This is a genomic window from Salmonella sp. SAL04162 (assembly GCF_046551535.1).
Taxonomy (GTDB): Bacteria; Pseudomonadota; Gammaproteobacteria; order Enterobacterales; family Enterobacteriaceae; genus Salmonella; species Salmonella enterica.
The window spans coordinates 1-45,685 of the sequence record NZ_JBGDVX010000021.1 but is presented as its reverse complement, the minus strand read 5'-3'; the positions used below and the strand labels follow the sequence as shown (position 1 = coordinate 45,685).

Below are 45,685 nucleotides of genomic sequence, written 5' to 3'. Positions count from 1 at the left end.
AGGCGCACCTCAAAACGTTTTTTGATTTCGCTGACCAGCTCAAAAGCGGCCATCGGCGTGAGAATGCCGGACATATCTTTAATCGCAATGGAATCGACGCCGGTCTCTAACAACTGTTCGGTCAGGTCCAGCCAGGTCTGCAGGGTATGCGCCGGGCTGGTGGTGTAGCTCAGCGTACCCTGGGCGTGCGCGCCGTGGCTGCGCACCGCCTGCAGTGCGGCTTTCATATTGCGCGGGTCGTTCATGGCATCGAAGACGCGGAACACGTCCATGCCGTTTTTCACCGCGCGTTCGACGAAGCGTCCCACCACGTCATCGGCGTAGTGGCGGTAGCCGAGCAGGTTCTGGCCACGCAGCAGCATCTGCAGCGGGGTTTTGGGCATGGCTTTTTTGAGTTCGCGCAGGCGCAGCCACGGGTCTTCGCCGAGGAAACGGATGCAGGCGTCAAAGGTGGCGCCGCCCCAGCACTCCAGCGACCCGTAGCCCACGTCATCAAGCTGGGCGGCAATCGGCAGCATATCATCAAGGCGCAGGCGGGTGGCGAACAGAGACTGGTGGGCGTCGCGCAGGACGACATCGGTAATGGCAATAGTCATGGATCCCTCCGGAAATTAAGCGTTAAGGCGGTGATGGTGAATGGCGGCGGCAATCACCGGCTTTAAGCGGGTGAAGTCGTCCACGACGGGAACGGCGCGCGGTGCGGGCGCGGCGACGGGTTCGGGGAAGAAGCGGTTGACGGCGGCGGACATGCCGCGGATGGCGAAAATCAGCAGGAACAGAAACGCCAGCACGAACCCCATGCCGAGGAACATCAGGGTGAAGCCTTCACCTAATAGCAGAGCTGCATCAGTCATAAAATAGCCTTCAGGCAGGAGGCACGATAATGGTGCTATTTATGACGATGAAATAATAAGGGTGGATTTCCCTGAGCCGCCCCCGGCCAGAGCCCTTGGTTATTATTATCGTCATAACGTATTGCCACCATTATCGTGCAATTTACGTAATCAGATTTATTTGATGAAACTTACGTTCTGGCATATTTCATCAGCGATGAGCTCTTTACGCTGATTAAAAATAATTTTGTTCTGTTCAAACAAATTATTCCCATGGGTATCAATAGAAACAATCAGCGGGCCAAACTCTTTAACCCGACAGACCCACAGCGTTTCCAGCATCCCCAGATCGCGCCATTGGGCATCTTCAATTTCTTCCACGCACACGGCGGCTACAACCGCACAACCGGCAGGGAATACGCAGTGCAGCGCTTTGTGTTCAGCACAGCCCTCTTCGGTACCTTTACCCATACCGCCTTTACCCACAATTAATTTGACACCGGTTTGCGCAATAAACTCTTTTTCGAATTTCTCCATACGCATGCTGGTGGTTGGTCCAACGGAGACCATTTCAAACTTATCGTCTTCGCCTTTAATTGGGCGGACAATTGGGCCAGCGTGTAAAATAGCGCCGCCGCGAACATCTACCGGAAGCTCGCGACCACCTTCAATTAAACGGCGATGGGCTACGTCACGGCAGGTAACAATATGACCGTTGAGATAAATAATATCGCCAGCCTTAATATCCGCTAAATCTTCATCTTTAATTGGCGTAGTCAGGATTTTTTTAGTCATCAGAAATTCACTCCGCTGTGAGACGTAATGGTGTAATTCAAATCTTTATCGAAAACGATGTGCCCTTTACGGTGCGACCAGCAGCCGACGTTTACCGCCACGCCGATGGTAGAAGGATGACGCGCGGTGTTTTCAATGTTCACGCCCATAACGGAGGTATTACCGGACATCCCCTGCGGCCCCAGGCCAATTTTGTTAATGCCGTCTTCCAGCATTTTTTCCAGCGAGGCTGCACGCTCATTCTCGTTATGCGAACCGATCGGACGCATCAGCGCTTTTTTCGATAGCAGTGCCGCCGTTTCAACAGAGGTCGCTACGCCCACGCCAACCAGCAGCGGCGGACACGCGTTGAGGCCGTAGCTGGTCATCACATCCAGTACAAAGCGGGTCACACCTTCATAGCCTGCACCCGGCATCAGCACCATCGCTTTCCCCGGCAGAGAACAACCACCGCCTGCCATATAGGTATAAATGCTGCACTGATCGGAATTGGGAACGATCTCCCAGAAGACCGTCGGCGTGCCTTTACCCACGTTTTTACCGGTGTTGTATTCATCAAAAGTTTCTACGCTGTTGTGGCGCAGCGGAGAATCTACAGTTGCTTTGATCACCGCCTCACGCAACAACGCTTCCAGCTCGCCAATCAGCGGAAAGTTCGTCCCGCACTCCACCAGAAACTGAATGACACCGGTGTCCTGGCAGGAAGGACGATCCAGCTCTTTCGCCAGACGCTGGTTCTCAATCATGGTAGTAAAGATGACGTCGGCCAGTTTACTGGTCTCTTTCTTATGCAAATCTTCCAGTTTTGCAGTGACATCATCAGGCAAAACTTTGCCGGTATATCCCACAAACTTGGCCATAACGTCGGTCATATGGGATATCTGTTCACTTTTGCTCATAAATGCTCCTTAGTCAGAACAGCTTCCGTTAATTACGGATGAAAAGGGAAAAGGATTGGCAGCAGGATCAAGCTGACAATGGTTGAAACGATAATCAGGGGGATACCGGCCTTAGCGTAGTCGACAAATTTATAGCCACCCGCGGAGAGCACCATCATGTTGGCAGGCATACCGATAGGGGTTGCGTAGGCGCAGGAACCGCCAATGACCGTCGCCATCAGAACCGCACGTGGGTCGGCCCCCATACCTGCGGCAATGGACAAACTCACCGGCACCAACAGCGCTGTCGTTGCGGTATTGGACATAAAGTTGGTCATCACAACGGATAAGGCGAAAACGGCGATCAGCAACATGAACGGTGAGGAGTTTTGCCCCAGCATGCCGATTACATAGTCCGCAACCAGCTTGCCTGCCCCGGTCATTTCCAGCGCTTTTGCCAGCGCCAGGGTGCCGCCAAAGATAAAAATAGTCTGTGAATCAATGGCTTTATAGGCCTGTTTTTCCGTGAGTACGCCGCTTACGACCAGCACAAGAGCGCCAATACAACCGGTCACGGCCAGGCTGACACCGATCTTCTTCTCAAAGATCATGCCGAGGATCGTTGCGATCAACACCACGAGTGAGAGCCGTTGTTTCCACTGTGGAACATGGCTGTAGTCACGTTGCTCCCCGACGCTCCCCACCTCACCGCCGGTCGCATTATTCGGCAGAAAGCGATAGCCAATAGTCAGGAAGTAGAGAATGCCGCAGATGAGCATCGGGAGACCGATTTTTGCGTATTCAAAAAAGCCAAAGCCGCCGCCAATATTCTGTAGCGCAGACTGCGCGATAAGATTTCCCGGCGCGCCAATTAACGACAGGTTACCGCCCAACGCAGCGGCGAAAACCAGCGGCATCAGTAGACGAGAACGCGAGAAGCCCGATTTTGCCGCCACGCCGATCACCACCGGAATCAAAACCGCAGCGGTACCGGTGTTAGAGAGGACGCCAGACATCAACCCCACCACCACCATAATGGTGAAGATCAGCTGTTTTTCTGTTTTCGCGAAGCGCGTGATGACGCCGCCCACTTTGTTTGCCATACCGGTCTCGAACAACGCACCGCCTACGATGAACATCGCGACAAAGAGGATGACGTTAGTGTCGATAAAGCCAGCAAAGGCCTGTTTGATATTCAGAACTCCGGTGATAACTAAGGCCACGCAGACAATCATGGAAGTGACGGCCAGTGGCACTTTTTCCCATACAAACATGACGATAGCGAACACCAATAAACATAAGGTAAGGGTAATGGGTTCCATATTTATAATTATCCAATCAATGATATATGATATTGTATCCAATGTTGACGAGGAGAAATTATTCCCATACAAAAACTAAGTCAAATCGTTTCTCAGGAAAAATGCAGGAGTGGGATCTACATCAAGATCGTAGTTGGATCGTTACTGGACGTGATTAATAGAATTGAAGAATTGGTTGAAGCGCCTGCGATGCTCACGCAGGCGAAAAGATCAGGCAGAAGGGTCACCAACATAGCGGGTCAGCATATTCTCCATCGAGCGAATAATGTGTTCGCGCATGCGCTGGCGTGCCAATGTTTCGTCATGAAGTTCAAGAGCTTGCAGAATACTTTTATGTTCCTGAATGGAAATCACGGCATACTCTTCTTCGGTGACCTTATGGCCCATCGACAGGCCGTTCCACATATTACAGAGCAACATTTTCATTTTTTCGTTGCCAGCAACATTCCATATTTCCATATGAAATGCCTGATTCAGGTCGGAGTATTCCGCCGAGTTATTTTCCGCGAGAGCCTTTTCAGCGGCATAATGCACCTGGGCTATCCGCGAGATATCGGTGCCGGGACGAGAAGCTTTAGCCACCGCCTCACTTTCTAACAGCGCGCGAATTTCATAGTGTTCACGGATCGTTTGTTCATTGATGCCCAACACCACCGCCCCTTTATTAGGGCGCACTTTTATCAGCCCATCCGCCGCCAGAATCTGAAACGCCTCGCGCACTGGCATACTGGACACGCCGACCATTCCGGCAATGCCTTCTAACGTAATCTCCTGCCCTTCCACTAACTCCCTCGAAAGAATCGCTTTACGCAGCACTGCCGCGACCTGTTCTTTCGCTGAAAGAAGCTTAATCTTCCCTAACTTAGGCTTCTGCACTTTCCCAATCCTTCATATGTTGACGCATTATTTCTGCTAAAGAGAGGAAATAACGCTGCATAACTTGCCCAATCTCATCACGCCGCCCCTGGCGTATGACGTCAGCCAGTTCAGCGAAAAGCTGCGCCGACTCCTGATTATCTTTTTTCAGATGCAAAATAACATAAGAGACATAACCGTCCAGGAACTGCTGATACACCTTTTCCAGATAGCGGTTATTCACATAAGAAATCAGCATCGCATGACACTCCAGTTCGCAGGATTTGTCTTCTGCGACAGCCAGCACTTGCGCACGTATCAGGAGGGCATCGCCTACTTCGCTGGGTATCAGCGAAAACATTTCGGCGGCCATCGCGGCAATCACGCGAAAAATATGACTCACGCGATCGGCCTCAAGATGCGCGACCTGCATGTGCCTGTTGGGCAGTCGGATTAAAAAACCTTCCTGTTCGAGTGACTGTAGCGCTTCTCGAACCGGCATTCGTGAAAGACCGAGCTGCTCCGCAATACTTTCCTGCGCGAGTTCTTCTCCCGCTTTTATATTGCCGGAAAGAATTTCATAGCGAAGCATTTGCGTAATGTGATCGCGGGTTTGCGTTCTTTGGATCTTTTTCACGACGTTCTCGTTAATAACCGATAAGACGTGAGGAGTTTAGCAGATTTAGTACTTGATTTCGTGGCTTGTTTACAGTCAAAGAAGCCGGAGCAAAAGCCCCGGCATCGGGCAGGAACAGCTTATTTATTAATAAAATCTTCACCCAACTGAATATCTTTTTTCAGCGTATCCAGCATAGCGTCCAGCGAATGTTGCTCGAAAGCGCTCAGTGTGCCGATGGATTTACGCTCTTCTACACCGTTTTTACCCAGCAGCAGCGGCTGAGAGAAGAAACGGGCATACTGACCGTCGCCTTCCACATAGGCGCATTCCACCACGCCTTTTTCGCCCTGCAGAGCGCGAACCAGAGAAAGACCGAAACGTGCGGCAGCCTGACCCATAGAGAGGGTTGCCGATCCGCCGCCGGCTTTCGCCTCGACGACTTCAGTACCGGCGTTCTGAATACGTTTAGTCAGCTCGGCCGCTTCTTGTTCGGTAAAACTTACGCCTGGAATCTGCGACAGCAGCGGCAGAATCGTCACGCCGGAGTGCCCGCCAATCACCGGGACTTCAACTTCCGTTGGCAGCTTACCTTTCAGCTCTGCAACAAAGGTATTAGAGCGGATGATATCCAGCGTGGTGACGCCAAACAGTTTGTTTTTGTCGTATACGCCTGCTTTTTTCAGCACTTCCGCCGCAATCGCAACGGTGGTGTTCACCGGGTTGGTGATAATGCCCACGCACGCTTTCGGGCAGGTTTTAGCGATCTGCTGCACCAGGTTTTTCACGATGCCGGCGTTAACGTTAAACAGGTCGGAACGGTCCATACCCGGCTTACGCGCCACACCCGCAGAAATCAGTACTACGTCAGCGCCTTCAAGCGCCGGGGTTGCGTCTTCACCGGAGAAACCTTTGATTTTTACAGCGGTGGGGATATGGCTCAAATCAACGGCCACACCGGGAGTCACTGGAGCGATGTCGTACAGGGAGAGTTCTGAACCTGAAGGCAGTTGGTTTTTTAAAAGTAATGCCAGCGCCTGACCGATACCACCAGCAGCGCCGAGGACTGCGACTTTCATCCTAAACTCCTTATTATATGATTAGCTAAGTGTCTATTGCTCCGCGGCGGCGACCTTAATTCACAAATTCAATGATTACAATCCTCACTCATCAAGAATGCGGAGTCGCGCAATTTTGGCTTTTATGCATTTAATTTGCGTAATCCGGATCGGCTGCAACCAGAGAGCAACGTTCCTACAGGTGGTGACAATATACCCTACTATCCTCTCAAAACAACATCATTTTGATAACAATTAATTTACTTTTAATCTTATTTGCGAGGCGTGACACAGGCATGTTTCTTGATAACGAAATTTGATAAAATTCCGCTCTTTCATAACATTATTTCAGCCTTAAACAAGGCAGACTGTTTGCATAAAAATTCATCTGTATGCACAATAATGTTGTTTCTACCGCCATATTACGGGTGACTTATGCGAAGCTCGGCTAAACAAGAAGAACTAGTAAGAGCGTTTAAAGCGCTCCTCAAAGAAGAAAAATTCAGCTCACAGGGCGAAATCGTCCTCGCGTTGCAGGATCAGGGCTTTGAAAATATCAATCAGTCCAAGGTCTCGCGCATGTTGACTAAGTTCGGCGCAGTGCGTACACGTAACGCAAAAATGGAAATGGTGTACTGTCTTCCGGCTGAACTGGGCGTCCCAACAACATCCAGTCCGTTGAAAAATCTGGTGCTGGATATCGACTATAACGACGCTGTCGTGGTGATTCATACCAGCCCCGGCGCGGCACAACTCATTGCGCGCCTGCTGGATTCACTGGGGAAAGCAGAAGGTATTCTCGGCACGATTGCCGGCGACGATACTATCTTCACTACGCCTGCCAGCGGATTTTCCGTAAGAGATCTGTACGAAGCCATTCTGGAACTTTTTGAACAAGAGCTCTAGTCCCACTTCCTCCGTCGTCGTACGGCGGAGGCACCTTTTTGTCCTCTCCCCTCGCCGCTTTCCTGTACGGCTATCATTTGGCAAATCATGCCCTTAAACATTCACCACGCGAATGACAAATCAAAAAAACGCACAAAATGCCAAATTTCTTAACAAATTGATTTTCTTTTATTTTTTAAAAGACAGCGGCGAAAAACAGCAATTTTAATTCCATAACGTTATAAAAAATAAAATTTTTAATGTCTTTAAAAAGCAGAAACAATTAGCGTGGTATTAATTAATCGCGTGATTAGTGTATACTTAATTTTGTGATGAGGGTCACGAAACAAAGACCCCAGTAAAGGAATTCGACGAGGTAAAAATCATGAAAATCAAAACCACTGTTGCAACATTAAGTGTTCTGTCCGTTCTCTCTTTTGGCGCTTTCGCCGCAGAACCTATCAGCGCAGAGCAAGCGCAAAATCGTGAAGCAATCGGATCGGTTTCAGTCAGCGCTATCGGCTCATCGCCTATGGATATGAACGCCATGCTGAGCAAAAAAGCGGATGAACAAGGCGCTACGGCCTACCACATTACCGAAGCGCGTAGCGGCAGCAACTGGCACGCCACTGCCGAACTGTACAAATAAAATTCACCTGCCATCGCATATAACGTGTCGTTACTTCGCGGAGATATCGCATAAGAAAAGCCCATTAATCCGCGGGGTTGACCCTATAAAGGAATAAAAGACCATGAAAACGAAATACATTATCGCATCACTCGGCCTGGCCACTCTGCTCTCTTTCGGCGCAAATGCCGCAGTACACCAGGTCAACGCGGAACAGGCGCAGAATCTGCAACCGATGGGCACCATTTCCGTCTCGCAGATTGGCAGTACGCCAATGGATATGCGCCAGGAGATCGTCGCTAAAGCCGAAAAAGCAGGCGCTAATAGCTATCGCATCATCGAATTAAAAGAAGGTGATAACTGGCACGCCACCGCCGAGTTGTATAAGTAAACCCTCGTCGTCTAACCCGACGACTTGCCCCCGCCTGTCGGGGGCTTTTTTATGCATTTTTCAATGCCGGACATTAAACCGTAGCCGCCCCTCCAGCTCTTCTTCCGCTTCATCAAAGAGTAAAATCAGCGCCCCGTAGCGCCTGCGCAGTTTATCAGGCAGGTGAACAAACTCAATCTCTAGCGGTAGGGGTAAGGTATCGCTCATTACCGCATCCCATAATGTATCAAGATCGCTTACTTTCTCACTGGCAAGACCAAACGTCTGCGTAAACTCGCGATAAAAATCGCTTTGGTTTTTAATATCATTAAAATCAAAAGTATAGACATTCATAGCCAGCCACCATCCCCGACAGACAATTGTCTGTTTTACTACTAAGCATCATTATGCAGAGGTTTCACTTCCAGAAACGCTTTTAGCCCCGGAGCACTCTTGCGCTGTTTTTGTATCTCAAATAAGTATAGTCATAAAAAAACCGACGCTTTTGGCATCGGTTCTTGTGGGTTAGCTATCGGTAAGCGCGTTCTGGTATTTATGTAACATGCCCGTCAGGCGTTTAACCGGTTCCGTCACCTGCGGCGGCGCCTCCCAGATACGTAATTTCTCCTGATAGATATCCAGCTCATCCAGCAACTGACCAAAGTAGCGTCGCCGTTTATCATCGCTTCCGGCGGAAATAACATGGTCTGCGGTACGACGAAGTTGACGGTGGAACACTGACAGATCTTCATTAACCGGTATCGGCGCGTCGCGCAGACGTTGATGAGCAATGATCATCGTTAGCGCCAGGCGAAACTTCGGCAAATCGCCAGGGAATTTATTCATCAGCAAAAAGAGTTGCTGATATAACGCAGGCAGACGGTTTTCTTTACGACGTACCACGTTGGTCGTCATTGCCGAGACCGCAGCGGAAACAAACTGATTAAGCAGCACGCGACCGGTTCGATCTTTGGATTTATCACGCACCAGCAGGATGACGATAAACGCCAGCATACAGCCAACAATTTGCCCCAACGCGCTGTCGAGGAACTGGCTGAAATGGAACGTCATCGGATTATCCAACACAATAATGTTAATCGTACTGGCCAGCGCCCCCATCGACCCCAGACGCCGTTTCTGGACCTCAATGCCGATAAAGAACCCCAATACCGCCAGGCTCAAACATAACAACAGCATACTTTGCTGCGTATTGGGAATAATCACCAGGAAATAGAGCAATCCCAGCGGCAACGCCGCCAGAGTGCCATAAATAAAATCAATGCAGACCATGCGCGGATTGGGTAAACGCATCGCCAGCGAGGTCACCACGGCAATCATCACCATCGCGCCATTACCCGATGTCCAGCCGGTCCATAGCCAGAATAATGTCCCCAGAATGCAGGAAAGCGTGGTGCGCCAGAAGTTCACCATCGCATGGTGACGTTCAGCGGATTCCACTTTAACTACGGGCTCGCCTTGCAGGATCTCTTCTTCCGTCGCGCTGATTTTGGTGTTGCTGATCACGCCGCGTTTAAGCAGCAGATAGCGCGTCGCAGCACCTACCCAGCTATAAAGCGTGACGGGCGTTTCGCGCTCGCCGGTCCAGACAATGACACGCCGCATCCGTTTTAACTGCCTGTGGACGTCCTGTACCGTTTCAACCGGCGTCTCGAACAGTTCCCGGAATGTATCGGTAATCAGTTCCGGCCGCGTGTTTTGAATAAGATAAGTTTCACAGGATTGCGTAATCAGCGTGAGCGAAAGCGTATTCAACGCTTTCAGGCGGCGGTTAGCGCGTACCCAGCGCGAAGATTCCATATTCAGATTACTTCGCATCCCCTCCAGCGCCGCCGTGCGTCGCACCAGATCGCCCCAGGCGTTGTCGACTTCTTCGCTGTCGCCATGCTTAATACAAAGTTGCATTAGCTGATATTGCGCTACCAGTAAACTGTCCAGTTCGCGATCAACCTCCTGCTTTATCGATCGCGGCGAGAAAAGCAGATCCGCTAAAATAGCGCAGCCAATGCCGATGACGATTTCGCTACAGCGCTCAAGCGCAAATTGCGGCGTGAGCAGCGGCTCCGTCTGAATGGTAATCACAATGATCAGCGCAGTATAACCTGACAGTCCCCACGCATAAGAGTTTTCGATCCGTACTAAAGAGGAGATCCAGGTACAAAAACCGGCCCAGACACAGCACACCAGAATCATCAATAACGGCGCGCGGATCATAGAGATAATAATGATAAGCGCGGCGATACAGCCAATAAACGTCCCGATAATACGCAACATTCCGCGATAACGGATAGCGCCGGAATAGGGTTCCCCGCCGGCGGCAAATGCCGGGCCTGCCGCCACGATCGCGGCGGTCAGTACCGCCCAACGCGGCGTCTCCAGTTGAAAATGGAAGCCGATAAATAATGCCAGCACAATGGCGCACGCCAGCTTTACCGCAAAGCGAATGTGCTGGTTGGCTATGGAGAAAATGCCCATGACGATTAACCGAATTCGCGCAGCCGGTGCGCCAGTTTACGGAAGAAGGAGTCCTGGCTTGCGTCACGATCCTGCTTACCGGTGATCACGACGGTTGCCGTCGTACCGGCAGGCCACAGATTCCCCTGCTGCTCGTCAAGCCGGATGCGCACCGGAACACGCTGGGCCAGACGCACCCATTCGAGGTTAGAGTCTATCGTCGCCATCCCTTTCGCATCGCTGGTACTGCTGGCATTCGTTACCCCTGCCGCCACGCTATCGACGGTACCTTTTAATACCCGGTTGCTGCCAAGCGGCGTGATTTCGGCACGATATCCCGGACGCACGCCTTCCAGCTTGGTCTCTTCCATATAGGCCTGCACGTAAAAAGAGTTCTTTTTCACCAGGGCGACGGCTGTGGAACCGCGGGTAATAAATTCACCGGCATAAACATTGAGGTTAGTCACCCAGCCGTCGGCAGGCGCGCGAATGACGGTGCGCTCCAGATCGAGTTTAGCCAGGTCGCGCGTCGCCTGGGCTTTAGCCAGTTGATGCAGTACAGTCTGCAAGACATTGTTCGCCTGATCGATCTCTTCCCGGGACATCGCCTGTACGCCGAGGCGATTACGGCGACTGGCTTCCTGGCGTTTTTCCTGCGCCAGGACCTGATAATAGGCTACATCAGCTTCCGCTTCCGCCAGCGCTTTTTGATAGCGTGGCTGATCGATGGTAAACAGGACCTGATCCTTTTTCACCAGTTGGTTATCATGCACGTTTACATGGGTAATCAGGCCCGCGACATCCGGGGCAATAGCGACGACATCGGCGCTAAAACGCGCGTCGCGCGTCCAGGGAGATTCGGTGTAATACACCCAGGCGCGGAAAATGGCGATAAAGGCCAGAATAACCAGTACGAGGGTAATGGCCGTACGGGAGAGTTTTCTTGTTAGTGTTTTCACTTCAACCTCAAACGAACAGGCGCGATATTAAATAAAACAGACAACAATACAGCGCGGTATTGAACAGAGCCGGATGCCAGACAAAATCATAGATACCCGTCGGTACAAGCATCCGACGCACCAGCCAAAAAATAGCCAGTGACAAAAGCAATTCGAAAAATATCGGTGGGAAGGAAAGACCAAACACCACGATAACGGGAAACAGACTCATGTTGACCTTGATTTCTGAGAGAGAGCAGGCGATAGATTGTTAAGCTACATCGCCGCAGAGAAGGGCAAGAGACGCCAGGCGAGAGCGACATAGCTCTTATTCGAATAATAGTATATTAACGTAATTGTTATGCTGTTATCTATATTATGTGATCTAAATCACTTTTAAGCCAGAGTGAATAATGGAACGATTAAAACGAATGTCGGTATTCGCCAAAGTTGTCGAGTTTGGCTCTTTTACCGCCGCAGCCAGACAGCTGCAAATGAGCGTATCGTCCATCAGCCAGACTGTGGCGAAACTGGAAGATGAGCTTCAGGTCAAATTGCTCAACCGCAGTACACGCAGCATTGGGCTCACCGAGGCTGGAAAAATCTATTATCAGGGCTGTCGTCGTATGCTGCATGAAGTGCAGGATGTTCACGAGCAGCTTTACGCTTTTAATAACACGCCTATCGGTACATTGCGTATCGGCTGTTCTTCAACCATGGCGCAAAATGTGCTGGCCGGGCTTACCGCAAAATTATTAAAAGAGTATCCCGGTCTGGCGGTCAATCTGGTGACAGGAATTCCGGCTCCGGATTTAATTGCCGACGGGCTGGACGTGGTGATCCGCGTGGGCGCGCTGCAAGACTCCAGCCTGTTTTCCCGTCGACTTGGCGCGATGCCGATGGTTGTGTGCGCCGCCAAGCCCTACCTCGCTCAGTACGGCGTCCCGGAAAAACCCGCCGATCTCAGTAGCCATTCCTGGCTGGAATATAGCGTGCGCCCGGATAATGAGTTTGAACTTATCGCGCCGGAAGGAATTTCTACCCGACTGATTCCACAGGGGCGGTTCGTCACTAACGATCCGATGACGCTGGTACGCTGGCTGACCGCCGGAACCGGAATCGCCTATGTGCCGCTGATGTGGGTGATCGATGAGATCAATCGTGGCGATCTGGAGATCCTGCTGCCTCGCTATCAGTCCGATCCTCGTCCGGTGTACGCGCTGTACACCGAAAAAGATAAGCTGCCGCTTAAAGTGCAGGTAGTGATTAACGCGTTAACTGACTATTTTGTCGATGTCGCACACCTGTTTCAGGGGATGCACGGGCGAGGGAAAGAAAAATAAAAACACCGGGTAATTGCTGAAGACGATTGTAGCCAGATGCCACCCGACGCAGACATTGCCTGATGGCGCTGCGCTTATCAGGCCTGGGCGGCACACACCACAGGCCTGATAAGGCGGAGAGTTATGCGGTGCCGCCAACCGTCAGGTTATCGACTTTCAGCGTCGGCTGGCCTACGCCTACCGGCAGACTTTGCCCCTCTTTACCGCAGACCCCCACCCCGTTATCCAGCTTAAGGTCGTTGCCGACCATGGAGATCTGTTGCATCGTTTCAATGCCTGATCCAATCAACGTTGCGCCCTTCACCGGCGTCGTGACTTTGCCGTTTTCAATCAGATACGCTTCCGAGGTAGAGAACACAAACTTGCCGGAGGTGATATCCACCTGACCGCCGCCAAAGTTAGGCGCATAGATGCCGTATTCAACGGATTCGATAATTTCCTGCGGCGTTGACTGCCCCGCCAACATATAGGTATTCGTCATACGCGGCATTGGCAGATGCGCGTAAGATTCGCGACGCCCGTTACCGGTCGGCGCAGCGCCCATCAGGCGCGCGTTCAGCTTGTCCTGCATGTATCCTTTCAGCACGCCATTTTCAATCAATACGTTGTACTGGCCTGGCGTACCTTCATCATCGATAGCAACGGAGCCACGACGGTTCATCATTGTGCCGTCATCCACTACGGTGCAAAGCGCGGAGGCAACCTGCTCACCGATCTGACCGCTAAACACAGACGTCCCACGACGGTTGAAATCACCTTCCAGCCCGTGACCGACCGCTTCGTGCAGCAATACGCCCGGCCACCCGGCGCCCAGAACCACCGGTAACGTCCCCGCTGGCGCAGCGACCGCGGAAAGATTAACCAGCGCCATGCGTACCGCTTCTTTCGCCCACGCGTCGGCGCGCACCTCGCCGTCGAGATCGGCAAGAAAATACTCATAACCAAAGCGACCGCCGCCGCCGCTGGCGCCGCGCTCGCGTTTACCGTCTTCTTCCACCTGCACGCTAACGGACAACCGCACCAGTGGACGGACATCCGCCGCCAGCGTCCCGTCGGTCGCCGCCACGAGGATTAATTCATATACGCCGGTCAGGCTGGCGTTAACTTCCTGCACGCGTTTATCGGCTTCTCGCGCCGCTTTATCAACGCGTCTGAGGATATCCAGCTTCTCTTCGCGGCTCATACTTTGCAGCGGATCAAGGGTGGTGTAGAGCGGCTGATGCGCTACGGCGGCGAGCGTTTTTACCTTGCCTTCGCCGTTATCGCGTACAATGGTTCGCGCTGCCTGCGCACTCTGCTCCAGCGCCAGGAGGCTTATCTGGTCAGCATAAGCAAAACCGGTTTTTTCGCCGCTAATGGCGCGAACGCCAACGCCCTGGTCGATATTATATGAACCATCTTTAATGATGCGGTCTTCTAAAACCCAGGATTCGTGATAGCTCGACTGAAAATAGAGGTCGCCATAATCAAGGCGGCGTTCGGCCAGTTGGCCCAAAATAGCGAACAGATCCTGATGGTTCAGGCCATTCGCCGCTAGCAATTGTTCACTTACCAGGTTCAGACTCATCGTTTTTGCTACTCGTTGATTTCTGCCGGATGGCGGTTCACGCCTTATCCGGACTACGTTGTTAGATTGTACAAACCGGATAAACGCAGCGCCGTCCGGCATGACTATTTACTGAGAGTGGGGCAATTCCTCGCCCCCGTCAAATCATTGCTGGCTTTCTTTTCTCGGTTGGCGCAGAACTTCGTTGATCTGCGGCGCATCGACCGGACCGGTAATGCGATAACGCAGAATGGAGACCTTGCTCCATAGCGGCCCCAACACTTTACTGGCGGCAAATACCGCCGCGCCGACAATCGGGTTAACGGCAAACGCGGCAGCGACGCCCACGGTGGCGGAAATTTCCGGCGCGACAACGGCCTCCATATCAAGACGACGACGCACCAGATCAACAGAACCTTTCATTGCAATATCCGCTTCCAGCCCATCCACCAGCGTATCGTCAGTATGCAGGACGCCATCTTTAATCCACGCGGTACTATGAATAGAGTCGAAATAGAAGCCCTCGCTAAAGGTATCTCTGAAGTCAAACCGCAGCTTACGCAGCAACGCATCAAAACTGAGCAGCCGCAGTAGCTGTCCGGCATGACCGCTACTGAGATCAGTAAACTCGCCTTTGCCCAGACGCGTACGTAAAATCCCGTTGAGCGTGGCTTCCTCAGGTTGCCAGGGCGGGTTTCGCCAGTGCAGATCGTAATCTACGTTAAAAGACGCGTTCTGGATTGGCGTCGAGATGCCGAAGAACCCGGCAGCCGTGTCGAGGTTACTACCATGCAGACTACCTTTCAGCGAGGTTCGTTCATTACCCGGCGCATTCACCCACTCGCCGTTCGCTTTCAAACGGGCGAATCCGGTATCGATCAGGCCATTCGCCAGAGTCAGCGTATTGCCTTTGATGGCGAAATCGCCATCAATACGCCCATATTTTTGCCCCCACAGCCAGCACTCTTCGCAGCGAAGCTGTAAGTCCGGCCAGCCGCGGAAGATAATCGTGTTCGCCGAAGCCAACGGCGATGTCGGCGTGGGTGACGAGGCGTGCGTTTTTGCGACGCCAGGGTTGTAGTACAGGTACTTAATGTTCGCCAGCCACGGCGCATGGTTGCGCATGAGCAGCGTGGCGTTCACCTCACGGCCCTGCGCTTCAATTTTTGTTCCGTTCAGCGAGGGGGCTGAAACGACGCTCAAATTGTTCCACTGCTGGCCGCCCAGCGATAGCGCGGGAGTACGCAACGTGATGCGTTGAGGAAACTCGGCCGAACTGCTCACGTTATCCGCCGCGCCTTTCTGGAATAACGCCAGCCACTGCGCGCCATCCAGCGCCGGCAGATTGAGCTCAACGCCTTGTTGAGCAGGTAATGGCGGAATCGTCCGGCTGTCCGTCGTCCAGATAGCCCGATCCAACGTCAGCTTCTGATTTAATAACCAGCGGCTGTTAAAGTGATTTTTACTCCCTGCGCTCCCCGTTAGCGCAAAACTTTTCAGGTTGCCGTCAGCCTGAATGTTCACCGGAATGGCTTCGCCTGCGGGTTTATTTAGCGGAGAAGGTAAGTGACTACTCACATTTCTCAGATCGCCGTTCAGCTCGATGTGATAAGTGGTGTCGGCGTGATACGGAAGATCGATGCCGACTTTACCATTCCACGTCACGCTGCCGCTCAGGGCGTCATTCAGTTGCGGCGGTAAGACGCCCATACGCGTTGGCTGCCAGTTACCGTTCAGGTTGACGGCGACCTGATAGGCTTTTGCCCCTTCCGTCGTACTGAAATCCAGGTTCAGCGGCTGATTAAACCAGTTTGCCGTCAGCGGCCCGCTTTTTAGCGCGCCATTCACAAAGCTGAATTTACCGTTCAGATTTTTGAGCGTGCTGTTTAGCGGCTTAATAAACAGACTGTTATTACGCAACGAGACATCGCCCTCGGCGGTAACCTGTTCGCCATCCAGCGGAATATCAAGATGTAAGCGAGCATTCACATCGCCATCTAATTGGAGCTCCGCCAGCGTCGAGCCAAGCGAGTCTTTTAGCGGCGTCTCGTCGAAATAAGGCCCAACGGCTTTTCCCGGCCCGTTAATATCGGCATCAATGAGCAGTTTCTCTTTGGAATAATCCGGAATCGCCGCCGCGAGTTTGCTGGCCTTCACCCCGCCCAAATCGACGCTATCCGAACGCATCCACAGGCCGTCGTTCAGGAAATCCAGTTCAATGTTGAGATTTTTTAGCGCCGGCCAGTCGGGTTGAAAAGCAAACGTCGCATTGCGTAGCGGCACCAGCACTTCAAACTGACCTTCGTTATGCTTATAGGGAAAGAGGTGCGGGTTACCACCGTAAACCAACGTGGCGTTATCCGCCTCGCCGCCCTGAATCGCGCCGCTAAGGTAATCGACCAGCGCTTTGCCCATCAGGTTTTCCGGAAAATAGCGCCACGCCTGAGATCCATCGTCGGTACTGATTCCGGCCAGAATACCCAGCCACGGTTCGTCACCCGTCGGTTGCAGATAGCGGAACCCGCCGCGCGCATGTACCGCCTTTGCTTTGACGTCAATGTCGCGGCCATCAAGCTGAAAGCCGTTCTCATTCTTCAACCAGCTAAGCGTCGCGACGCCGTTTTCAATTTCCAGCGGCGCGCGAAAAACGGTTTCATAGGGCATTTTAGCCTGCTGCATCGCAACCTTCATCTGCCCGTCTTCTACGCTTCCCGCCAGCGTACCGGAAAAATGTTCCGCGCCGGGCAACAGCTTCCACTGTTTCCAGGCAAGATTTTCCCACGATGCCTGAAAACGCGTTTTTTCGGTCGCCTGTAGCGGAATATCCAGCGCCAGTGTGGCGATCTTTCCGCTCGGCTGCGTAGCCTGCCATATTTCGCCCAGCACAGGCGACAGTTTAGCCGCCAGCGGACGTAATGCTTCCAGCCCCGCCAGTTCAAGGTTACTGGCGCGAATGCGTAGCTCATCGCTACGTGTGTGATTCTCGCCGCCGACGTCCTGCTGCGGGAGCCAGGCCACTGTTAAGGCTCCGCTCGGCCAGGATTTACCATCAAGCGTAATCCGTGTGTCCGGAATATAAAACTGCCAGCCCGGCTGCTCACGGCTAATCTGCGCCGTCAGGTTATCGACAGACAGCGTGTGCGTCGTGTTATCGCCCAGCCAGCTTGCGCCGCCCTGTTTCAGCCAGACGTCTCCTCCGGCGATTTCGCCTTTACTGAGCGTCATCCAGCCTTCCAGACTGAAACGCGCCGTCTGGAGCGCCACATTATCCTGCATCCATTTGCCCAGCCACGGCTTGACGTCAATATCGTCGGCCTGTAACCAGACTCTGCCGTTATTCAGCAAACCGTCGTCATCGCGTAAATCCATCCGCACCTGCATCACGCCGTGCTGCCCGGTCAGGCTGGAGAGGCTGACCTCGCCTTCGGCGCGGTGTCGCTCTTTGCCGTTTAGCCAGGTAAGCTGTGGGATCGCCAGCTCCGCGCGTTGTCCGGAAAGCGTCAGAAAACTGATTTGGCTATCGCGCAGATCGAAATGATCGAACTGCCGCAGGAAAAGATCGCTTAAACGGCTGGTTTCGATGCCTTCGCCGTCGCTGCTTTGAAGAGGCGTGTTGGTGCGGAAATTGAGTTGCCAGAAGGTCAGGTCGCGAAACTGCCAGCGCATATGCAACAGGCTTTGCCAGACGTCCAGCGCCAGCGTAACGCGTTTTATCGACAGTTCGCCGCCATCTTTCAGGGCGGCATGAATATTATGCGCTTCCAGCGTAGGGCCAAAATTTTGCCAGCTTGCGGAGAGTTGGCTGGCGGCCACCGGCACGCCGGTCACAGACTCAATCTTATTCAGGATAGCTGGACGCCAGGCGTCAAGATGAGGCAACGCCAGGCGCAGCCCGCTAACCAGCAGCGCTGCAATGACGATGAGCGCGGCTCCAGTGAGCAATAAAATCCCCGGCAATCGCCTCACGCGTCTCTCCTTGTCTGCCAAAAAATACGACTCACACCCTTGCTTTGCCGGACGGCGGCGTGAACGCCTTATCCGGCCTGCAAATGCTCGTACGGGTCGCGGTCTTTTACATCATTACGACGTCAAACTGCTCCTGGTTATAAAGCGGTTCGACCTGAACTTTAACCTGTTTGCCGACAAAGATTTCGACTTCCGCCAGCGCGTGTGATTCTTCGCCTTTCAGCGCTTCCGCCACCGCAGGAGAAGCATAAACCAGGAAGCGATCGGAGTCATAAGCGTGATGAACACGTACAATTTCACGCATGATCTCATAGCAGACGGTTTCCACCGTTTTTACCGTCCCGCGGCCATGACAGGTTGGACACTCGTTACAAAGCACATGTTCCACGCTTTCACGAGTCCGTTTACGGGTCATTTCCACCAGCCCCAGCGGCGAAAAACCGTTAATACTGGTTTTCACGCGATCCTTACTTAACGCCTGTTCCAGCGAATGCAGCACCCGGCGGCGATGATCTTCATTATTCATGTCGATAAAATCGATAATGATAATGCCGCCCAGATTACGCAGGCGTAGCTGGCGGGCAATGGCCTGAGTCGCTTCAATATTGGTATTAAAAATGGTGTCGTCGAGATTACGGTGTCCGACAAACGCGCCGGTATTGATATCTACCGTCGTCATCGCTTCGGTTTGGTCGATAATCAGATAACCGCCGGACTTGAGTTCAACCTTACGCTCCAGCGCGCGCTGGATTTCATTTTCCACGTCATAAAGATCGAAGATCGGCTGATGGCCACTGTAATGCTCCAGCTTACTGGTCATTTCCGGGATGTATTCTGCGGTAAACTCCAGCAGCGACTCATAGGTCAGACGTGAGTCGACGCGAATTCGGTCCAACTGCGCATCGGCGAAATCGCGCAGCACGCGCTGCGCCAGCGCCAGTTCGCCATACATCTGGTAGCGCGTTTGCGGACGCTTTTTGCGCTCCATGACTTTCGTCCAGACGCGCTTGAGATAGGCGGCGTCAGACGCGAGATCCTCTTCACACACGCCTTCCGCCGCAGTACGGATAATAAACCCGCCCTGTTCGTCGCAGTATTCCGCCACCACCTTTTTCAGGCGCTCGCGTTCACTTTCGCTTTCGATACGCTGGGAAACGCCAACGTGTGACGCCCCGGGCATAAAAACAAGGTAACGGGAGGGCAACGTGATGTCCGTGGTCAAACGCGCGCCTTTCGTGCCGAGCGGATCTTTCACTACCTGCACCATCAGATCCTGTCCCTGACGCACCAGTTCGGAGATATCGCGCACCGTAAACTGTTTTTGCTCGTCGCCCGCCACGCATTCGGTATGCGGCATAATGTCGGAAGCATGAAGAAATGCGGCTTTATCCAGCCCAATATCTACAAAAGCCGCCTGCATACCTGGAAGTACACGACTTACACGACCTTTGTAGATATTGCCTACGATTCCGCGTCGCGCTTCGCGCTCAATATGGATTTCCTGAAGAATACCGCCATCAATGTACGCCACGCGCGTTTCCGATGGCGTTACGTTTACCAACAATTCAGCCGTCATGTTTATCCCTTTTATCACGCAGTGCGTTAAAATGACTCAACAACTCATACGTTTCAACCAGCGGTAAGCCGACCACGGCGTGATAGCTGCCATTTATCTTCCTGACAAAACAGCCACCCCGCCCCTGAATACCGTATGCACCTGCTTTATCTAAAGGCTCGCCGCTGGCGACATAGCCAGTAATATCCTGCGCAGAAAGCGTGCGGAAAGTCACCTCCGTTACCACCAGACAATCCAGCGTCTGCTGCGAGTCCGCAAGCGCAACAGCAGTCATCACCTGATGCGTATTTCCGGAAAGCAAACGCAGCATTTCTGCGGCATGAGCGGCGTCGCGCGGCTTTTCCAGCACCTCGCCGTTTAACACGACTATCGTATCCGCGCCCAAAACCGGCAGATCACGGGGAACCAGCGCCACGCCAGCCTGCGCCTTTTCGCGCGCCAGCCGAACAACATACTGCTGCGCGCTTTCCTGAGCACGCCGTTGCTCTTCAATACCAGGCACGACCTGCTCGAATGAAAATCCAAGTTGAGTCAATAATTCCTGGCGACGCGGGGAACCGGAAGCAAGATACAGAGTTGTCATATCGACCTTTATTGCACAGCAAACTGCTGGCGTACTTTACGCATCAGCAAAAAGAGCCAGGGCCACAGCACGCCATTGACTACACTACTCCAGAACACTTCCGGTCTGAAAGAGACGTTGATCACTAAAAACTCGGCCCAGAAAACAATAATGTCCACGGCCAGTGAAAGCAACATTACCACCAGCGCCTGCTGCCAGAGCGCCAGGTTACGGAAGAGCTGGAATTTCAGAGCGACCAGGTAGGCGACAATACTCATCGACAGAGCGCGCACGCCAAGTGTGGAACCGCTGATGAGATCAAGTATGGCACCCATCACAAATCCCGTCCCCACATTTACGCGGTGCGGCAGGGCCAGAATCCAGTACAGTAAGATGAGCAAAACCCAGTTTGGCCGGAAAACAATGATGTCGTCCGGCCAGGGCATGATTTGCAGCAACAGCGCAATAAGAAACGAGAGCCAGATAACCCAGCGCCCCTGGCTACGATAGCTCGCCACCATTACCCTCCCGGCGCACGCGCAGGCGGCGTGGTCGCGCCCGAAGGCGATGGTTGCGTTGATACCGGCGCAGTCTGGCCCGCAGATGGCTGAGTAATCCCCGTCGCCGGGTCCGGCACTGGCGCCGGCGGCCCCATCGCATCCGGAGAAGGCAACACCTGCGGCATCATCTGCATCAGGCGCTCATTGGCGACGCGGTGAACCTCTTCCGGCGTCATCGGATTGGCGCCGTTACGATCGGCTCCCCACAACAGCAGCAGATAGCGTAAACGCTGCAAACCCGCGGTTGGACGTGCCTGAATGACGGTATAGGCACGCTGAGTATCCAGCTTGACGGAGGAGACCACCGCCACCGGATACCCTTCCGGGAAACGCCCACCAAGTCCGGACGTTACCAGCACATCGCCGACGCGAATATCGGTATTGGCGGGCAGATGTTCAAGCTGAAGATCGTCAGTACAGCCGTTACCGGCGGCAATCACGCGGATGTCATTGCGCAGTACCTGAATCGGCAGCGCATGAGTCGCATCGCAAATCAGCAGTACGCGGCTGGTCAGTTTCGCCACGGCGACAACCTGCCCTACGACGCCTTTGTCGCTAATGACCGGTTGACCTTCATATACGCCATTAACGCTGCCTTTATCGATAACGACCTGATCGCTGTAAGGATCGTTAACCGTTGAAATAACCTGAGTCACCATTTTCTGCTCGTCCTGACGCAGCGGAGACCCCAGCAGCTCGCGCAACCGCGCGTTCTCCTGTTTGTACTGCCCCAGCATCAGCAGGTCGCTGTTTTTTAGCAGTAATTCCTGGCGCAGCGCCCGGTTTTCCAGTTCAAGCTGGTCGCGAGAAGCCAGCGTTTGTGACACGCTGTCGAGCAGTTCACGAGGGCCGTTTGAAATAAAATAGAAAGGACTGACGGCAGTGTCCATGTACGTTCGGATTTGACTGAACGTCCCCAGGCGGCTGTCGGCAATGATAACGCCGAGCGCCACCAGCACCGCCAGAATAAGGCGAATCTGTAGCGACGGGCCACGGCTAAAAATTGGCTTCATAGGCTATGCGTATTCTCGCGTCGGAGAGGCAGGACAATCCAGGGATAATCCTGCCCGTATCCAACTACTCTTCGCTGAACAGGTCGCCGCCGTGCATATCGATCATTTCCAGCGCCTTGCCGCCGCCGCGCGCCACACAGGTCAGCGGATCTTCAGCAACCACGACAGGAATGCCCGTCTCTTCCATTAACAGACGGTCAAGGTTACGCAGCAGCGCGCCGCCGCCGGTGAGCACCATACCGCGCTCGGAGATGTCTGACGCCAGCTCCGGCGGACACTGTTCCAGCGCCACCATTACCGCGCTGACGATACCGGTCAACGGTTCCTGCAACGCTTCCAGAATCTCGTTTGAGTTCAGGGTAAAGCCGCGTGGAACGCCTTCCGCCAGGTTACGGCCACGCACTTCGATCTCGCGGACTTCGTCGCCCGGATAAGCGGAACCGATTTCGTGTTTAATACGTTCTGCGGTGGCTTCACCGATCAGAGAACCGTAGTTACGACGAACGTAATTAATGATGGCTTCGTCGAAGCGATCACCACCAATACGGACAGAAGAAGAGTAAACCACGCCGTTCAGGGAGATAACGGCAACTTCAGTGGTACCACCACCGATATCCACAACCATTGAACCGGTTGCTTCAGAAACTGGCAGACCTGCGCCGATCGCGGCCGCCATCGGCTCTTCGATCAAAAAGACTTCACGGGCGCCTGCGCCCTGAGCGGATTCACGAATTGCGCGGCGTTCTACCTGCGTCGCGCCGACCGGCACGCATACCAGTACGCGCGGGCTTGGGCGCATAAAGCTGTTGCTGTGCACTTGTTTAATAAAGTGCTGGAGCATTTTTTCGGTCACAAAGAAGTCAGCGATAACGCCGTCTTTCATCGGACGGATCGCAGCGATATTGCCCGGCGTACGGCCCAGCATCTGCTTCGCATCATGACCGACTGCAGCCACGCTTTTCGGCGAACCGGCACGATCCTGACGAATGGCCACAACGGAAGGCTCATTCAATACGATGCCTTGTCCTTTTACATAAATGAGGGTATTCGCGGTACCCAGGTCAATGGACAGGTCATTGGAAAACATGCCACGAAATTTTTTCAACATACTAAGGGATAATCCTGAAAGCTGGGGCGGAAAACAAAATCCGCTTACTTTACCAACCACACGCAGCAGCGACAAGGCGCAAAAATCATCTGCTACGGTGAAAATTAGTGCAGTTCGTTTCCTTTGTTACAAATCTCGGCCTGAGTCCCTCAGGGCTGAAAAAATCAGCAGCAATCCTCGCCTTCGTTTGCAACCTGTCAAAGGTCATTCACCTGCATATTTGCTGCAACAATCTGGCGAGCAGACAAGCACACCCCCATGAGGCGCAGCGCGCGTTATTCTACGTGAAAACAAATTAAACGGCAGGTTAAACCGAGTATCTTTGCGAATATTTTTTCACGTTTGTGTCAAGTAGTTGGGAGGAGGCAAAAAAATCACCCTGCCCGCCAGCCACGCCGCGTTTTGTCAGCGTCTGCCACTCGCCGCGCGAACGGACGCCCGTCGCGTAAACCTGCGTAGGCGTACCCGCGCAGGCCTCTACCAGACTTTGAACCAGAAGCTGGTTTTCCGTTCGCTTCTCAATGTTTCTGACCAGACTCGGATGCAGCTTGAGTAATTCCACATTGAGCGCTTTAATCCAGCTCGTGCTAACCAGCGTCAAACCCGCCTGTGTCACCGCCACCCGAACGCCAAGCGCATTGACTAAGCGAAGGATGGGTTGTAACCGACTGATGTGTTGACAAACATCTGCCTCCGCAAGTTCAATAATTATGCGATTTCGCTGTGATTTTTCACACTGCATTAACGTATCGCGCAACCAGCGCTGAAAACGCGGACGAATCAGCGACTCAACCGTCAACTGCATTGCCAGATTTTCATCCGGCCAGTAGCCCAGCAACGTAATCAGGCGGCTAATTTGTAATCTGTCATACTCTTCCGATAAACCAAATTGCAACACCATCGGCATATACTCCGCCGAGCTCACCTCTTCTTTACCGTCATAGATGCGACACATCAATTCCCGATGATGCACACGACCTTCTCGCGTGACCGCTGGTTTTTGATAAAGTCGCGGTCCGCCCCGGTTCAGCATCTGCTCAATCAATGTGCGCCAGCGCACATTGCCGCGCCCTTTTTCCGGCAGAGTGTCGTCGTAGATAGCCCAGCTATTTCCCCCCTGCAGGGCGGCATTCCGCGCCGCGGCTTCAGCATGTTCCATCACCTGCTCGGTGGACTGTCCGCTGCGCCAGGCGCAAATGCCGATATGTACCATATCGTCACGATCGAGCATTTTGTTAGCCGGTAGCGCATCGACAGCTTTTAAAAGTTGTCCGGCAATACTTTCCGCTTCTTTCAGCGTTCGATGCGGTAGCAGCACGGCAAAGTCGCTGCGGTGATAACGCGCCAGCAGCGAGCCTGGGTAACGCATAATAAATGTCGATAGCAGATTGATAAGCATAAACATCTGCTCTTCCGCCTGATTGCCTCCCAGGCTGTCGCGCAGAAGATTGAAGTCTGGCAAGCGGATCATCATCACCACGCCATGCACTCCCACTTTTTCCTGATCTTCCAGCAGCGTCGCCAGTTGGTTATCAAAGAACAGACGGTTACCGAGTCCGGTTTTGGTGTCCTGCGCGGCGTAGGAGCGAATGAGGGTGTCCAGGCGGCTACGCTGTTCGTGAGCAAACTGAATTTCGGAAAGCAATACATCAAGCGCGCTACTGGTGCGCGCTGGCCATTCGTAAACAGAACCGCGGACATTCGCCCCGCGTTCGCCGTTCAGAATACGCGTTGAGCGAATTTCCAGAAGCTCTTGCCCGGAAAGCTGCCGCTGCAGCCAGCGCACCGATAAAAACAAAATCAGAACGATAAAACCGATCGCCAGCGTCAGCGGCGCCGTGGTGATCAGTGAGTGAAAATAGTTACCCATCGGGTCCTGATAAACCAGACGTAGCGACATTCCTGGATGTTTTATCAGCGGTACGACCAGCTCGCGATACATGTCGCTGGTGCCGGCTGGCCGATAACCTCTGGCGCGAGAATGGCTGTAGACGCTGCGCTCCCCCTGCAACAGATCGACACGCACAATATCGGAAGCGATCATGAGTTCGTCGATTTGCGGCGTCAGCGAGACAATATCATGGGTCACCAGGTGCGTATCAATGGCTGTCGCCGTCGCCTGCACACGGCTGACATACTTATACTGTACGGCGTTATAAAAGCTTAGCGAGCAACCTATCAGAGTCACGAAGATCGTTAACCCCGTGAGCAGCGTGATAAAAGCTGAGAATTTCGTCGTTAATCGCATCCTTGAGTTAACTCCGACGGTTATAAACAGTATGAAAAAGCGAATCTGAAGGCGGAATTCGCCACGGCGCGCAATGAAGCAGGCATACTACCAAAATGGATCTATCTGGCAATTTATTGCGTTGCATCGGCATCACGTTTTAATTAGCGAGTATAGTCTTCGTAGCTATTTTTCCAATCTACCATGTAAAGTGAGGACAGGTTATGCAGGCGTTGATCTTAGAACAGCAGGACGGTAAAACCCTCGCATCCGTGCAACATCTCGAAGAGAGTCAACTGCCGGCAGGTGATGTGACGGTGGATGTCCACTGGTCCAGCCTGAATTATAAAGATGCTCTGGCTATCACCGGAAAAGGGAAAATTATCCGTCATTTTCCGATGATTCCTGGTATTGATTTCGCCGGCACCGTTCACGCAAGCGAAGATCCTCGCTTTCATGCAGGCCAGGAAGTACTACTGACTGGCTGGGGCGTGGGCGAAAACCACTGGGGCGGCCTGGCCGAACGCGCACGCGTTAAAGGCGACTGGCTGGTCGCGCTGCCTGCGGGACTGAGCAGCCGTAACGCCATGATCATCGGCACCGCCGGTTTTACCGCCATGCTGTGCGTCATGGCGCTTGAAGATGCAGGTATTCGCCCGCAAGACGGTGAGATTGTCGTCACCGGCGCCAGCGGCGGCGTGGGCAGTACTGCCGTTGCATTACTGCATAAGCTGGGCTATCAGGTTGCAGCAGTATCAGGACGTGAAAGCACCCACGGCTATCTTAAGAGCCTGGGAGCTAACCGTATTCTCAGCCGCGATGAGTTTGCTGAATCTCGCCCGTTGGAAAAACAGCTGTGGGCCGGTGCAATTGATACCGTTGGCGATAAAGTGCTGGCGAAAGTGCTGGCACAGATGAACTATGGTGGTTGCGTGGCCGCCTGCGGCCTGGCGGGCGGCTTCGCGCTGCCGACCACCGTTATGCCATTCATTCTGCGTAATGTGCGTTTGCAAGGGGTGGACTCGGTGATGACCCCACCGGCACGTCGCGCAGAAGCCTGGGCGCGTTTGGTTAAGGATCTGCCGGAATCGTTCTATGCTCAGGCCGCCACAGAGATTACGCTGGCGGATGCGCCGAAGTTCGCCGATGCCATCATCAATAATCAGGTTCAGGGCCGTACGCTGGTGAAGATAAAATAACGTCACGTATAAAAAAATTTACACTTAATTAACTATTTATTTTTACACATTGACACACTCCCTGTCATATTCACTACACGCCATGTTGTGGTGAGTAGACCGGGAGTCTGTGATGAAAAAGATACGTCCATTAACAGAAGCCGATGTGACTGCGGAATCGGCTTTTTTTATGCAGCGCCGACAGGTGCTAAAAGCATTAGGCATCAGCGCGGCCGCCTTATCCTTACCCTCAACGGCGCAGGCCGATCTCTTCAGTTGGTTTAAAGGCAACGATCGTCCGAAAGCGCCTGCCGGTAAACCGCTTGAGTTTAGTCAGCCTGCCGCCTGGCGAAGCGATTTAGCGTTAACGCCGGAAGATAAGGTGACGGGCTACAACAATTTCTATGAGTTTGGCCTCGATAAAGCCGACCCGGCGGCCAATGCCGGGAGTCTGAAAACCGAACCGTGGACGTTGAAAATCAGCGGGGAAGTCGCGAAGCCATTTACGCTGGATTACGACGATTTAACACATCGTTTTCCATTAGAAGAGCGTATCTATCGAATGCGCTGCGTCGAAGCGTGGTCCATGGTCGTGCCGTGGATTGGTTTCCCTTTATATAAGCTACTCGCGCAGGCACAGCCCACCAGCCACGCTAAATATGTGGCATTCGAAACGCTATACGCGCCGGATGATATGCCAGGACAGAAAGATCGCTTTATTGGCGGCGGACTGAAATACCCTTATGTCGAAGGGCTACGTCTGGACGAAGCCATGCATCCGCTGACTCTGATGACCGTTGGCGTCTATGGTAAGGCGTTACCCCCGCAAAACGGCGCGCCCATTCGACTCATCGTTCCATGGAAGTATGGTTTTAAAGGTATTAAATCTATCGTCAGCATTAAACTCACCCGCGAACGTCCGCCAACCACCTGGAATTTGTCGGCTCCCAACGAATATGGTTTTTACGCCAATGTGAACCCGCATGTGGATCATCCACGCTGGTCTCAGGCTACCGAACGCTTTATTGGTTCAGGCGGTATCCTTGATGTGCAAAGGCAGCCGACGCTGCTGTTTAACGGCTATGCCAATGAAGTCGCTTCGCTGTATCACGGTCTCAATTTGCGGGAGAATTTTTAAGTGCGTCTGACAGCAAAACAGATAACCTGGCTAAAAGTTTGTCTGCATCTTGCCGGTTTTTTGCCGCTTCTGTGGCTCTTTTGGGCGATAAATCACGGTGGACTCAGCGCAGACCCGGTAAAGGATATCCAACACTTTACCGGCAGAACCGCGCTTAAATTTTTGCTCGCCACCTTGCTGGTTTCACCGCTGGCGCGCTACGCTAAACAGCCATTATTGATACGCACACGCCGCCTGTTGGGGTTATGGTGTTTCGTTTGGGCTACGCTGCATTTAACCAGCTATGCCTTACTGGAACTGGGGATACATAACCTGGCGTTGTTAGGAAGCGAGTTGATTTCACGCCCTTATTTGACGCTTGGGATCATTAGCTGGCTGGTGTTATTGGCGCTGACGTTGACCTCAACGCAATTTGCGCAGCGTAAATTGGGCAAACGCTGGCAAACACTGCATAACGTCGTCTATCTTGTCGCGATCCTGGCTCCCATACATTACCTGTGGTCGGTAAAGATTTTATCACCGCAACCGGTCATCTACGCGGCATTAGCGTTAGCCCTTTTAGCGTTGCGTTACCGGAAGTTTCGCCAGTGGTGGCGCTAGTTTGGTCAACTGTGCGGTCGATTGCAAAACGCAAAACAGGTAATGTCCTTTTTATGTTTCGGGTTGATTATCTTCCCTGATAAGACCAGTATTTAGCTGCCAATTGCGACGAAATAGTTATAATGTGCGACTTTACATTGCCCAACGGCGATTTTCGTTCGCAGAAAGGGTGACAATCGTGCAATGAAGGTATATTTTGTTTTTTGCCCGAAAATGGCAGAAGATAGCCACACAATGACTGGCAAATCATGAATTTCACCTTCGGGTGCTACGGCATAACAGGCAAATCAAAGATGCGCGGTATTTTACCCGCGGCAGTCATTCACATGCTTTACAGACGGCGCTAAAACGCCTGTCACAATCACACTAAACAAAGAGTACGGAACCCACTCATGGATATTCGTAAGATTAAAAAACTGATCGAGCTGGTTGAAGAATCAGGTATCTCCGAACTGGAAATTTCTGAAGGCGAAGAATCTGTTCGCATCAGCCGCACAACGGCAAACGCCGGTTTTCCGGTGATGCAGCAGGCTTATGCGGCGCCGATGATGCAGCAACCCGCTCTGTCTAACGCTGTCGCGCCAACGGCTACTCCAGCAATGGAAGCGCCTGCCGCAGCGGAAATCAGTGGTCACATCGTACGCTCCCCAATGGTTGGTACTTTCTACCGCACCCCAAGTCCGGACGCGAAAGCGTTCATCGAAGTGGGCCAGAAAGTGAACGTGGGCGATACCCTGTGCATCGTTGAAGCCATGAAAATGATGAACCAGATCGAAGCAGACAAAGCAGGTACTGTGAAAGCGATTCTGGTCGAAAGTGGTCAACCGGTAGAATTTGACGAGCCACTGGTCGTCATCGAGTAACGAGGCGAACATGTTGGATAAAATTGTCATCGCCAACCGCGGCGAGATCGCACTACGTATTCTTCGAGCCTGTAAAGAACTCGGCATCAAGACCGTCGCTGTGCACTCAAGCGCGGATCGCGATTTAAAACACGTATTGCTGGCGGATGAGACGGTCTGTATTGGTCCGGCACCGTCCGTAAAAAGTTATCTGAACATCCCGGCTATCATTAGCGCCGCTGAAATCACCGGCGCGGTGGCAATCCACCCGGGTTACGGCTTCCTTTCTGAGAACGCCAATTTTGCCGAGCAGGTTGAACGCTCCGGCTTTATCTTTATCGGCCCGAAAGCGGACACCATCCGCCTGATGGGCGATAAAGTGTCCGCGATTACCGCGATGAAAAAAGCGGGCGTGCCGACCGTACCAGGATCTGACGGCCCGCTGGGCGACGATATGAATGCGAACCGCGCTCATGCCAAACGTATTGGCTATCCGGTGATCATCAAAGCGTCCGGCGGCGGCGGCGGCCGCGGTATGCGCGTGGTTCGTAGCGATGCTGAACTGGCGCAGTCCATCTCCATGACCAAAGCGGAAGCGAAAGCGGCTTTCAGCAACGACATGGTATACATGGAAAAATACCTGGAAAATCCACGCCACATCGAAATTCAGGTGCTGGCGGACGGCCAGGGCAACGCTATCTATCTGGCGGAACGCGACTGTTCCATGCAGCGTCGCCACCAGAAAGTGGTTGAAGAAGCCCCGGCGCCAGGCATTACGCCGGAACTGCGTCGCTATATCGGCGAACGCTGCGCGAAAGCGTGCGTAGACATCGGCTATCGCGGCGCAGGGACGTTCGAATTCCTGTTCGAAAACGGCGAGTTCTATTTCATCGAAATGAACACCCGTATTCAGGTTGAACACCCGGTGACTGAAATGATTACCGGCGTCGATTTGATCAAAGAGCAGTTGCGCATCGCGGCGGGTCAGCCGCTGTCGATCACACAGGACGAAGTTGTCGTTCGAGGCCATGCGGTAGAATGCCGTATCAATGCCGAAGATCCGAACACCTTCCTGCCAAGCCCTGGCAAAATCACGCGCTTCCATGCGCCTGGCGGCTTTGGCGTTCGCTGGGAATCCCATATCTACGCGGGCTACACGGTACCGCCGTACTATGATTCCATGATCGGCAAACTCATCTGCTACGGTGAAAACCGCGACGTGGCAATTGCCCGTATGAAAAATGCCCTGCAGGAACTGATTATCGATGGTATCAAAACCAATATCGATCTGCAGACCCGCATCATGAATGACGAACACTTCCAGCACGGTGGAACTAACATCCACTATCTGGAGAAAAAACTCGGTCTTCAGGAAAAGTAATCGCACGTTAATCTCAAAAGGCCGGTGAATCCGGCCTTTTTTATTTCTGGGGATAGCGATGCCCCATCATGTACAATTCCCGCTTTCTTCACCCATAAGGGACAAAAAATGGACGCTCGTTTTGTTCAGGCCCATAAAGAGGCGCGCTGGGCGCTGTGGCTGACCCTTTGCTATCTGGCGGCATGGTTAGTGGCTGCTTACTTACCTGGAGACTCGCCGGGAATTACCGGTCTGCCGCACTGGTTCGAGATGGCCTGCTTATTGACGCCGCTGGTCTTTATTTTGCTGTGCTGGGCGATGGTGAAATTCATTTATCGCGATATTCCGCTGGAGGATGACGATGCAGCTTGAGGTCATTCTACCGCTGGTAGCCTATCTGGTCGTGGTCTTCGGGGTCTCGATTTACGCTATGCGCAAGCGTACCGCCGGCACCTTTTTAAACGAATATTTTCTTGGCAGCCGTTCGATGGGCGGGATCGTGCTCGCGATGACGCTTACCGCCACCTATATTAGCGCCAGTTCATTTATCGGCGGTCCCGGCGCGGCTTATAAATACGGTCTGGGCTGGGTCTTGCTGGCGATGATCCAGCTTCCCGCCGTCTGGCTTTCACTGGGTATTCTGGGTAAAAAATTCGCTATCCTGGCGCGTCGCTATAATGCCGTCACGCTTAACGATATGCTATTCGCTCGTTACCAAAGCCGCCTGCTGGTGTGGTTGGCAAGCCTGAGTTTATTGGTCGCGTTTATTGGCGCAATGACCGTACAATTTATCGGCGGCGCGCGACTGCTGGAAACCGCGGCAGGGATTCCCTACGAAACCGGCCTGCTAATATTTGGCGTCAGTATCGCACTCTATACGGCGTTTGGCGGCTTTCGCGCCAGCGTACTTAACGATACGCTACAGGGCCTGGTGATGCTGGTCGGCACGATAGTGCTGCTGGTGGGCGTGATCCATGCGGCGGGCGGTCTAAGTCAGGCCGTTGACACGCTGCACGCTCTCGACCCCAAACTGGTAACGCCGCAGGGCGCCGATGACATACTTTCTCCCGCCTTTATGACCTCTTTTTGGGTACTGGTCTGTTTTGGTGTGATTGGCCTGCCGCATACGGCGGTGCGCTGCATCTCCTATAAAGACAGTAAAGCGGTACACCGGGGCATTATTATCGGTACGATTGTCGTGGCGATTTTAATGTTCGGGATGCACCTTGCCGGCGCGCTGGGTCGCGCGGTGCTTCCGGATCTGACGGTGCCGGACCTGGTGATCCCAACGCTAATGGTGAAAGTTTTGCCGCCGTTTGCCGCCGGGATCTTCCTCGCTGCGCCAATGGCGGCGATCATGTCAACAATTAACGCCCAACTGCTGCAAAGTTCCGCGACGATCATTAAAGATCTCTATCTCAACCTGCGCCCCGATCAGATGCAAAATGAGATCCGGCTGAAGCGTATGTCGGCAGCGATTACATTACTGCTAGGCGCGCTGTTGCTGCTGGCCGCATGGAAACCGCCAGAGATGATCATTTGGCTCAACCTGCTGGCGTTTGGCGGCCTGGAAGCGGTGTTCTTATGGCCGCTGGTACTGGGCCTTTACTGGGAGCGGGCAAACGCGGCAGGCGCGCTAAGCGCCATGATCGTGGGCGGCGTGCTATATGCCCTGCTTGCCACATTTAATATTCAGTACCTGGGCTTTCATCCGATTGTGCCCGCGTTACTGTTAAGTTTATTGGCTTTTCTGATCGGAAACCGATTCGGCTCTTCCGCTTCGCAAGCCACCGTATTGTCTACTGATAAATAAAGAGTTTTGCCATGCCATGGATCCAATTGAAACTGAATACCACCGGCGCGAATGCTGAAGAGCTGAGTGATGCGCTGATGGAAGCGGGCGCCGTTTCCATTACCTTTCAGGATACGCACGATACGCCGGTTTTTGAGCCGTTGCCGGGCGAAACCCGTCTGTGGGGCGATACCGATGTGATCGGTCTGTTCGACGCCGAAACCGACATGAAAGAAGTTGTCGCGATTCTGGAGCAACATCGGCTGCTGGGTGCCGGATTTGCCCATAAAATCGAACAACTGGAAGATAAAGACTGGGAACGCGAATGGATGGATAATTTCCATCCGATGCGTTTTGGCGAGCGTCTGTGGATTTGTCCCAGCTGGCGTGACATTCCGGACGAGAATGCCGTCAACGTGATGCTCGACCCGGGACTGGCGTTCGGTACGGGTACGCACCCCACCACCTCTTTATGTCTGCAATGGCTGGACGGGCTCGATCTCAACGGCAAAACCGTGATCGACTTTGGCTGCGGTTCAGGCATTCTGGCGATTGCCGCGCTGAAGCTGGGAGCGGCAAAGGCGATTGGTATTGATATCGATCCGCAAGCTATTCAGGCCAGTCGCGATAATGCCGAACGCAACGGCGTGTCTGACCGGCTGGAGCTGTACCTGCCGAAAGACCAGCCAGAAGCCATGAAAGCCGACGTGGTCGTCGCTAACATCCTGGCAGGCCCATTACGCGAACTGGCCCCGTTAATCAGCGTACTGCCCGTTGAGGGCGGTCTGCTGGGGCTTTCAGGTATTCTAGCCAGCCAGGCGGAAAGCGTCTGCGATGCTTACGCCGAGCTTTTCACTCTCGACCCGGTCGTCGAAAAAGAAGAGTGGTGCCGCATTACTGGCCGTAAAAAATAATTCTTGTCAGCGTGGTCGCCCGGCCACGCTTTTCTCCACACAACTGCCTTAACGCCTTTCAGGCACCGAGACATCATTAAATTCATCAAATGAATGCCTGAAATGACTTCTTTGTCACTATCCGTCTGGATGATCAGCTGCTACCAGCGGACAAAAGGTACTGGCGTTTTAACGGGTCACAGCCATCGCCCTCGTGCTTAGTAATGCTGTCCGGGTTGTTCTGCAGCATCCGCTAACGCGCTCTTCAGCACAGCTGGGAAAATTTATGCGTGCCATTCATGAACACAAAAGCGCGTCTGTGCGCCCCCTTCCGACTGGCAACGGAGAAAAGTCACGCGCAGCGGGAAGTGATCTTGTCCTGAAACGAGACGGCGATCCCATTCATTTGGGGTAATTAGCTTATAAAAAAAGCAGATTATTCCGCTTATCTTGTTTCTGGTCGAAGAAATAGAGAGAAGTTACGGGAATTTGTAAGCGCGTACAAAACCGCCGACAATAAATAACCCTATGATTTTACTGAATTATAAATTTATTTTGCTGTTTTTAAGCACGATTCATTGATCTACAACAGTGGATTGTTCAAAGTTTGGCCTTTCATCTCGTGCAAAAAATGCGTAATATACGCCGCCTTGCAGTCACAGTATGGTCATTTCTTAACTCATGCGCATCGGACAATATCAGCTCAGAAATCGCCTGATCGCAGCGCCCATGGCTGGCATTACTGACAGACCTTTCCGGACGCTGTGCTATGAGATGGGAGCAGGATTGACAGTATCCGAGATGATGTCTTCTAACCCGCAAGTGTGGGAAAGCGATAAATCTCGTTTACGGATGGTGCACGTTGATGAGCCAGGTATTCGCACGGTGCAAATTGCCGGTAGCGACCCTGTTGAGATGGCCGATGCCGCACGTATTAACGTGGAAAGCGGCGCCCAGATTATTGATATCAATATGGGGTGCCCGGCGAAGAAAGTGAATCGTAAGCTGGCAGGTTCAGCCCTCTTGCAGTACCCGGATTTAGTGAAGTCTATACTCATCGGGGTCGTAAACGCGGTGGACGTTCCTGTGACTCTCAAGATTCGCACCGGCTGGGCGCCGGAACACCGTAACTGCGTAGAGATTGCCCAACTGGCTGAAGATTGTGGTATTCAGGCTCTGACCATCCATGGCCGCACCCGCGCCTGTTTGTTCAACGGAGAAGCTGAATACGACAGTATTCGGGCAGTTAAGCAGAAAGTTTCCATTCCGATTATCGCGAATGGCGACATTACTAACCCGCATAAAGCCAGAGCTGTTCTCGACTATACAGGGGCGGATGCCCTGATGATAGGCCGCGCAGCTCAGGGAAGACCCTGGATCTTTCGGGAAATCCAGCATTATCTGGACACTGGGGAGCTGCTTCCGCCGCTGCCGCTGGCAGAGGTAAAGCGCTTGCTTTGCACGCATGTTCGGGAACTGCATGACTTTTACGGTCAGGCAAAAGGGTACCGAATCGCGCGTAAACACGTCTCCTGGTATCTCCAGGAGCACGCTCCAGACGACCAGTTTCGGCGCACATTCAACGCTATTGAGGACGCCAGCGAACAGCTGGAGGCGTTGGAGGCATACTTCGAAAATTTTGCGTAAACAGAAATAAAGAGCTGACAGAACTATGTTCGAACAACGCGTAAATTCTGACGTACTGACCGTTTCTACCGTTAACTCTCAGGATCAGGTAACCCAAAAACCCCTGCGTGACTCGGTTAAACAGGCACTGAAGAACTATTTTGCTCAACTGAATGGTCAGGACGTTAATGACCTGTATGAGCTGGTACTGGCTGAAGTAGAACAGCCCCTGTTGGACATGGTGATGCAATACACCCGTGGTAACCAGACCCGTGCTGCTCTGATGATGGGCATCAACCGTGGTACGCTGCGTAAAAAATTAAAAAAATACGGCATGAACTAATTTCGATTAGCTAACTGCTTGTTTAAAAAGGCGCTACTCGGCATGGGGAAGCGCCTTTTTTATACGCATCACATGGAATTTGGTCATGAAAGCGGAATGTGAACCTCAGTACTTTGGCGATGAATCGAAGAAGATTATTCACGGTGACGCGCTAACAGAACTTAAAAAACTGCCTTCTGAAAGCATTGACTTAATTTTTGCCGATCCACCTTACAATATCGGAAAAGATTTCGACGGTATGGTGGAATCCTGGGACGAAGCGTCTTTTCTGGCCTGGCTGTATGAATGCATTGATGAGTGCCACCGCGTACTGAAGAAACACGGCACCATGTACATCATGAATAGCACAGAAAATATGCCGTATATCGATCTCAAATGCCGAACGCTTTTTACCATCAAAAGCCGTATCGTCTGGTCCTATGATAGTTCCGGGGTGCAGGCGAAAAAATACTTTGGTTCTATGTATGAACCGATCCTGATGATGGTAAAGAACCCGAAAAGCTATACCTTTAACCGTGACGCGATTCTGGTCGAGACCACCACGGGCGCTAAGCGCGCGCTAATCGATTATCGAAAAAACCCGCCCCAACCATACAATCAGAAAAAAGTGCCGGGCAACGTCTGGTCATTTCCTCGCGTACGTTATCTGATGGATGAATATGAAAACCATCCTACGCAAAAGCCCAGCGCGCTGTTAAAACGGATCATACTGGCCTCTTCTAACCCGAGCGATACTGTATTGGACCCTTTCGCGGGCAGTTTCACCACAGGCGCTGTCGCAGCGGCGTCAGGTCGTAAGTTTATCGGTATTGAACTCAATAATGAGTACGTAAAAATGGGGCTCAGAAGATTGAGCGTCACTTCGCATTATTCAGAAAATGAACTTGCAAAAGTCAAAAAGAGAAAAACACAAAACCTGTCCAAAAAGCAGCGAAATGTCGGGATAAACGCGCTATCTTCAGAGAAGTAAAAGCATTGTAAGTCCGCTTTTCAGCGTCAAAATTTCATGTATATTCCCAGCACGCATGGGCATGAATACACAGGATTTGACGATGATACGTAAGTATTGGTGGCTGGTTGTTTTTGCCGTCTCCGTTTTTCTTTTTGATGCGCTTTTGATGCAATGGATCGAATTGATGGCAACTGAACAGGATAAGTGCCGAAACATGGATTCGGTTAACCCTCTTAAATTGATCAATTGTACCGATCTGGAGTAGCGAACCGGGCGATTTAACCTATGATTATTTATCACCCGGATTTCTTTTATCCCTTATAAAAACAGGGAATTAAAACACGTTGAGGATAAAAGAAGGGGTGATACTGTCTCGTCCTTTTCTTTTCCTGCATAACCAATGAGCTAATGATACATGCCGGTTAGTGAGTACAACCACATCCTTGTGGCGGTTTCATTTGCTGTCGCTATTTTTGCGTCCTATACCGCATTAAATATGGCCGGACGCGTAGCCGGAAGCGCCCGATCAAACGCCAGAATATGGCTAATGGGCGGCGGCTTCGCGCTGGGCGTCGGTATTTGGGCGATGCATTTTGTCGGGATGCTGGCGATGGATCACGCGATGAACATGCGCTTCGATCCGTTCCTCACCGGCCTCTCCATGCTGATCGCGATCGGCTCCTCCCTGTTTGCGCTATGGCTGGTCAGCGCTGAAAAACTGCGCCTGCGCCGTTTACTGCCGGGCGCGCTGGTGATGGGACTGGGCATCAGCGCAATGCATTATACCGGGATGGCGGCGCTGCAATTTGCTTCCATTATCGTCTGGAATAGCGCGTGGGTTGCCCTCTCTATCATTATCGCGCTACTGGCGTCCTGCGGCGCGCTGTGGCTCACGTTCCGCCTGCGTCATGAGGGAACAGATGTCGCCCTGAGGCGAGCAGGCGCTGCGGTATTAATGGGGATAGCTATCGCCGGCATGCATTACGCCGGCATGAAGGCCGCACACTTTCCCCAAAACTGGCCGATGGAGCATCGTGGCGTCGATAGCAACTGGCTGGCTGTTCTTGTCAGCGTGGTCGCGCTGACTATCCTGGGCATTACTCTTCTGGTTTCTTTATTTGACGCCCGGCTTCAGGCCCGCACCGCACTACTTGCCTCTTCGCTGGCGCAGGCGAACCAGGAACTGGCGCAGTTGGCGCTGCATGATACGCTCACCCGTTTACCAAACCGGGTACTCCTTGAAGATCGTCTGGAACAGGCCATCAGCAAAGCGAATCGGGAAAGCACGTCTTTCGCGCTACTGTTTATGGATCTGGATGGCTTTAAAGCCGTTAATGACGCTTATGGTCATGATATCGGCGATAAGCTACTGGTAGCGGTCACGCATCGTCTGAACCAACCGCTGAGCGGGCAGTTTACCCTGGCGCGGATTGGCGGCGACGAATTTGTGCTGCTTGCAGAAGTCAGCGCGCCTGACGAAGCGGCTTCCCTTGCCAGCGCGCTGGTACATTCGATAGATGCGCCCTTTACGATAGATCCGTACGAACTGGTCGTCACCCTTAGCGTGGGAATAGCGCTCTATCCGCTGGACGGAAAAAACGAACGGGAACTGATGTTCAACGCCGATGCCGCAATGTACCACACGAAACATACGGGGCGTAACGGATACCATTTCTTTCAGCCATCAATGAATATGCTGGCGCAAACCCAGCTTCAGCTAATGAATGACCTGTGGCTGGCGCTGGAAAGACAAGAGCTCAGGCTGGTGTACCAGCCTAAATTTCAGGCTCCTGCCGGCCCCATTGTAGGATTTGAGGCCCTGTTGCGCTGGTATCATCCAAAACAAGGCGTACTGAATCCTGACCAGTTTTTACCGCTGGCGGAAAAAACGGGTCTTATCGTCACTATCGGTAGCTGGGTGATAGACGAGGCGTGTCGACAGCTACGCGAGTGGCACTTACAGGGATACGCCTTATGGTCAGTGGCGGTAAATCTTTCCGCCTTACAATTTGAGCAGCCCGGCCTTGTGGACACCATTACGCGGAGCCTGGCCCGACACAGTATCCGTCCCGATTTATTGATTCTGGAAATCACCGAAACCACGGCGATGAACAAGCCAGAGCAAAGCGTCGCTATACTCACCAGATTAACGGAAATGGGGGTTAAGGCCTCTATTGACGACTTTGGCACCGGTTATTCCAGCCTTCTCTATCTGAAACGTCTTCCGGCGTGCGAACTAAAAATTGATCGCGCTTTCGTACATGAACTCAGCGAGGCAAGCGACGGCGCGACCATTGTTGCGGCTATTGTCGCGCTGGCGAAAGCGTTAAATCTGCAAATTGTGGCAGAAGGGGTAGAAAATGAAACGCAGCAACAATTTTTGACCCAGTTAGGATGCCATACACTTCAGGGGTTCCTGCTTGGCAAGCCGCGTACGGCAGAGGAAATTGCTCGCGATATTCGGGACCCTGCCAATATATTCACAAGGTCAATATATAATATCAACTCAAAATAATCTCAGGCTTCTTCCGCCTGTTGTTCATTTGGCATTAATTGCCTCACACTGCCATCCGGGCTTAGCATTTTTAATACATTATCGACTAATGCAGGCGCCTGCTTATAAAGATCATAACTTGTGGGATTCATTAACCAGTTCTTTACTATTCCGCTAAAACTACCATGCAGAATAATTAATATGACATCCAGATCAAGACTGCCTGAGATCAGCTTTTTATCCATACATCGCTGTAATACTTCAAGCAGCGACTGATGATGGAAACCAATCTTCTCCCGAATGGCCTGTTCCGATATCATACCATTATGGAATTCACATTTATGATATAAAATCTGCATTAATGCCTGCTGACGAGGCACTGCCGCAATATATTGTAAGGCTGCAATAAATTTCTCTCGTAGATCCTGTAAAGGATTATCATTCCAGCATCCCGTAAGCCTATCCTGAATAAGTTCGCGTAAAGGTGGTTGCTGTAACCAAACCTCATTAAACAACTGCGTTTTATTCTCAAAGTGCCAGTAGATGGCGCCCCGCGTGACATCAGCGGCATCAGCGATATCATTCAGCGTCGTGTTGGCAACGCCGCGCAAAGCGAACTGCGCAATAGCGGTTTCAATCAAATGTTGCCGCGTTTTAAGCGCATCCGCCTTCGTTTTCTTCGCCATAATTAAGATATCCTGGACCATAAAAACGATAAATACGCTGATAAAATACTCAGCACAAAAAACAACTTTATCATGTCCTTTTTAGTCAGACGAGAGACAGCTATTTTTATTTCGCACAATATCGCCAAATCAATAATAAAAACAAATAAATTAATAAAACATATTCATATAAAATATATATTTCTATTTATGTTATTCAACATCATGATTTTACTAATCGGGACATTATGAAACGACAGGGAATAGTTCTTTTTTTTGCTTTTATGTGCCGTGAACCCCATCCCAAAATAAGTATTGCTTACATCACAAGCTAATAATTTGTAGGATACCCCACTGCTATTCTATTTTTCGCGCGTTAACGCCTTACCGTTATCCGGTGAATAACGAGCTTTCGGTTTTTTAAGGAACAGTAATGACGAAACATGCCAGGTTTTCACTCCTGCCCTCATTCATCATATTCTCTGCTGCGCTGCTGGCCGGTTGTAATGACCAGGGAGATACCTAGGCTCATGCCGGCGAGCCGCAAGTCACCGTCCACGTGGTCGAAACAGCGCCGCTAGCCGTAACGACCGAACTTCCCGGACGTACGTCCGCATTTCGCATTGCGGAGGTTCGCCCCCAGGTGAGCGGGATCGTGCTTAAAAGAAACTTCACCGAAGGTAGCGATGTAGAGGCCGGGCAGTCGCTTTATCAGATCGATCCTGCCACTTATCAGGCCGATTATGACAGAGCTAAAGGCGAACTTGCTAAAAGCGAAGCGGCTGCGGCTATCGCGCACCTGACGGTCAAACGCTATGTTCCACTGGTCGGCACAAAATATATCAGCCAACAGGAATATGATCAGGCGATTGCCGACGCCCGCCAGGCCGATGCCGCCGTTGTGGCGGCAAAAGCCGCTGTTGAAAGCGCGCGTATTAACCTTGCGTATACCAAAGTCACCTCGCCCATCAGCGGGCGTATAGGAAAATCTAATGTGACTGAAGGCGCGCTGGTGACTAATGGTCAGTCAACTGAACTGGCTACCGTGCAACAACTCGACCCGATTTATGTCGACGTGACGCAATCAAGCAACGACTTTATGCGACTCAAGCAATCCGTCGAACAAGGTAACCTGCATAAAGACAGCGCCAGTAGCACGGTTCAACTGGTAATGGAAAATGGTCAGGTCTACCCGATTAAAGGCACGCTGCAATTTTCCGACGTTACCGTAGATGAAAGCACCGGCTCTATCACGCTCAGGGCAGTTTTCCCTAACCCGCAACACAGTCTGCTTCCCGGTATGTTTGTGCGCGCCCGCATTGATGAAGGCGTCCAGCCCAATGCCATCCTTGTCCCCCAGCAGGGCGTAACCCGCACGCCGCGCGGCGACGCAATGGTGATGGTGGTTAACGATAAAAGCCAGGTTGAAGCCCGCAATGTCGTGGCGGCTCAGGCTATTGGCGATAAATGGCTCATCAGCGAAGGGTTAAAACCGGGCGATAAGGTCATCGTCAGCGGCTTACAAAAAGCGCGACCGGGCGTCCAGGTGAAAGCCACTACCGATGCTCCTGCAGCGAAAACGGCGCAATAAGGTAACCGTACATGGCAAACTTTTTTATTAGACGTCCTATTTTCGCCTGGGTTCTGGCCATTATCCTGATGATGGCTGGCGCACTGGCAATAATGCAACTTCCCGTTGCGCAGTATCCAACCATTGCGCCGCCAGCGGTTTCTATTTCTGCAACCTATCCTGGCGCGGATGCGCAGACGGTACAGGATACGGTTACTCAGGTTATCGAACAAAATATGAACGGTATCGATAACCTGATGTATATGTCCTCTACCAGCGACTCTGCTGGTAGCGTGACCATCACCCTGACCTTCCAGTCCGGAACCGATCCGGATATCGCGCAGGTTCAGGTGCAAAATAAATTGCAGCTCGCCACGCCTTTACTGCCGCAAGAAGTCCAGCAGCAGGGGATTAGCGTTGAAAAGTCCAGCAGCAGCTTTTTGATGGTCGCCGGGTTCGTCTCGGATAATCCGAACACTACCCAGGACGACATCTCTGACTATGTCGCCTCTAACATTAAGGATTCTATCAGCCGTCTGAATGGTGTGGGCGACGTTCAGCTATTTGGCGCACAGTACGCCATGCGTATCTGGCTGGATGCGAATCTGCTAAATAAATACCAGCTCACGCCAGTTGATGTCATCAACCAGTTAAAAGTACAGAACGACCAGATTGCGGCAGGCCAACTGGGCGGCACGCCAGCATTACCGGGCCAGCAGCTTAACGCCTCAATCATCGCCCAAACGCGTCTGAAAGATCCGCAAGAGTTCGGCAAAGTTACGTTGCGTGTCAATACCGACGGTTCTGTCGTCCATCTCAAAGATGTCGCGCGTATTGAGCTTGGCGGTGAAAACTATAACGTTGTAGCGCGCATTAACGGTAAACCAGCCTCCGGTCTCGGTATTAAACTGGCGACCGGCGCTAACGCGCTGGATACCGCAACCGCAATCAAAGCGAAACTGGCGGAACTGCAGCCTTTCTTCCCTCAGGGAATGAAGGTGGTTTATCCTTATGACACAACGCCCTTCGTAAAAATATCTATCCACGAAGTGGTAAAAACGCTGTTTGAAGCGATTATTCTGGTGTTCCTGGTAATGTATCTGTTCTTACAGAATATCCGGGCAACTCTGATTCCTACCATTGCTGTTCCTGTCGTGTTGCTAGGCACTTTTGCGGTACTCGCCGCCTTTGGCTACTCCATCAATACCCTGACGATGTTTGGTATGGTACTGGCGATAGGGCTATTGGTTGACGATGCGATAGTGGTCGTAGAAAACGTTGAACGTGTAATGATGGAGGATAACCTTTCTCCCCGAGAGGCGACGGAAAAATCCATGTCGCAGATTCAGGGAGCGCTGGTAGGTATCGCGATGGTACTGTCTGCGGTATTTATCCCGATGGCCTTTTTTGGCGGCTCGACCGGGGCAATTTATCGCCAGTTCTCTATTACTATTGTTTCAGCAATGGCGCTATCCGTTCTGGTTGCGTTGATTCTGACGCCAGCGCTGTGCGCTACGCTGCTTAAACCTGTATCTGCTGAACATCACGAGAAAAAAAGCGGCTTCTTTGGCTGGTTCAATACCAGGTTTGATCACAGCGTTAACCACTATACTAACAGCGTAAGCGGTATCGTGCGTAATACGGGTCGCTATCTCATTATCTATCTACTTATTGTAGTCGGAATGGCGGTTCTGTTTTTACGCCTCCCGACCTCCTTCCTGCCGGAAGAAGATCAGGGGGTATTCCTGACTATGATTCAGCTCCCCTCTGGCGCTACGCAAGAACGTACGCAGAATGTGCTGGATCAAGTCACTCATTACTACCTGAATAATGAAAAAGCGAACGTCGAAAGCGTGTTTACCGTAAACGGCTTTAGCTTTAGCGGTCAGGGACAAAACTCAGGGATGGCATTTGTCAGCCTTAAACCCTGGGAAGAGCGTAACGGTGAAGAAAATAGCGTCGAAGCCGTTATCGCCAGAGCGACACGCGCCTTCAGCCAGATTCGCGACGGGTTGGTGTTCCCCTTCAACATGCCGGCAATTGTCGAGTTAGGTACCGCGACAGGTTTCGACTTTGAGCTGATTGATCAGGGAGGACTCGGTCACGATGCGTTAACAAAAGCGCGTAATCAACTCCTGGGTATGGTCGCGAAGCATCCTGATCTATTAGTGCGCGTACGCCCGAACGGGCTGGAAGACACGCCACAGTTCAAGCTGGATGTCGATCAAGAAAAAGCGCAGGCGCTCGGTGTTTCGCTGTCTGATATCAACGAAACCATCTCCGCGGCGTTGGGCGGCTATTACGTTAACGACTTTATCGATCGCGGACGAGTGAAAAAAGTATACGTTCAGGCTGACGCTCAGTTCCGTATGCTGCCGGGAGATATCAACAATCTTTATGTACGCAGCGCCAATGGCGAGATGGTGCCCTTCTCTACCTTTAGCTCAGCACGGTGGATTTATGGTTCGCCACGCCTGGAACGCTATAACGGGATGCCGTCAATGGAACTGCTCGGTGAAGCAGCGCCCGGACGAAGTACCGGTGAAGCCATGTCGTTAATGGAAAATCTGGCTTCACAGCTGCCAAACGGTATTGGCTATGACTGGACAGGTATGTCGTATCAGGAACGGTTGTCAGGTAACCAGGCGCCGGCGCTGTACGCAATCTCACTCATTGTCGTTTTCCTCTGCCTTGCCGCTCTGTATGAAAGCTGGTCAATTCCGTTCTCGGTAATGCTGGTCGTACCGCTCGGCGTGGTTGGCGCTCTGCTTGCAGCGTCATTGCGCGGTCTGAACAATGACGTTTACTTCCAGGTTGGCTTGTTAACCACTATTGGCCTTTCTGCTAAAAACGCCATCCTGATTGTTGAGTTCGCCAAAGATCTTATGGAGAAAGAAGGACGTGGATTGATTGAAGCGACGCTGGAAGCATCCCGTATGCGTTTACGTCCTATTCTAATGACCTCGCTGGCCTTTATTCTCGGGGTAATGCCGTTAGTTATCAGTCGTGGCGCAGGTAGTGGGGCACAGAACGCAGTAGGCACAGGGGTTATGGGGGGAATGTTAACCGCAACCTTATTAGCTATCTTCTTCGTGCCAGTATTCTTCGTTGTTGTAAAACGCCGATTTAATCGCCATCATGATTAACCGGTAAACAGAGGCGTCTTCGGACGCCTTTTTAAACGGTACGTCTTTATCTCCGCTATTCCCCCCTCTCCGCTTACTTTTTCATTCTCCATAGTTTTTACAATTCACATGAATTGAGATGATTCCTCATGTCGGCCATTTTTTCTGTGGTGGTAAAATAACTCCCGTTTTCGCAGCGGTTAGAGCCAGCATTTACGTTGCTGTACTTCGCGAAACGCTGATTAATGAGGTAACACCATGAAAAGACTAATTCCAGTTGCATTGCTTACCACCTTATTGGCAGGTTGTGCACATGATTCTCCCTGCGTACCGGTTTATGACGATCAAGGGCGGCTGGTTCATACCAATACATGTATGAAAGGTACAACGCAGGATAACTGGGAGACAGCAGGCGCTATTGCTGGCGGCGCTGCGGCGGTAGCAGGGTTGACGATGGGTATCATTGCGCTTTCTAAATGATACATGCAGGCGCGGCAATGCCGCGCTTTCAGTAATAATATAAAGGTCGTAAGGATACTCAGCGACGTAATCTGTTCAGCCTATCCCCCGAAAGTTAACACGATAAAACGCTCTCTTTTCTTACTCGCCCATCCCGATAGTATTTATTCTATTCCTTGTCCGATGCAGACAAAATTGTAGCTTGATAGCATCGTAAGCCGCATTACAAACAGGCTTTATACAGTAAGACTTAGAGCGTGGTCCATTAGGCGTAATTATCGCAGACAGTCTGGATAAAAACCGGAGCATACACGTAATACATGAGGATTTTGAGCACTGTCCCAGGGCCAAACTGGCAAATAAAATAGCCTAATGGACCAGATTCTTAGTCCTCAGCGAATATCTCTATTGCTTATTAGAGGCGTAAGTAAAAGCCGTTTGTACATCTACTTCAGCACGGTTCACATTCGATGGTTCAGGCGGATATATGGCGGGAAATCACGTTTACTAAAACGGTTTTTATCCACCCTACGAAGATGTTATATACCCAAAATAATTCAAGTTGCTTAAAGGCGGCAAGGGAGTGAGTCCCCAGGAGCATAGATAACTATGTGACTGGGGTGAGCGACAAATCTGCCGGGAGCAGATTTGAACGTCGCGTGCGACGGCCCGTCAGGGCAAGGCCCATGAATGGGCCGAGTAATCCGTAGCCAACACATAAGCGACTTGAAGTATGAAGGGTATAAACCAAATATAAAACGCGTCGGCGCCATTATCCGATAACTTTTTCCATAGAAAGATAAATGCAAAAAGGCCCAATCTTTCGATTGGGCCTTTTGCTTTATTTGATGTCTGGCAGTTTATGGCGGGCGTCCTGCCCGCCACCCTACGGGCCGTTGCTGCGCAACGTTCAAATCCGCTCCCGGCGGATTTCTCCTCCTCAGGAGAGTGCTCACCGACAAAAAACAGATAAAACAAAAGGCCCAGTCTTTCGACTGAGCCTTTTGTTTTATTTGATGTCTGGCAGTTCCCTACTCTCGCATGGGGAGACCCCACACTACCATCGGCGCTACGGCGTTTCACTTCTGAGTTCGGCA

The 45,685-nt window shown here is 52.1% G+C and carries 40 protein-coding genes and 2 pseudogenes; 20 read left to right on the top strand and 22 right to left on the bottom strand.

All coding sequences use genetic code 11. The features are described from left to right. The 8 genes and pseudogenes from ACLJRH_RS25235 to mdh all read right to left on the bottom strand — a co-directional run. Nucleotides 1–596, bottom strand: a pseudogene (locus ACLJRH_RS25235) (oxaloacetate decarboxylase); the annotation flags it as partial. A gap of 15 nt (nucleotides 597–611) precedes the next feature. Continuing rightward, nucleotides 612–854: an oxaloacetate decarboxylase subunit gamma gene (locus ACLJRH_RS25230; RefSeq protein WP_000128598.1), complete on the bottom strand. Its 243-nt coding sequence runs from the start codon at nucleotides 852–854 to the stop codon at nucleotides 612–614. A 156-nt stretch (nucleotides 855–1,010) separates the two neighbouring features. Next, complete coding sequence (ttdB, locus tag ACLJRH_RS25225; RefSeq protein ID WP_023223186.1) at nucleotides 1,011–1,628, bottom strand: L(+)-tartrate dehydratase subunit beta; 618 nt, start codon at nucleotides 1,626–1,628, stop codon at nucleotides 1,011–1,013. Beyond that, entirely contained in the window at nucleotides 1,628–2,527 is a 900-nt protein-coding gene (ttdA, locus tag ACLJRH_RS25220; RefSeq protein ID WP_000045349.1) for a L(+)-tartrate dehydratase subunit alpha, read from the bottom strand. Before ttdA ends, ttdB begins: the two co-directional genes overlap by 1 nt. A 32-nt stretch (nucleotides 2,528–2,559) precedes the next feature. Continuing rightward, nucleotides 2,560–3,828 (bottom strand): SLC13 family permease, encoded by a 1,269-nt coding sequence (locus ACLJRH_RS25215; RefSeq protein WP_000433390.1) that lies wholly within the window; start codon nucleotides 3,826–3,828, stop codon nucleotides 2,560–2,562. Nucleotides 3,829–4,038: 210 nt separating this feature from the next. After that, nucleotides 4,039–4,704, bottom strand: coding sequence for a GntR family transcriptional regulator (locus ACLJRH_RS25210; RefSeq protein ID WP_001171581.1), 666 nt, complete (start codon nucleotides 4,702–4,704; stop codon nucleotides 4,039–4,041). Next, on the bottom strand, nucleotides 4,691–5,320 hold the full coding sequence (locus ACLJRH_RS25205) for a GntR family transcriptional regulator (RefSeq protein WP_023137159.1): 630 nt from the start codon (nucleotides 5,318–5,320) through the stop codon (nucleotides 4,691–4,693). Before ACLJRH_RS25205 ends, ACLJRH_RS25210 begins: the two co-directional genes overlap by 14 nt. A 119-nt stretch (nucleotides 5,321–5,439) precedes the next feature. After that, the gene (mdh, locus tag ACLJRH_RS25200) at nucleotides 5,440–6,378 is read right to left on the bottom strand and encodes a malate dehydrogenase (protein ID WP_000861586.1); all 939 of its coding nucleotides are present in this window, start codon (nucleotides 6,376–6,378) and stop codon (nucleotides 5,440–5,442) included. 414 nt (nucleotides 6,379–6,792) lie between these two features. On the opposite strand from mdh, the gene argR reads away from it, so the two are divergent. The 3 genes from argR to yhcN-B all read left to right on the top strand — a co-directional run bounded on the left by argR (nucleotide 6,793) and on the right by yhcN-B (nucleotide 8,261). Beyond that, nucleotides 6,793–7,263, top strand: a complete 471-nt coding sequence (argR, locus tag ACLJRH_RS25195) for a transcriptional regulator ArgR (RefSeq protein ID WP_001257852.1) — start codon at nucleotides 6,793–6,795, stop codon at nucleotides 7,261–7,263. Between the two features lie 364 nt (nucleotides 7,264–7,627). After that, nucleotides 7,628–7,891, top strand: coding sequence for a peroxide/acid stress response protein YhcN (gene yhcN / locus ACLJRH_RS25190; RefSeq protein WP_000695695.1), 264 nt, complete (start codon nucleotides 7,628–7,630; stop codon nucleotides 7,889–7,891). A gap of 103 nt (nucleotides 7,892–7,994) precedes the next feature. Next, a complete protein-coding gene (yhcN-B, locus tag ACLJRH_RS25185) occupies nucleotides 7,995–8,261 on the top strand; it encodes a DUF1471 family stress response protein YhcN-B (protein WP_000853277.1) in 267 nt (88 codons plus the stop codon). 60 nt (nucleotides 8,262–8,321) lie between these two features. Here yhcN-B and ACLJRH_RS25180 read toward each other — a convergent pair whose 3' ends face one another. The 4 genes from ACLJRH_RS25180 to aaeX form a co-directional block, all read right to left on the bottom strand. Next, entirely contained in the window at nucleotides 8,322–8,594 is a 273-nt protein-coding gene (locus tag ACLJRH_RS25180; protein ID WP_001103888.1) for a hypothetical protein, read from the bottom strand. A 171-nt stretch (nucleotides 8,595–8,765) separates the two neighbouring features. Next, a complete protein-coding gene (gene aaeB, locus ACLJRH_RS25175) occupies nucleotides 8,766–10,733 on the bottom strand; it encodes a p-hydroxybenzoic acid efflux pump subunit AaeB (RefSeq protein ID WP_000510913.1) in 1,968 nt (655 codons plus the stop codon). 5 nt (nucleotides 10,734–10,738) lie between these two features. Continuing rightward, nucleotides 10,739–11,671 carry a p-hydroxybenzoic acid efflux pump subunit AaeA gene (gene aaeA / locus ACLJRH_RS25170; RefSeq protein WP_000855138.1) on the bottom strand — a complete coding sequence of 311 codons (933 nt, stop codon included), beginning with the start codon at nucleotides 11,669–11,671 and terminating at the stop codon, nucleotides 10,739–10,741. Nucleotides 11,672–11,678: 7 nt separating this feature from the next. Further along, the gene (aaeX, locus tag ACLJRH_RS25165; RefSeq protein ID WP_000051840.1) at nucleotides 11,679–11,882 is read right to left on the bottom strand and encodes a p-hydroxybenzoic acid efflux pump operon protein AaeX; all 204 of its coding nucleotides are present in this window, start codon (nucleotides 11,880–11,882) and stop codon (nucleotides 11,679–11,681) included. Between the two features lie 181 nt (nucleotides 11,883–12,063). Here aaeX and aaeR point away from each other — a divergent pair, with 181 nt between their 5' ends. After that, on the top strand, nucleotides 12,064–12,993 hold the full coding sequence (aaeR, locus tag ACLJRH_RS25160; protein WP_000440300.1) for an HTH-type transcriptional activator AaeR: 930 nt from the start codon (nucleotides 12,064–12,066) through the stop codon (nucleotides 12,991–12,993). Between the two features lie 121 nt (nucleotides 12,994–13,114). Here the strand turns inward: aaeR and tldD are convergent, their stop codons facing one another. From tldD to csrD, 8 genes are all read right to left on the bottom strand, one after another. Next, nucleotides 13,115–14,560 carry a metalloprotease TldD gene (gene tldD / locus ACLJRH_RS25155; RefSeq protein ID WP_000055930.1) on the bottom strand — a complete coding sequence of 482 codons (1,446 nt, stop codon included), beginning with the start codon at nucleotides 14,558–14,560 and terminating at the stop codon, nucleotides 13,115–13,117. Between the two features lie 144 nt (nucleotides 14,561–14,704). Beyond that, nucleotides 14,705–18,505, bottom strand: coding sequence for an AsmA2 domain-containing protein YhdP (gene yhdP, locus ACLJRH_RS25150; protein ID WP_023137161.1), 3,801 nt, complete (start codon nucleotides 18,503–18,505; stop codon nucleotides 14,705–14,707). 106 nt (nucleotides 18,506–18,611) lie between these two features. After that, nucleotides 18,612–20,081: a ribonuclease G gene (rng, locus tag ACLJRH_RS25145; protein WP_000123188.1), complete on the bottom strand. Its 1,470-nt coding sequence runs from the start codon at nucleotides 20,079–20,081 to the stop codon at nucleotides 18,612–18,614. Further along, complete coding sequence (locus ACLJRH_RS25140; protein ID WP_000210306.1) at nucleotides 20,071–20,664, bottom strand: Maf family protein; 594 nt, start codon at nucleotides 20,662–20,664, stop codon at nucleotides 20,071–20,073. Before ACLJRH_RS25140 ends, rng begins: the two co-directional genes overlap by 11 nt. A gap of 8 nt (nucleotides 20,665–20,672) precedes the next feature. After that, nucleotides 20,673–21,161, bottom strand: coding sequence for a rod shape-determining protein MreD (gene mreD, locus ACLJRH_RS25135; RefSeq protein ID WP_000179403.1), 489 nt, complete (start codon nucleotides 21,159–21,161; stop codon nucleotides 20,673–20,675). Nucleotides 21,162–21,163: 2 nt separating this feature from the next. After that, complete coding sequence (gene mreC, locus ACLJRH_RS25130) at nucleotides 21,164–22,216, bottom strand: rod shape-determining protein MreC (protein ID WP_000802538.1); 1,053 nt, start codon at nucleotides 22,214–22,216, stop codon at nucleotides 21,164–21,166. 64 nt (nucleotides 22,217–22,280) lie between these two features. Further along, the gene (gene mreB, locus ACLJRH_RS25125; RefSeq protein WP_000913396.1) at nucleotides 22,281–23,324 is read right to left on the bottom strand and encodes a rod shape-determining protein MreB; all 1,044 of its coding nucleotides are present in this window, start codon (nucleotides 23,322–23,324) and stop codon (nucleotides 22,281–22,283) included. A gap of 307 nt (nucleotides 23,325–23,631) precedes the next feature. Beyond that, nucleotides 23,632–25,572: an RNase E specificity factor CsrD gene (gene csrD, locus ACLJRH_RS25120; protein WP_001241381.1), complete on the bottom strand. Its 1,941-nt coding sequence runs from the start codon at nucleotides 25,570–25,572 to the stop codon at nucleotides 23,632–23,634. Nucleotides 25,573–25,775: 203 nt separating this feature from the next. Here csrD and ACLJRH_RS25115 point away from each other — a divergent pair, with 203 nt between their 5' ends. From ACLJRH_RS25115 to ACLJRH_RS25055, 13 genes are all read left to right on the top strand, one after another. Continuing rightward, on the top strand, nucleotides 25,776–26,750 hold the full coding sequence (locus ACLJRH_RS25115) for an MDR family oxidoreductase (protein WP_001148240.1): 975 nt from the start codon (nucleotides 25,776–25,778) through the stop codon (nucleotides 26,748–26,750). Between the two features lie 112 nt (nucleotides 26,751–26,862). After that, nucleotides 26,863–27,867 carry a protein-methionine-sulfoxide reductase catalytic subunit MsrP gene (gene msrP, locus ACLJRH_RS25110; protein WP_000723875.1) on the top strand — a complete coding sequence of 335 codons (1,005 nt, stop codon included), beginning with the start codon at nucleotides 26,863–26,865 and terminating at the stop codon, nucleotides 27,865–27,867. Further along, the gene (msrQ, locus tag ACLJRH_RS25105) at nucleotides 27,868–28,467 is read left to right on the top strand and encodes a protein-methionine-sulfoxide reductase heme-binding subunit MsrQ (protein ID WP_001240053.1); all 600 of its coding nucleotides are present in this window, start codon (nucleotides 27,868–27,870) and stop codon (nucleotides 28,465–28,467) included. Nucleotides 28,468–28,859: 392 nt separating this feature from the next. After that, a complete protein-coding gene (gene accB / locus ACLJRH_RS25100; protein WP_000354628.1) occupies nucleotides 28,860–29,330 on the top strand; it encodes an acetyl-CoA carboxylase biotin carboxyl carrier protein in 471 nt (156 codons plus the stop codon). Nucleotides 29,331–29,340: 10 nt separating this feature from the next. Beyond that, entirely contained in the window at nucleotides 29,341–30,690 is a 1,350-nt protein-coding gene (gene accC / locus ACLJRH_RS25095; RefSeq protein ID WP_000884627.1) for an acetyl-CoA carboxylase biotin carboxylase subunit, read from the top strand. A gap of 108 nt (nucleotides 30,691–30,798) precedes the next feature. After that, nucleotides 30,799–31,041, top strand: coding sequence for a YhdT family protein (locus tag ACLJRH_RS25090; protein ID WP_000340016.1), 243 nt, complete (start codon nucleotides 30,799–30,801; stop codon nucleotides 31,039–31,041). Continuing rightward, complete coding sequence (panF, locus tag ACLJRH_RS25085; RefSeq protein WP_001175741.1) at nucleotides 31,031–32,482, top strand: sodium/pantothenate symporter; 1,452 nt, start codon at nucleotides 31,031–31,033, stop codon at nucleotides 32,480–32,482. Before ACLJRH_RS25090 ends, panF begins: the two co-directional genes overlap by 11 nt. A gap of 11 nt (nucleotides 32,483–32,493) precedes the next feature. After that, a complete protein-coding gene (gene prmA / locus ACLJRH_RS25080; protein WP_023137162.1) occupies nucleotides 32,494–33,375 on the top strand; it encodes a 50S ribosomal protein L11 methyltransferase in 882 nt (293 codons plus the stop codon). 660 nt (nucleotides 33,376–34,035) lie between these two features. After that, nucleotides 34,036–35,001, top strand: coding sequence for a tRNA dihydrouridine synthase DusB (gene dusB, locus ACLJRH_RS25075; protein ID WP_001219664.1), 966 nt, complete (start codon nucleotides 34,036–34,038; stop codon nucleotides 34,999–35,001). A gap of 25 nt (nucleotides 35,002–35,026) precedes the next feature. Continuing rightward, complete coding sequence (gene fis / locus ACLJRH_RS25070) at nucleotides 35,027–35,323, top strand: DNA-binding transcriptional regulator Fis (RefSeq protein WP_000462905.1); 297 nt, start codon at nucleotides 35,027–35,029, stop codon at nucleotides 35,321–35,323. Between the two features lie 85 nt (nucleotides 35,324–35,408). Next, nucleotides 35,409–36,293 carry an adenine-specific DNA-methyltransferase gene (gene yhdJ / locus ACLJRH_RS25065; RefSeq protein WP_000642611.1) on the top strand — a complete coding sequence of 295 codons (885 nt, stop codon included), beginning with the start codon at nucleotides 35,409–35,411 and terminating at the stop codon, nucleotides 36,291–36,293. Nucleotides 36,294–36,375: 82 nt separating this feature from the next. Beyond that, entirely contained in the window at nucleotides 36,376–36,540 is a 165-nt protein-coding gene (locus ACLJRH_RS25060; RefSeq protein WP_000620015.1) for a DUF2556 family protein, read from the top strand. Between the two features lie 150 nt (nucleotides 36,541–36,690). Beyond that, on the top strand, nucleotides 36,691–38,790 hold the full coding sequence (locus tag ACLJRH_RS25055; RefSeq protein WP_001145337.1) for a putative bifunctional diguanylate cyclase/phosphodiesterase: 2,100 nt from the start codon (nucleotides 36,691–36,693) through the stop codon (nucleotides 38,788–38,790). Between the two features lie 2 nt (nucleotides 38,791–38,792). Here the strand turns inward: ACLJRH_RS25055 and envR are convergent, their stop codons facing one another. Then, the gene (gene envR / locus ACLJRH_RS25050) at nucleotides 38,793–39,455 is read right to left on the bottom strand and encodes an acrEF/envCD operon transcriptional regulator (RefSeq protein ID WP_001085721.1); all 663 of its coding nucleotides are present in this window, start codon (nucleotides 39,453–39,455) and stop codon (nucleotides 38,793–38,795) included. 412 nt (nucleotides 39,456–39,867) lie between these two features. Between envR and ACLJRH_RS25045 the strand changes: the two are divergent. From ACLJRH_RS25045 to ACLJRH_RS25035, 3 genes and pseudogenes are all read left to right on the top strand, one after another. Further along, a pseudogene (locus ACLJRH_RS25045) lies at nucleotides 39,868–41,025 on the top strand (efflux RND transporter periplasmic adaptor subunit). An 11-nt stretch (nucleotides 41,026–41,036) separates the two neighbouring features. Further along, nucleotides 41,037–44,150: an efflux RND transporter permease subunit gene (locus ACLJRH_RS25040; protein WP_001273291.1), complete on the top strand. Its 3,114-nt coding sequence runs from the start codon at nucleotides 41,037–41,039 to the stop codon at nucleotides 44,148–44,150. A 237-nt stretch (nucleotides 44,151–44,387) separates the two neighbouring features. Further along, on the top strand, nucleotides 44,388–44,609 hold the full coding sequence (locus ACLJRH_RS25035) for a membrane protein (protein WP_000825645.1): 222 nt from the start codon (nucleotides 44,388–44,390) through the stop codon (nucleotides 44,607–44,609). 651 nt (nucleotides 44,610–45,260) lie between these two features. Here the strand turns inward: ACLJRH_RS25035 and ACLJRH_RS25030 are convergent. Further along, nucleotides 45,261–45,685: hypothetical protein (locus ACLJRH_RS25030; RefSeq protein ID WP_229589771.1), on the bottom strand; the 425-nt coding region annotated here is incomplete at its 5' end.

What these genes read in the sequence shown, in the direction of transcription:
- yhcN (WP_000695695.1), top strand. Translation starts at nt 7,628, where the DNA reads ATGAAAATCAAAACCACTGTTGCAACATTAAGTGTTCTGTCCGTTCTC.
- accC (WP_000884627.1), top strand. Translation starts at nt 29,341, where the DNA reads ATGTTGGATAAAATTGTCATCGCCAACCGCGGCGAGATCGCACTACGT.
- ACLJRH_RS25115 (WP_001148240.1), top strand. Translation starts at nt 25,776, where the DNA reads ATGCAGGCGTTGATCTTAGAACAGCAGGACGGTAAAACCCTCGCATCC.
- ACLJRH_RS25060 (WP_000620015.1), top strand. Translation starts at nt 36,376, where the DNA reads ATGATACGTAAGTATTGGTGGCTGGTTGTTTTTGCCGTCTCCGTTTTT.
- mreC (WP_000802538.1), bottom strand. Translation starts at nt 22,216, where the DNA reads ATGAAGCCAATTTTTAGCCGTGGCCCGTCGCTACAGATTCGCCTTATT.
- accB (WP_000354628.1), top strand. Translation starts at nt 28,860, where the DNA reads ATGGATATTCGTAAGATTAAAAAACTGATCGAGCTGGTTGAAGAATCA.
- mdh (WP_000861586.1), bottom strand. Translation starts at nt 6,378, where the DNA reads ATGAAAGTCGCAGTCCTCGGCGCTGCTGGTGGTATCGGTCAGGCGCTG.
- aaeX (WP_000051840.1), bottom strand. Translation starts at nt 11,882, where the DNA reads ATGAGTCTGTTTCCCGTTATCGTGGTGTTTGGTCTTTCCTTCCCACCG.
- ACLJRH_RS25215 (WP_000433390.1), bottom strand. Translation starts at nt 3,828, where the DNA reads ATGGAACCCATTACCCTTACCTTATGTTTATTGGTGTTCGCTATCGTC.
- ACLJRH_RS25180 (WP_001103888.1), bottom strand. Translation starts at nt 8,594, where the DNA reads ATGAATGTCTATACTTTTGATTTTAATGATATTAAAAACCAAAGCGAT.
- aaeR (WP_000440300.1), top strand. Translation starts at nt 12,064, where the DNA reads ATGGAACGATTAAAACGAATGTCGGTATTCGCCAAAGTTGTCGAGTTT.
- ttdB (WP_023223186.1), bottom strand. Translation starts at nt 1,628, where the DNA reads ATGACTAAAAAAATCCTGACTACGCCAATTAAAGATGAAGATTTAGCG.
- ACLJRH_RS25230 (WP_000128598.1), bottom strand. Translation starts at nt 854, where the DNA reads ATGACTGATGCAGCTCTGCTATTAGGTGAAGGCTTCACCCTGATGTTC.
- ACLJRH_RS25055 (WP_001145337.1), top strand. Translation starts at nt 36,691, where the DNA reads ATGCCGGTTAGTGAGTACAACCACATCCTTGTGGCGGTTTCATTTGCT.
- ttdA (WP_000045349.1), bottom strand. Translation starts at nt 2,527, where the DNA reads ATGAGCAAAAGTGAACAGATATCCCATATGACCGACGTTATGGCCAAG.
- envR (WP_001085721.1), bottom strand. Translation starts at nt 39,455, where the DNA reads ATGGCGAAGAAAACGAAGGCGGATGCGCTTAAAACGCGGCAACATTTG.
- ACLJRH_RS25140 (WP_000210306.1), bottom strand. Translation starts at nt 20,664, where the DNA reads ATGACAACTCTGTATCTTGCTTCCGGTTCCCCGCGTCGCCAGGAATTA.
- fis (WP_000462905.1), top strand. Translation starts at nt 35,027, where the DNA reads ATGTTCGAACAACGCGTAAATTCTGACGTACTGACCGTTTCTACCGTT.
- csrD (WP_001241381.1), bottom strand. Translation starts at nt 25,572, where the DNA reads ATGCGATTAACGACGAAATTCTCAGCTTTTATCACGCTGCTCACGGGG.
- ACLJRH_RS25035 (WP_000825645.1), top strand. Translation starts at nt 44,388, where the DNA reads ATGAAAAGACTAATTCCAGTTGCATTGCTTACCACCTTATTGGCAGGT.
- yhcN-B (WP_000853277.1), top strand. Translation starts at nt 7,995, where the DNA reads ATGAAAACGAAATACATTATCGCATCACTCGGCCTGGCCACTCTGCTC.
- ACLJRH_RS25090 (WP_000340016.1), top strand. Translation starts at nt 30,799, where the DNA reads ATGGACGCTCGTTTTGTTCAGGCCCATAAAGAGGCGCGCTGGGCGCTG.
- ACLJRH_RS25040 (WP_001273291.1), top strand. Translation starts at nt 41,037, where the DNA reads ATGGCAAACTTTTTTATTAGACGTCCTATTTTCGCCTGGGTTCTGGCC.
- panF (WP_001175741.1), top strand. Translation starts at nt 31,031, where the DNA reads ATGCAGCTTGAGGTCATTCTACCGCTGGTAGCCTATCTGGTCGTGGTC.
- tldD (WP_000055930.1), bottom strand. Translation starts at nt 14,560, where the DNA reads ATGAGTCTGAACCTGGTAAGTGAACAATTGCTAGCGGCGAATGGCCTG.
- yhdJ (WP_000642611.1), top strand. Translation starts at nt 35,409, where the DNA reads ATGAAAGCGGAATGTGAACCTCAGTACTTTGGCGATGAATCGAAGAAG.
- rng (WP_000123188.1), bottom strand. Translation starts at nt 20,081, where the DNA reads ATGACGGCTGAATTGTTGGTAAACGTAACGCCATCGGAAACGCGCGTG.
- prmA (WP_023137162.1), top strand. Translation starts at nt 32,494, where the DNA reads ATGCCATGGATCCAATTGAAACTGAATACCACCGGCGCGAATGCTGAA.
- argR (WP_001257852.1), top strand. Translation starts at nt 6,793, where the DNA reads ATGCGAAGCTCGGCTAAACAAGAAGAACTAGTAAGAGCGTTTAAAGCG.
- dusB (WP_001219664.1), top strand. Translation starts at nt 34,036, where the DNA reads ATGCGCATCGGACAATATCAGCTCAGAAATCGCCTGATCGCAGCGCCC.
- aaeB (WP_000510913.1), bottom strand. Translation starts at nt 10,733, where the DNA reads ATGGGCATTTTCTCCATAGCCAACCAGCACATTCGCTTTGCGGTAAAG.
- mreB (WP_000913396.1), bottom strand. Translation starts at nt 23,324, where the DNA reads ATGTTGAAAAAATTTCGTGGCATGTTTTCCAATGACCTGTCCATTGAC.
- msrP (WP_000723875.1), top strand. Translation starts at nt 26,863, where the DNA reads ATGAAAAAGATACGTCCATTAACAGAAGCCGATGTGACTGCGGAATCG.